The sequence below is a fragment of the uncultured Massilia sp. genome (assembly GCF_913773735.1).
In the GTDB taxonomy this organism is placed as follows: Bacteria; Pseudomonadota; Gammaproteobacteria; order Burkholderiales; family Burkholderiaceae_D; genus Telluria.
Genome location: NZ_CAJYEB010000037.1, coordinates 1 through 55,274 on the forward strand (window position 1 = coordinate 1; position 55,274 = coordinate 55,274).

Sequence of the window (55,274 nt, forward strand, 5' to 3'; positions counted from 1 at the left end):
GGGCGCCGACCATTACGAACAGCAATACCGTGACCGGGTCATCAAGCAGCTGCATCGGCGTGCCGCACAATTTGGCTATGCACTCCAACCACAGGAGGCACCGGCGTAGAGGTGAGTTTCTTAGGAAAGCCGCACGGTACTTTGCCAGGGAGCCCGAGTAAAGTACCGGTTCATGAACGAGCATCGGCACGAGTTTTCGCTTGTGCTTATGTGCCGCATTTTGAAAGTGGCCAGAGCCGGGTTTTATCAATGGCTGCACCAGCCGATATCGGAGCGAGCGAAGGAAGATGCTCGCCTAGTCGAGGCAATCCGGCATTCGTATTCGGCAAGCGGCGGTGTCTACGGCGCCAACCGCGTCTTTGGCGATCTGCGAGAAGCCGGCGAGACTTGCGGGCGTAATCGTGTAGCGCGGCTCATGCAGGTCAATAAGATCAAGGCTGTACGCGGCTATAAAGCGCCCAGAAGGATTGCTGGCCGGCCTTCGATCATTGCTCCGAATCGGCTGAATCGAGAATTTACCGTCGATGCGCCTGATCAGGCTTGGGTCACTGACACTACCTACATTAGAACTTGGCAGGGCTGGCTTTATCTGGCCGTCGTGGTCGACCTTTTTGCGCGCAAAGTCGTTAGCTGGTCGATAAAGCCGACATTGTCGCGCGAGCTGGCTATCGACGCCTTACTAATGGCGGTTTGGCGCCGCAAGCCAAAGAAGCCAGTACTGGTACATTCCGATCAAGGCAGCCAATATGGAAGCGACGACTGGCGCCGCTTCTGCAAGGTCAACAACATCGAACCGAGCATGAGTCGACGCGGTAACTGCTGGGATAATGCTGTAGCGGAATCGTTCTTCAGCAGTTTGAAAAAGGAGCGCATTCGCAAGCGCATCTACAAAACCCGGGACTTGGCCCGGGCCGATATCTTCGACTACATCGAAGTCTTTTACAATCGAACCAGGCGCCACAGCCATCTGGGCGGTGTCAGCCCCGAGGCCTTCGAGCGCGCCTCAGCGTGAGGTCAAGATTTGTCTACTGAACCGGGGGAAGTCCAGTATGCCGGCGTTGTCGATCAAGACGATTCGTGGAACCTCGTGCGCTTGAGCCGCGACCTGATCGAAGAACGCGATCACATCCTCACGTGTCGTTGGTCGCTGTTGCTTAGTCCAGGTCAACGAGCCATCGTGGCGCAACGCGCCAAGCACGTTCACGCGCTGCCGGTGCGCGAGCGGTTCGACGGCTCGGGTCTGGCCGATTTTCCCCCATCCGTACTGCACCGGCGGATTCGGACTGAAACCTGACTCGTCGAAGTACAGCAGTTCGCACTGTTGTTCGTGGTCGAGCCGGGACAGTGCAGCGATCACTTTGCTGGCGTGCTCGAACGCCTCTTGATTTCGCTTTTTTTTAAACTGTAGCGATAGCGCTTGTACGTGAAATCCATCTCCTTGAGGTACCGCTTGGCCGTATTTTCGCTGATCGGCACCTGGCCTTGAATCTGCCCGACCTGGCGCAGCAGTGCACCCACAGTACCACCTTCGGAAACCGCCAATTCACCGAAAGCCTGCTGTTGCTGAGCTGTCCACTTTCTCGGTCGACCGGTATGACGTCCCTCGTACAACCCGGCCAAGCCAAGCTTGCTCCACCGTTGCCGCCACTGCTCGACGCTGTTCAGATGCACGCCAAATTCGTCAGCAGTCTTCTGAAGAGTCAGGCCTTGGCTCAGGCGCAAAATTCCTTGGGCTCGCATTCTCGTCCTCGGATGCGGGTGGAAAACGCCCATCTCACGCAGCGTGCGCTGCTCGACCTCGCTCAACTGCAGGTGTCTCATCGCTCAACCCCTGCTGCATTGCCAATCTGACTTTGACAGCAAAAAATGGGCGACTACTTAGATCAAATTAAATTTGCTGAATACGCATTGGCTGCAAAACGAAACGGACCTCAGATGAGGTCCGCATGCTTAATATCTGGAGGCGAGGACGGGAGTCGAACCCGTCTAGACGGCTTTGCAGGCCGTTTTGCCTCATAGAAATCAAGGAGTTAGGCTAGGACCACATTTTACACCACATGAGTACGCCTCCCCTTGCTTGCCCAAGTCCCAAATTGGGACTATCATAGACGCGTGCGAATCCTATCTCTCCCTACACTTCGGACCTTCTACGAACGCCCCGAGTATGCCGACTCTAAGGAGCCGCTTCTTACTTGGCACGGCCATGTTCTCAAGGCCAAGTGGCAAACGCCAGCGGACGTCAAGGCCGACTTCGGTACCGCAAGTATCCTGAAGGATGGGCGAGTAGTCTTCAATATCGCTGGCAACAAGTATCGGCTGGTCACATCCATCAACTATCCGTACGGGATTGTTTTCGTCAAGTTCGTCGGCACGCATAAGCAGTACGGCGCTATCGATGCACAAACTATCGAGGGACATCATGGACATTAAACCTATCCGTACCGAAGTGGACTATCAAGCAGCGCTGCGCGAAGTGGAATCGCTCATGACTGCCGAGTTCGGAACGCCAGAGGGCGACCGTCTCGACGTGTTGGCCACGCTGGTCGAAGCCTATGAAGCAAAGCACTTTCCAATGGAACTCGCGGACCCGGTTGAGGCCATTAAATTTCAGATGGACCAAAAGGGCCTCACTGTGAAGGATCTCGAGCCGATGATTGGCCGGTCCAACAGGGTGTATGAGGTGCTGAACCGTGTTCGACCTCTGACACTCCCTATGATCTGGAAGCTGCACAAAGGGCTTGGCATACCTGCCGAGGCGTTAATTCAGCCGCCGAAGGGCACAGCCGCTGTATGACCGGCGTCTAGGAAAGTCGCGGCGATTCATCAGGCTATTCCGCCCTGACTCGCGCTTCTCCGCCTCCACGAAAACCGGGGCAGTTCAGGTGCTGTGAAAGCTCTGCGCCTCGCCGTGGTTCAGCCAGGCATTTATTCTTCAGGCGCCAGTTACGAAGACGTCAACCCGGTGTGCGTATGCCGAGTCATCAATGCCCCCGCTCATGACGTGCCCTTCGTATGACCGCGAGAACTTCTGTTCTTGCAGGTAGTTCATCACCGTTTGGGCGCGGCGTAATCCGATGTTAATGTTCCGCAAAGGCGAACCTGATTTGTTGGCATAGCCGACGATCAGAACCATTGGGCGCTGAGTCTTCGGAATCTTGCCTAACGCTTCCTCGAACTGGCTGTAGAGTTGCTGCCGTTCGGAGGCCGGCAAGCTCACGCCACTATCATTAAAGCCAGTCACCCTAATCTTGCCTTGCCCGCTCTTAGCGTCGAGCCGCTGGTTCACGACGTCGACCTTGTCCGACAGCTGCCTGAAGCCGTCTATTGTGTTTGCCTGCATGAGTGTCAGGGCCGCCCAAAAGGGCAATGGCTCTCCAGGCGACAAGTTTGCCTGCTTGTCCTTCTGCTTGTCCTGCGTGGCAGGAACCTTTTCGGCAAACTGTTTTTTCGCTTCCTTAGTGTCTTTCGCCAGCTCCTCAGCAGCAGCGACCACCTGTTGCGGATCTGTAGCCGCGGTCACGGTCTTGACAAATGCATCGACCTTGTTCTTCAAGGCCCTCTGACCTGTTATGGCGGTCATGATGACCTCGGCCCGGTCCGCGGCAGGTATAAGGGAAATTACTTCCGGATCGGTTGCTCGGCAGAATTCCAGCCGCCCCTGTTCTGCGAGCGAAGCCGCCTCACTGAGCTTTTGGGCTTGGGCGTGGGAGTACTCGATCGATCCAATCTTGATTGGACCGCCCGCCCATTTTCCAAGTGGGATTTCGAATCCAGCTCCCTTTAGATCGCCTGCCGGCGATTTGAAACTGGCTATACAGCCGTGGTTTTCAGTATGAGGTGGCTGGGTAGTCGCACCGGCATTCTCTCCCGAGTCTCCTCCTGGAGGGTTTGGTTTGGGCGACGTGCAGCCCGTGAGAACTAGGGCCGCAGAACAGAGCGTTGCCATGGCTAGCAGTAGTCGTTTCATGAAGTCTCCTGACGTTTGATGATCGAGATAGAGCCACGCATGGAAGCGGTTGAGTACCTGCGGCACGCCAATATCGACATAGTTGTCGTGAAATAATTATATATCGCTTAACTATACTGACGGCAATTTTTATTATTTAATCAATTAAAAAAGCAACATTTTGGTTACTGAAAGCGTCCTGTTCTCACCCTTGACCGAAGAGTATATTCATCGCCGAAGTCGTGGGGAAGGTTTGACGTTAATCAATTTGCGCGAAAGCCAACCAACGACACGTGAGGATGTGATCGCGTTCTTCGATCAGGCCGAGGCTTAAGCGCACGAGGTTCCACGAATCGTCTTGATCGACAACGCAGGCATACACAAGGGCGCACTAATCGACAAGAAGCGGCGCCAGTGGGCGAAACATGGCCTGTATCTTCACTATCTGCCGCCCTGCAGTCCAGAGCTCAATAGAATCGAGATTCTGTGGAAGCACGCCAAGCACTTCTGGCGTCGCATCGTTGCCACGAACGGCGCAGACCTGCTCGACAAGATCCAGTCCCTGATGAGCGGATTCGGCAGCAAGTTCACGATAAATTTTGAGTGACTACTTAGGCCGACCAGTACGGCCAAGATGCTGACCACAGCCAAGGTTCGAACAGGCCTTACCCAGTGCGACCGAGGGCGACGGCAGCACCTAGACCGAGACGCAGACCAACATTGAAGGATCAGAACGACAGTACTTTGTCACATGACAGGTTCCCGGCCGTGTTGTCGCGGCACGGTTGAGGGCACCGGGCGCCGGCCAAGGCTGGATGACGCTGCAACGAAAAGGGCGTTAGAGGGATTGCCTTGCGCAAGACCTGCCTAAGACGATGAATAGCTCCATTAAGCGTGGGACCAAATTGTCACCAGGGCGGCCACACCTGCGCGTACTTGAGTCGGCCTCGTGCGCTACGGGCAGCTATCGGACTAATCTGTACCAGAAAATTTTTCGAGAGAATTTACCCATCCTTCATGGATTAAGATAGCGTGATACTCAACTATGAACAGCAACAAACATGACGTCGTGGGGCACTGTTGTACCAACCGATCTTCCGCAATCACGGCTACGCCTTGATTTTGGCCTGCGCCCCGCCATCCTGGCGCTCAACGAATGGGCGGTTCCTGGCCTGGGTGGCGCATTCTTTGTACGTCAGCTCACCTGGAGCTGCCTCGGCTTGCTGCTGGCCGAGGAACTGAGCCGACCCGCGCTGGCCGCACGCATTGCTGAGTCGATCGAAGCGCTCGCGAGCTGGCTCACGATCCGGCAAGGCAGTCATGAAAAGGAGGACCGCATCCAGGGCAAGCGAAAACTCCGTGATCTCAAAGCATTGTCGTTTGCCGCAGTCAGCACTGGAAGTGCCTATGTCACCGTGCCGTTCCGACGTTCGGCGACCGCCGCATTGCCGGGCCTCGGCTTCTGCAGGAGCACCCAATTTCGTTTCAACAGTCTGCAGCTGGCACCGGTTGGCATGGCGCTCGCCAACGCGGCCTTGGTCGACGACGACGTGGCCAAGCGCTTGCGCAAATGGATTACCGACCCGGAGATGGCGCTCAAGAGCAGCAGTAACGAGTTCAAACGATCCCTGCTGCCCAACGCCGCAACAAGCGCGGAATGCCAGCTCGTGCACGACCAACTGCTCGCCGACGCAAGCCGTTCGCGTCTCATCGCCCTGCTCGCACCATATGCCATCGACCTCCCCGAGTTACAAACCGACAAAGGCAGCGCGACGTTCTTGCAACGCATCGAGGATCCCACCCAACGCGTGCGCCTCGATACGTGCTTCGCCTTTGAACGGGTGCGTACGACCGCATTACAAGCGGCGCAACAGCTAGCAAAGGCGATCAAGGCGACAGCGCAACCCTGGGCCGATTTGGCGCGCGCCCCCGAAGTACAGCGCGAATTCGCGGCGCTGCAGCGCGATTGCGGCGCACTGGCCCAACGTCTTGCCGGGCTCGTCGAGCGCCCAACCGGCGTCCAGGAATTCTGTGACGAACAACACGGCGATGTCCCGCTCGAGGCCCGTATTCGCACTCTGGCAGCGCGTCTGCCTCAAGTGTTTACGTCGCAGCCAGCCGCGCTCGGCCGTGGCATTGGCTACACCGACACCCTGGTCGCCGCCGATGCGATCGACCCGCTCGAAAGTGACATCGTACCCGCTGGCGGTGCCATCCCACGGCCACTGCTGCGCCTGAAGCGATTGCACGATGAGGCACTGAAAGGGCTTGCACATGCAGCATGAACGTCGTGACTTGGAAGCGTTGTTGACGCCACCATCAGGCCAATTCGGTACCCACATGCTCATGTGCGGCCTGTCCGCGGATACCGAGACGCTGGAACGCATCGTGTCCACCTTCACTGGCACCCATCCCGTCGAGCGCGCCGCCAATGGACTGTTGCGTGCGGTATTGATGCTCGACGCCTCCGCGCCGATGCTCGATCCGCTGACCGTACCCGGCATGTTGCAGCTGGCCCCCTGCGCGGCCCCGGTCTGGCGCACACGGACCTCGCTCATGCACGCGAAAGTCGCAGTGTTCGGTTTCGCGGATGAACGCTACGCGTCCCCGACCACGTTTCGCCTGATCGTCTCGACCGGCAATTGGACACGCGAGACCTGGGGCAATGGCGCGCAGATCGACATGTTCTGGTCCACCGATTGTTATATCGGTGCTGATGGTGACACGGATGTCACGGCCCTCGCGGATGTGGTGGCGGCGCTGAATTTCTTCGATCGCTTGATGAGTGGCCTCTATCCAAACAGCAGCGGATTTCTGGCCACGCAGCCTCTGGCAATGGGATGGCTCGCCGATTGGCGTGCCACGCTGGGCCGGCCACCCCGCAACAGCACGCCCCGCTTCGTCCACAGCCTGGATAAATCGCTGTTTACGCAGATCCAGCAGCGGTTCCCCGCGGCGGGTGTCAGCAAGTTGGTCGCCGGCTCCGGATTCTGGGAACAGGCCGAGGGGAATACGCAGGACAAACCCGATGTGCTGAAACGACTCGATGAATTGGATGTGCGTGGCCCGCGCTACCTGGTCGCGAATCCGACGCAGGCAGGCGCACTGGCTGCGTGGTTCGCCGCGCATCCGAAGGCGGCCCGCACCGGCCAGATCGGTGGCTGGACCTTGTGTGCGCCGGTCGACCCGCTCCAGCAAGGAGCGAGCATTGGCCGCACGTTCCTGCACGCCAAGTACATTGCCGGTCTCGCGCGCGTAACGTCGGACAGTCCGCACAAAGGCACGCTCACTTTCCTGTACCTGGGCTCGGGCAATCTGTCGCGCGCTGGCCTGCTATCCAAGGCCGCCCTGGATCGCGCGGCCAGCGCGCGTTCGCCAGCCGGCAATGTCGAGGCGGGCGTGACGTTCACGGGCAAGGAAGAAGTGACGCGCGTCTGGCACGTGCTGGCTTGCGGCGATGTACTGCCGGCGAAAGCCATCGCCACCATGGAGCCGGGTGCCGTCGAGCCGATCCTCGTACCCCGCGATCCGCCCCCGGTGCTGTTCGCCTACGTAAAAGACGGCTTGTTGCATCTGGTACGCAGCGACAACGCGGTGGCAGCGCTGGAGATGCGGCTGGACGCGATTGGCGCCTGGCTCGCCATTGACGCTTCGGACGAAGGGGTCGCCATCACTGGCAAGGTCCCGCCCCTGCTCTGGGTACGCGTTCGCACCGCCGATACCGGAACGGGGCCGCAAGTCTACGAGGTACCCGTATTCGGCGAGGACGGCGCTTGCTGCCGGCAGTACGCGAGCGAACTCGGCATCAATGATGCCTTGGAGGCGCTGCTGGCGTTCCCGAATCCGCCTCCCGAGACGCCGGATCCAGACCCGCGGCAGCCAGGGCAGCCTGTGACGCCTGCGGCGAGCGGGGCCTGTCGCTATCCACTCAAAGTTTTGGCGGCGCTGATCGAAGCGATCGGTCAACGTAATTCGATCATCCGGGAGGCGCAGTTCCCAGCTTGGTTGAGCCAGCTTCGTTACCTGCTGCTCGAGCAAGTCGCGCCGACTGACCGCGAAGCGATCCGGCGCGCCGGCATCAATCTATTCCCGGCGCTGCTGCAACCCGGATTTGCGCCGCCATGGCTGCACGCGCACCCTCACCTCGAAGTGGCATACAACAACCTCATGCGCGAACTCGAATGCGCATGGACGATCCCTGCCGCCATATGCGCAGCCCAAGGAGAAGGCAATGAATAAAAAACTCGACTGGGCTCACGTCTGGACCCGCCTGCGCGAGCTGGCATCGCACCCGGACCTGTGGCGCGCCGACCAGGACCGCTCGCTCGCCTGGATCGCGACCCAACTGGAGACGCTGCCGGGCGTCTTGGTGGCCGACGAGGTTGGCCTTGGCAAGACGCGTCTTGCCATCGCCCTTGCCGTCTGCGTCATCGCGTCTGGCGGTCGTGTCGCCATCCTGATTCCTCCAGGCCTGACCTATCAATGGCGTGATGAGGAACTGGATGGGTTCTGGAAGCAGATTACCAAGCTCGGACTGGCCTGGATACCCAAGGACATCAAAACCAAGGTCTTGCGCACCTATCCGGACCTGTTCGCCAATGGCGCACATGCATCAACGTACCCGCTTTCGAGCCACGCCCGGCTGCTGTTCATTTCGCATCGTTTCGGTCTGCCGCAGCGGCTGACGTCAACGACCAACGATGAACTGTGGGGCTTGCCCTTCGCCCTCAAGCGCAAGCTGGTCAAGAGCGGAAAACAAGCTTATGGGGCCGGCAAACTCGTCCTGTCCGACGGTCAGAGCACCGCCGTCGACTGGCTGGCGACAAACATGCCTGCCACGTTACGGGAACGCGTGACCAATGGCGCCTTGACCAAGGTGTCGACGGCGACGTTCGACGACCCGGAAGCCCAGCAACTGTTCCGCAACCTGGTCGGAGAGTTGGTCGGCGATGTCGACCTGATGATCATCGACGAAGCGCACAAAAGCCGCGCCGGCACCGACATGCAGACCCGCGGCGACAAACAAGCGGCTGCGCACCTGCGCTCACGCCTAACGCACTGCATAGACGACATCATCCTGCGCCCCGGCTCCGCATCCCGCAAAGCCAAGCGACTCGCGCTCACCGCCACGCCGATGGAAATAGACGCCCAACAATGGATAACGATCTTCCAACGTCTTGGATTCAAATCGGCCGACATTGCACCATTAAAAAAGACCGTGCAGGAATTTGCCGATGCCGTCAAGGCCTTGCGGATAGGAAGCGCCGACGAATTGACCCGGCTGTCGGCGGCCGGCGCGACCTTTCAACAAGCGCTGCGTCCGATCGTGACGCGGCGTGTCTGGCGTGACCACAAGATGGTCAAGGAGTTCAGCGCCCATGCGGCGCGCCCCGACGTCGCGCATCCTCACCGGCAGACGGTCGCCACGACCATCGCCCTTGACAGCCTGTACCCGAGTGAGCGTACTCAGCTCGCCTACGCGGAAGCACTCGCGGCGGCGTCGCGCGGTATCGAGACGACGAACGCGACCCGGACCGCTGGTTCGCGCCATGCGCAAGCTCTCCCACTAATCTCGGAGCAAGTGGTCGGGGAGATGCCCGTGGCGCCGCCCACTGCAGACAGGGATGCTGCCGAACGTGCCAAGCGACAACGGCAGGCGTACTGGCTGCAAGCATTGGCGGACCAGTCCCGCGCCTTGGGTCGCGTAGCCGAACAGCCGCAGTGGTCCCTGCAATGGCACCCCAAGGTACGTCACGCGATCGAACTGATCGAAGGACTGGTCACGCAAGACAAGAAAGTGCTCGTGTTCGCCGAGTTCCTCGCACCGATGTGGGCGCTCGACCGCGCACTCAACATCCGTCATTATCTGCGCGAAGTACAGGCCGGCAAGCCGGTACCTCTGCCAACGAAAATCAAGGCGGATGACCCTGACTTGCTGCGCTGGCTTGCGGACTCCAGCTTTGGCTTCACGCCGAGCGCCATCGCGTCTTTCGAGGAGAACGCGAACATTTTGGCCAGGCGCTACACGAACGAGCGCGCCGCACTGCGTGATGCATGCCAGCACGCGGTCACGGTGTTCTTCGAACAGCAGCACGAGCGCGCCAAGATCAGCAGCAAATCCATCGAGACGCTTGTCACGTGGCTCGTCCAACAGCTCAGTGTGGACGATCAGCTCGTTTCGGTCGCCACAAGTCGGCGCGAACGGATCCAGGACAGCGTGGATAACCTGCTGCGCACGCTGCGGGACGCCGATCCGGCGGGTCAGACCGATGCCGACGAGGTACGCGCCGGTCGCCGCTTCGATTGGGAAGCGGTCATCCGGGACCAGGAAGAGGACCTTGAAAAAGACCAGCATGGCCACTACGTGTTTCGCATGAGCCCCTTTTCGCAGCGCCTGTACGGCGATATCAAGCCCTCCACCAGGCGCGTACGCCAAAGCGCGTTCAACAACGCAAAGTTGAATCCAAAGGTATTGATCGGACAGTCCGACGTCGCCAGCGAAGGTTTGAATCTACACCGCGCCTGTCGCGCCGTCGTGTTGTTCCACCTGGACTGGAACCCGGGACGCATCGAGCAACAAATCGGCCGTGTCGACCGCCAGGACAGCGCCTGGATGCAAGCCTTCGAGGCGTGGCGAGACCGCGATGGCGCACGCGGTGATGCGCCCTACATCGACGTGCACACGATCGCGCTTGAAGGCACATACGACGCGTTTCGAACGGAAGTCGTAAACGAACGGACGAAGGTACTACGATCCCAACTGTTCGGAGAGATTTTGCCAGCCGAACAGTTGCAACGCTTGCCCCTCGAGGCTCAGGCCGCAATCGGCCACATTCACATCGACTTTCGACCATAACAATCTGTAGCCGCTGGTCCCCGCTTCAGCAGTTGCCCGGTGCTGCCTCGTTTCACCGTTCTTCTCCGGCTCCTGGCCGCGACGCCATCGATGCACAAGCTATCGAGAGACATTATGGACATTAGACCGATCCGCACTGAAGAAGACTATCAAGCAGCGCTGCGCGAGGTGGAATCGCTCATGGCTGCCGAGTTTGGAACGCCGGAAGGCGATCGGCCGGATGTACTTGCCACGCTGGTCGAAGCCTATGAGGCAAAACACTCTCCGATGGAGGTAGCAGATCCGGTCGAAGCCATCAAATTCCAGATGGATCAGAAAGGCCTGACCGTCAAGGATCTGGAGCGATGATTGGCCGATCGAACATGGCGTACGAGGTGCTGAACCGTATTCGTCCTCTGACACTTCCCATGATCTGAAAGCTGCACAAGGGGTGGGCTGCTGCCGAGCCTGTAAACACTAAATTTAGGCGTACCGAGGCGCAGCTTATAAAGCTGCGCTGTCGATGACAAGCGATGAGATATTCGAACCGCTCCGACGGCGGTAGCGTACCGCTGACGTAGATCAGCGCCAAGGCGCTGATCTACCGATATGCTGGAGGCGAGGATGGGAGTCGAACCCATCTACACGGCTTTGCAGGCCGCTGCATAACCGCTTTGCTACCTCGCCCGAGGTGTTTGACGATGCTGACGTGGCGGGTTATCGAACCACATCGGCACGGGAAGGAGCTTCCCTGAATTCTGGAGCGGGAGAAGAGTCTCGAACTCTCGACCTCAACCTTGGCAAGGTTGCGCTCTACCAACTGAGCTACTCCCGCTGAGGAGTGACCTATTCACCAGTACAACCTGGAGCGGGAGAAGAGTCTCGAACTCTCGACCTCAACCTTGGCAAGGTTGCGCTCTACCAACTGAGCTACTCCCGCATGGAGTCCTGCAATGTCTGCCCCAGCATCGACTTGCGTCGACTGGAGCGGGAGAAGAGTCTCGAACTCTCGACCTCAACCTTGGCAAGGTTGCGCTCTACCAACTGAGCTACTCCCGCGTCGCTAGGACTGTCGATTATCTCAGATTTTTGACGACTTTCCAAGACAACCTGTTTGTTTCGTACCGCTTGCAAACGCTGGAGCGGGAGAAGAGTCTCGAACTCTCGACCTCAACCTTGGCAAGGTTGCGCTCTACCAACTGAGCTACTCCCGCTTCGTTTCGTTTGCTGCAATGTCTCGCAACAGGCAGGCATTATAGAGATGCTGAGCTATGTGTCAAGGATGACTTGTCATCAATCTATAAAGTTCCCGATCTTTCCTTGATGAGCGGCCAGGCTTTGCGCAGGTAATAGAACATCGACCAGACCGTCAGCACCCCCGCGATCCACAACAGGGCCTCGCCCGCCATGTGCGTCTGGAAGCCGTCCAGCACGGGATCGTGGAACAGCAGCATCGGGATCGCGACCATCTGCGCGGCCGTCTTGATCTTGCCCAGCGAGCTCACGGCGACCGACTTGCGCGCGCCGATCTCGGCCATCCATTCGCGCAGCGCCGAGATGGTGATCTCGCGGCCGATGATGATGAACGCGATCACGGCGTCGACCCGCTGCAGCTGCACCAGCACCAGCAGCGCGCCGGCCACCATCAGCTTGTCGGCGACCGGGTCGAGGAAGGCGCCGAAGGCCGAGGTCTGGTTCCAGCGCCGCGCCAGGTAGCCGTCGAACCAGTCGGTGACGGCGGCGACGATGAACACCAGCGTGGCGGCCAGGTTCTGCTCGGCCACCGGCAGGAAGTGCGGCGGCAGGTAATACACCCCGACGACCAGCGGGATCAGCGCGACCCGCAGCCAGGTCAGGAGAATCGGAATATTCAAGGGCATGGGTGACTCAGGGAACGGCGGGCCTGACAAGTGGCCCGTGAAGCTTGCGTGCGCGCCTACCGCGCGCCGCTAGTCTACATGGCTCTTGCCCATTAAACCAGTTGAGCTCAGCGGTGCGGATGCGGTGCGCGAACATCGTACATATGAACGTCAACCGCATGGGCGCGTCGGCCCCGCCGGGGACGGGGCCTCAGTGCAGCTGCCGGTAGATCTCTTCCGCCAGCGTGCTCGAGATGCCCTCGACCGACATCAGATCCTCGACGCTGGCGTCGATCACGCCCTTCAGGCCGCCAAAGCGCGCCAGCAGCTTCTGGCGGCGCTTGGCCCCGATGCCCTCGATCTCTTCCAGGCGCGAGGCCTGACGCGCCTTGGCGCGCTTGGCGCGCATGCCGGTGATGGCGAAGCGGTGCGCCTCGTCGCGGATCATCGCTACCAGCATCAGCGCGGCCGATTCCTTGCCGAGTTCCTGCGGTTCGCGACCGTCGGCGAAGATCAGGGTTTCCAGGCCCACGCGCCGGCCCTCCCCCTTCGCCACGCCGACGATGCTCGACACGTCCAGGCCCAGTTCCGTGAACACCTGGCGCGCCATCTCCACCTGTCCCTTGCCACCGTCGATCAGCGCGATGTCGGGCATCACGCCGTCGCCGCCCGCCACCTTCTCGTAGCGGCGCATCAGCACCTGGCGCATCGCCGCGTAGTCGTCGCCCGGCGTGATGTCGTTGATGTTGTAGCGGCGGTATTCGCCGTTCTGCATCTGGTGGTGGTGGAACACCACGCACGACGCCTGCGTCGCCTCGCCGGCCGTGTGGCTGATGTCGAAGCATTCGATGCGCAGCGTTTCCAGGTCCTCGCTGTCCAGGCCCAGCACGTCGGCCAGCGCGCGCGTGCGCGACTGCTGCGAGCCCTGTTCGGACAGCAGGCGCGCCAGCGAGATCTCGGCGCCCTTCTGCGCCAGCTCCAGCCACTGGCGCCGCTGGCCCTGCGGCTGGAACACCAGGTTGATCCGGTGGCCGCACTGCTCGGTCAGCGCCACCATCAGCTCGGGCTGGTCGAACTCGATGTTCAGGATGAGCGTGCCCGGCACGAACTTGTCGCCGTAGTGCTGGGCCAGGAAGGCGGCCAGCACGTCGACCTCGATGGGCGTGTCTTCCAGCGTCTCGCCGATCGCCTCGGCCACGTGGCTCGGGAAATAGGCGCGGTCGCCCAGGTGGCGTCCGCCGCGTACCATCGCCAGGTTGACGCAGGCGCGGCCGCCCTGCACCACCACGGCGATGACGTCGACGTCGGCGTCCGACGTCGTCTCCATGCTCTGCTGGTGCAGCACGCGCGACAGCGCCTGGATCTGGTTGCGCACGGCGGCGGCCTGCTCGAACAGCAGGTTTTCCGCATAGCCCACCATCTTCTGCTGCAGCTCTTCCAGCACCTCGGTCTGGCGGCCGCGCAGGAACTTCGCCGCATTGTCGACGTCGCGCCTGTAGTCTTCCCTCGCGACCAGGTCGACGCACGGCCCGCTGCAGCGGCCGATCTGGTGCAGCAGGCAGGGGCGCGTACGGTTGGCGAACACGCTGTCCTCGCAGGTGCGCAGCATGAACACCTTCTGCAGCAGCTGGATCGATTCCTTGACCGCCCAGGCGCTCGGGAACGGCCCGAAATACTGGCTCTTCTTGTCCAGGGCGCCGCGGTAGTAGGCCATGCGCGGGTAGTCGCCGTTGCTCAGCTTCAGGTACGGGTACGATTTATCGTCGCGGAACAGGATGTTGTAGCGCGGCTTGAGCGTCTTGATCAGGTTGTTTTCCAGGATCAGCGCCTCGGCCTCGCTGTGCGTCACCGTCGTCTCCAGGCGCGCGATCTGGCCCACCATCATCGCGATGCGCGGGCTCGACAGGGTCTTCTGGAAATAGCTCGACACGCGCTTTTTCAGGTTGCGCGCCTTGCCGACGTACAGGACCTTGTCCTCGCCGTCGAAATAGCGGTAGACGCCCGGCAGGTCCGGCAACTTGGCGACGGTCGCCAATACCTGTTCGCGCGCTTCCGGGGTCGGGCGCGCGGGAGATTCCGCATCCTTCGTCATCGTGGCGATCAATTCCTCTTTCATGGCTTGCCAGGCATCGGGGCGGGCGCGTGGCGCCGGCGGCCCGGCCGCGGCGGTCTTGCGCGGCGTTTTCCTGCGGACTGCCGTGGCGCCGGCGTTGCCGGCGGCCTGGGTATAAGCGGCGGCGCCGGGGCCGCCGTCCTGCGCTCCGGAACCGTCCGGGGCGGCTGCTTCGTCGTTCTTCACTGCCGTTCCTGTTTGCGTCGCGACGACGCGCGGTGCGCACGGGCGCGCACCCTACGAAGGTTTATGGGGCTTCCGCCTCCGGCGCCTGGGTGACGACGACGAAGGCGACGCCATAGTCGGCCTCGTCGCTGATCGTCACCTGGGCGCTCAGCCGGTGCGTCCGCATGAATGCCTCGAGCGCGCCGCTGCAGACGATGACCGGCTTGCCGCTCGGGGCGTTGAGCATCTGCGCCGAGCGCCAGGTCATGGGCATGCGCATGCCCAGCCCGACGGCTTTCGAGAACGCCTCCTTGGCCGAGAACCGCGTGGCCAGGAAGCGCAGCCCGCGCACCGGGTGCTTGGCGCGGCGGGCGTGGAACTTGACGAGCTCCTCGGGACCGAGGATCTTTTCCGCGAAGCGGTCGCCGTGGCGCGCGAGGGCCGCCTCGACGCGCGATATCTGCACGATGTCGGTACCGATTCCGTAGATCATGGCGGCTCCCGGCTCAGGTTTCCGGCTGCGGATGGCCCAGCGACACGCCCAGGCGCGCATCGACCATGATCGCCTTCATCTCGCGGATCGCATGCTCCCAGCCGACGAACAGCGCGTGCGCGACGATCGCGTGGCCGATGTTCAGTTCGTGGATGTCCTGGATCGCCGCGATCGGCTGGACGTTGGTGTAGTGCAGGCCGTGGCCGGCGTTCACGCGCAGGCCGTGCCGCACGCCGGCGCGCACGCCCAGCGCGATGCGTTCGAGTTCGCGCGCCACCTCGTCCTTGTGCTCGGCCTCGGCGTAGCGGCCCGTGTGCAGCTCGATCACCGGCGCGCCGACGGCGGCCGCGCAGGCGATCTGCGCCTCGTCGGCGTCGATGAACAGCGAAACGCGGATGCCTTCGCCCTGCAGCTGGCGGATCGCGGCTTCCACTTCCTTCTGGTAGCGGATCACGTCCAGGCCGCCCTCGGTGGTGACTTCCTCGCGCCGCTCGGGCACCAGGCAGACGTCCTGCGGCTTGACCAGGCAGGCGAAGTCGATCATCTCCTGCGTCACGGCGGCCTCGAGGTTCATGCGCGTGACCAGTTGCGGGCGGATGGCGATCACGTCGGCATCCTTGATGTGGCGGCGGTCTTCGCGCAGGTGCAGCGTGATCAGGTCGGCGCCGGCCTGCTCGGCCAGCAGCGCGGCGCGCAGCGGGTCCGGGTAGACGGTGCCGCGCGCGTTGCGCACGGTGGCGATGTGGTCGATGTTCACGCCCAGGTCGATGACGGGGCCGGCGGGTTGCAGGAAGCTCATGGTCGGTATTTTTCTTAAAGCTGCATCAGGTCGATCAAAATCTGGCGCGTGTTCAGCGGCGCGCCGCCAAGGTGGTGGGCCAGCAGGAAGCGCATCAGCTGCTTGCTCTGGGCCTGGGTCTGCGGGTCGGCGTAGTCCTCGCGTTCCATGTCCATCAGGGTCTGGCCCGAGACGACGGGCCAGGACTCGACGGCCGCCGCGGTGCGCGCGCCGCGTTCGGGGTCCACCACGTACATGCCATCCGGCTGCACCGGCGCGCGCGAGGCGCTGCAGCGCGTGAGATCGGCGGCCACCCCGGTCTCCTTAAGTAGGGCCCGTTCGAATTTTCGCAAGGCGATTTGCGCGGGCTCGCCGTGCGCCAGCTCGTTCAGCGTGGAGACGTAGTGGTTGAACAGGGCCGGATGCGCGTCGTCGCGCGCCAGCAGTTTCACCAGCAGTTCGTTCAGGTAGAAGCCGCACAGCAGCGCGGTCTTTTCGATGGGCAGCATGCCGCCGACCCATTCGGCGTCGATCAGTGTGCGCAGCTCCGACTTGCCGGAAAAGGAGATCGACAGCGGCTGGAAGGTCTGCAGCACCCCGCGCAGTTTCGACAGCGGCCGCTTGGCGCCCTTCGCCACCACGCCGATCCGGCCGTGGTCGCGCGTGAACATGTCGACGATGAGGCTGGTTTCCTTGTAGGGATAGCTGTGCAACACGAACGCCGGCTGACCGAGGACGCGGCCCTCGCGGACCGGCGCGCGGCGCCTGGCGGGCGTGCTGGGAGTGGACGGGGCGTCCTGGTCGAAGTCGATGGTGTCGTCGTCGCGGGTGGGCATGCGCAATGATAACCCGGGTGGGTGGGGGCTGCTCGGGGAACCTGCACCGTCGCCCCTGCCTGCGCCGGGGCGACGGGGCGTTATTCGTAGCCGTAGGCGCGCAACCCCGCTTCGTTGTCGGCCCAGCCCGACTTGACCTTGACCCAGATTTCCAGGTACACCGGCCCGTCGAACAGCTTTTCCATGTCCAGGCGCGACTGGGTGGAAATCTCCTTCAGGCGCGCGCCCTTGTTACCGATGATCATGGCCTTGTGGGTATCGCGCTCGACCAGGATGGCGGCGAAGATGCGGCGCAGGTTGCCTTCCTGCTGGAACTGCTCGATCAGCACGGTGGACGTGTACGGCAGCTCGTCGCCCAGCAGGCGGAACACTTTTTCGCGGACGATCTCGGCGGCGAGGAATTTCTCGCTGCGGTCGGTGATGTCGTCCGGGCCGAAGATCGGCGGATTTTCCGGCAGGTGGCGGCGGATCTCGCCTTCCAGCGCATCGACCTGGAAGCGCAGCTTGGCCGATACCGGCACCACGGCCGTGAAGTCGCGCAGGCCGGCGACCTTGGCCGCGAACGGCATCAGCTCGGCCTTGTCCTTCATGCGGTCGGACTTGTTGATCACCAGGATCACCGGGACGTTCTTCGGCAACAGGTCGAGCACCTGCTGGTCGGCCGGGCCGAACGTGCCGGCCTCGACCAGGAACAGGATCACGTCGGACGCCGTCAGCGTGTTCGACACGGTCTTGTTCAGGGTCTTGTTCAGCGCGTTCGCATGGCGGGTCTGGAAGCCCGGCGTGTCGACGTAGATGAACTGGGCGTCGTCGCGGGTCTGGATGCCGGTGATGCGGTGGCGCGTGGTCTGCGCCTTGCGCGAGGTGATCGAGACCTTGGCCCCGATCAGCACGTTCATCAGCGTCGACTTGCCGACGTTGGGTCGGCCGACGATGGCGATATAGCCGCAGCGAAAATTCTCCGAGGTCAACGCGGCTGCGGTGGGTTCGACGGGATGCGTATCCATGGTCATTCTGTTTTCCTGCCGGATCATCCGGCGCTGCTAGGGCGGACTGGGCCGCCACGGTATCACGGCTGTCGGGACGACTGCTGCTTCGAATGGGTTTCCTCGGCCTGCATGGCGAGTTCGCCCTGCTCGGCCGTCTGGTCGGTGGCGATGCCGGCCAGCTTGAGCTGGGCCGAGCGGGGCCGGGTCTTGCGCGCGGCGGACGGGCTCTTCTGCAAGAGCTGCTCGGCCGTCTCCAGCGCCAGGCGCGCCGCCGCCTGCTCGCCGGCGCGGCGGCTGCCGCCTCGGCCGAAGACCTGGATGCCGAGCTTGGGCACCAGGCACTCGATCTCGAATTCCTGGCTGTGGGCGGCGCCGTGCGTGGCCACCACGTTATAGGTCGGCAGCGAGATCTTCTTGCTCTGCAAAAATTCCTGCAGCAGCGTCTTGGCGTCCTTGCCGAGGGTACGCGGGTCGACCGAGTCGAGCAGCGGGATGTAGAACGCGCGGATGGTGGTGCGCGCCGCATCGAATCCGCTGTCGAGGAAGATCGCGCCCAGCAGGGCCTCGAGCGTGTCGGCCAGGATCGACGGACGGCGGAAACCGCCCGACTTGAGTTCGCCTTCGCCCAGGCGCAGGAACTGCGACAGCTCGAGCTTCTGCGCGATCTCGTACAGCGTCTGCTGCTTGACGAGGTTGGCGCGCAGGCGCGACAGGTCGCCTTCGGCCAGGGCGTTGAAGCGTTCGTACAGGATGGAGGCGACGACGCAGTTCAGCACCGAGTCGCCGAGGAACTCGAGGCGCTCGTTATGCACGCTGCTGTGGCTACGGTGGGTCAGCGCCTGCTGCAGCAGGCCGGGATCCCGGAACGTGTAACCTAGGCGAGTTTGCAATAACTGAAGATTCATTGTCGTACCAATCTGTTGGGCCGGCCCGAGCCGGACGCCAACGCCCGCCCCTTCCGGCTGGATTACTGGGCCTTGGCGGCCTCTTTGGCGGCATTCGCGCCGCTCGGGTCGGTCGTGCCGGCGAAATCGAACAGCAGGCTCACGTTGCCGGCCAGCGGCACCCGCTTTTCGTAGGCAAAGCTGACCTGCACGTCCTGCTCGTCGCGGGTGATCACCAGGTCGCGCCCGCTGATCGCGCCGACGTCGTTGACGCCGGCATGGCGGTCGAAGGCCTGCTGGATCTCGCGCACCGTGCCGCCTTCGGCCTTGGCCTTGACGATCGCCGCCTTCACGGCGCGGTATTCGAGCAGCGCCGGCGTCACCTTGATGGCCACCAGCGCCAGCGCGCCCAGCACCACCAGCACGACCAGCAGCCCGGACAGCGACACGCCGCGTTCGGCGCCGAAGCGCCGGCTTCGATTACGTTCTACTGCGTTCGTCCGCATGCGCGCACCTGCTCGTCAGTGGATACCGCCGATGCGCTTGAGGTCGCTGAAGTTCATCCAGACGAACACGGCCTTGCCGACGATGTTCTTGTCCGGGACGAAGCCCCAGTAACGGCTGTCTGCGCTGTTGTCGCGGTTATCGCCCATCATGAAATAATTGCCCTCCGGTACGATACAGGTAAATTTATCGTAGGAATAGGTGCAATTCTCGTGATGGGGGAACTCCTCCACCGAACCCAGGTTGATCGGACGCGCGCCATCCATGTTCAGGATGCGGTGCGGGGCATTCGCCAGCTTTTCCAGGTACTGCTTGTGGTACACCGGACGCTCGTCGTCGAGGTAGTCGTCCATCGCTTCGTACTCGACGGGCTTGCCGTTGACGGTGAGGCGCTTGTTATCGTAGGTGATTTTATCACCGGGCACGCCGATCACGCGCTTGATGTAATCCTGGCTCATGTCCTTCGGGTACTTGAACACCATCACGTCGCCGCGCTGCGGATTGCCGACCTCGATGATCTTCTTGTTCAGCACCGGCAGGCGGATGCCGTAGTCGAACTTGTTCACCAGGATCAGGTCGCCCACCAGCAGGGTCGGCACCATCGACGAGGACGGGATCTTGAACGGCTCGAACAGGAAGGAGCGCAGGAAGAACACCAGCGCGATCACCGGGAAGAAGCTGCCCGAATACTCGACCCAGGTCGGCTGGCGCAGGATGCCCGCTTCCAGCGCCGCGCGGTTGGCGTTGTCGATCTTGATGCCGTCGGCGGCCAGCTTGGCGTTGCGCGCGTCGAACTCGGCCAGCGCCTTGTCGGCACGGGCACGGCGCTGCTTGGCCAGCACGAACACGTCCAGGCACCAGATCACGCCCGTGATCACCATCAGGACGAACAGGATCAGGGCGAAATTGCCAAGGATCAGTTGCATGCTCATTTATCTTCCACCTGGAGGATGGCCAGGAAGGCTTCCTGTGGGATCTCGACGGAACCCACCTGCTTCATGCGCTTCTTGCCGGCTTTTTGTTTTTCGAGGAGCTTCTTCTTGCGGGTGATGTCGCCGCCATAGCACTTGGCCAGCACGTTCTTGCGCATCGCCTTGACGTTCTCGCGCGAGATGATGGTCGCGCCGATCGCGGCCTGGATCGCCACGTCGAACATCTGGCGCGGGATCAGCTCGCGCATCTTGGCCGCCACCTGGCGGCCGCGGTACGGGGCGTTGGCGCGGTGCACGATGATGGCCAGCGCGTCGACCTTCTCGCTGTTGATCAGCATGTCGACCTTGACGACGTCGGCGGCGCGGTTTTCCTTGAACTCGTAGTCCATCGACGCATAGCCGCGCGAGGTCGACTTCAGGCGGTCGAAGAAGTCCAGCACGATCTCGGCCATCGGGATCTCGTACTGCAGCTTGACCTGGCGGCCGTGGTAGCTCATGTCGAGCTGCACGCCGCGCTTGCTGTTACACAGCGTCATCACCGCGCCCACGTATTCCTGCGGCATGTACAGGTTGACGTTGACGATCGGCTCGCGCACTTCGTTGATTTTCGACGGCTCCGGCATCTTCGACGGATTGTCGACGCGCACCATGGTGCCGTCGCGCATCTCGACCTCGTACACCACGGTCGGCGCCGTCGTGATCAGGTCCATGTCGAACTCGCGCTCCAGGCGTTCCTGCACGATTTCCATGTGCAGCAGGCCCAGGAAGCCGCAGCGGAAGCCGAAGCCCAGCGCCTGCGACACTTCCGGCTCGTACATCAGGGCGGCGTCGTTGAGCTTGAGCTTTTCCAGCGAGTCGCGCAGCGCGTCGTACTGGTTCGCTTCCACCGGGAACAGGCCGGCGAACACCTGCGGCTGCACTTCCTTGAAGCCCGGCAGCGGCGCCGGGGCCGGCTTGTTCGCCAGCGTGACGGTATCGCCCACCTTGGCGGCGGTCAGTTCCTTGATGCCGGCGATGATGAAGCCCACCTGGCCAGCCGACAGTTCCGGCAGCGAGACCGAGCGCGGGGTGAACACGCCGATCTGCTCGACCAGGTTGACCGACTCGGTCGCCATCAGGAGGATCTTGTCCTTCGGGCGCAGGGTGCCGTTGACCACGCGCACCAGCATGACGACGCCGACGTAGCTGTCGTACCAGGAGTCGACGATCAGCGCCTGCAGCGGCGCGTCCGGGTCGCCCTGCGGCGGCGGGACCTTGGCGATCAGGGTTTCCAGCACGTCCTCGACGCCCAGGCCGGTCTTGGCCGAGCACACGGTGGCGTCGGAAGCGTCGATGCCGATGACGTCCTCGATTTCCTTCTTGGCGTTGTCCGGGTCGGCGTGCGGCAGGTCGATCTTGTTCAGGATCGGCACGACTTCGACGCCCAGGTCGAGCGCCGTGTAGCAGTTGGCCACGGTCTGCGCTTCCACGCCCTGGCTCGCGTCGACGACCAGCAGCGCGCCTTCGCAGGCGGACAGCGAGCGCGAGACTTCGTAGCTGAAGTCGACGTGGCCCGGGGTATCGATCAGGTTCAGGTTGTAGGTCTGGCCGTCGCGCGCCTTGTACTGCAGCGCCGCGGTCTGGGCCTTGATGGTGATGCCGCGCTCGCGCTCCAGGTCCATCGAGTCGAGCACCTGCGCGTCCATCTCGCGCTCGGACAGGCCGCCGCACAGCTGGATGATGCGGTCGGCCAGCGTCGACTTGCCGTGATCGATGTGGGCGATGATGGAAAAGTTACGTATGTTTTTCATTAACAAAACTCAAAACCAAATAAGAGCGGCACGCGGCCAGGCCGGCGCGGACGATGATCGCCGCACGGCGGAATACGAAAAAAGCGCTGCGGCGGGGCCGAGCCGGCCCAGGCGAGCGCCTTGTCAGGCGAAGGGGGTCTGCCGGATCGCACCGGCGGCAACGCCCATCGCCTCCAACCCCGCATTTTACCGGATTTCAGGGCAGAAAGCCCGGAATAAGGGTGGACGCCGGCATGGCGCCGCGGGCAACGTCTCACTTTCCATGCATCAAGTATTTGCGCGCGCCGCCGTTAAGGACTCATCGGCGCCGCGTGGCGCCCTCCTCGACCGACATGCCATGATCCTGACCCGCGACCCGCAGCACTGGACCGACCTGCAGCGCCAATCCATCCACGAACGCATCCTGCCGCTGCCGGACGAGGTGCGCGACTTCGTGCGGCAGGTCAACCTGGCGAGCGGCATCGACGCCGTGCCGGCGCCCGCGCAACCGGATGCCCGCCTGCTCGCCGACCTGCGCCAGGCGCTGCGCGGCATGCCGGCGAGCGTGCTCGACCTGGTGTCGCCGCTGTTGCTGGGCATCTGCCTGGGACACGGCCTGGGCTCGTCGGGCGCCACCGACATCGTGGTCGATGCGCGCGACGGCCGCATCCTCGGCTGCATCGTCCTGCTCGACGTCGACGTGATGGCCGGCCACACCGCCAATTCCTGGGCGACCTGGAAGGAAAACCTGCCGTTCCACGGCGGCCCCGGCTTCACGCTGACCGCGGCGATCGCCGCGGCGCACGACGACACCCGCGCGCACGCCCTGCAGTTCCTGCTGCTGCACGAGTTCGGCCACGTGCTGACGGCCGACGGCGACTTCCTGCCGCGCTGGTGGGAGCCGACGCCGGACACGCAGTTCTCCTGGGATTTTTCTTACCTGGCCCTGAGCTGGACGACGAATGCGGAGGGACGCTTCGTGCCCCAGGCCAGTTCCGATTTCGACGGCCGCGGCATCGTCGATTTCTACGGGAACAACAAGCTGGACGGCGAGGCCATCGTCGTCGCCTATGCCGGCCTGGAAGGCAGCGACTTCCCCAGCCTGTACGGCGCGACCAATCCGTACGACGACTTCGCCGAATGCTTCGCCACCTATGTGCACAGCGAGCTGATGGGGCGCCCGTACACGCTGCGCATCGACCATGGCGGCGAGCCGCAGGCCTGGCTCGACAGTTTCTGGGCCAGCCCGCGCAGCGTGGCGAAGCGGGCGTTCATGGAGCGGGTGCTGGCGGCGGGTGGCGCGGTTCGGGCCATGCGCGCAGAGACCGAGTACGCCTGACCGGGTTGACGTGCCCACCCTACGGTGATGCCCGCACCGCCGCCAGGCACGCCGCCAGCGCCTCCTCGTCCAGGATGTAGTGACAGATCTCCCGGTCGCCCGGCACCGTCGCCAGCACCGGCACCAGCTCGTCGTAGCGCGCCACCAGGGCGGGGTCGGCGTCGACGTCGACCACGTCCACCTCGTACGCGACGCCCCTGCGCGCCATGGCGGCGCGCAGGGCCTCCAGCATGTCCTCGCACAGGTGGCACCAGCTGCGCGAGTACAGGGTGAAACGGACCGGCGCCGTCACTGGCGCGGCTTGATGACGATGTACTGCGACGCGCTGCCGCGGCGCACCAGCAGCGCGACCGGCTTCTTCGGATCGAGCTTCGCGACCAGGCCGTTGAACTGGGCCGCGGACGTGATCTCGACATTGCTCATCTGCAGCACCAGGTCGCCCTGGCGGATGCCGGCCGTGGAGGCGCGTCCTTCCGCGAACTCGACCATCACGCCGGCCTCGATCTTGAGCTCGCGCTTCTGCGCCGGCGTCAGGTCGGACACGTGCAGGCCCAGGGCGTTCGGCGAGCGGTCGTCGCCCTGCTTCTTGGGCGTGGCGCGGCCGGCCGCCGGCTGTTCTTCCTTGAGTTCCTCGATGGTGACGGGCAGTTCGACCTGGCTGCCGCGGCGCCACACGGTGATGCTGGCGCGGGTGCCGACGGCGGTGCCGCCGACCTGGCGCGGCAGGTCGGAACTCTTTTCGATGTCCTTGCCGTTGAACTTCAGGATGATGTCGCCGACCTTGACGCCGGCCTTCTCGGCCGGCCCGCCCGGTTCGACCATCGCGATCTCGGCGCCGCGCGCGCGGCCCAGGCCCAGGGACTCGGCGACGTCGCGCGTGACTTCGCTGATCTGCACGCCCAGGCGCCCGCGCGTGACCTTGCCGGTCTTCTTGACCTGGTCGGCGACGCGCATCACCTCGTCGATCGGCACGGCGAACGAGATGCCGTTGTAGGCGCCGGACAGCGTGGCGATCTGCGAGTTGATGCCGATGACCTCCCCGCGCATATTGATCAGGGGGCCGCCCGAGTTGCCCGGATTGACGGCGACGTCGCTCTGGATCAGCGGCAAATACTCGCCTGTATCGCGCGACTTGGCCGAGATGATGCCGGCGGTGACCGTGTTCTCGAGGTTGAACGGCGAACCGATCGCGATCACCCATTCGCCGGCGCGGATGCGGTTCGAATCGCCGATGCGCACGCTGGGCAGGCCGCGGCCCTCGACCTTGAGCAGGGCGACGTCGGTGCGGCGGTCGGCGCCCAGCACCTTGGCCTTGAACTCGCGGCGGTCGGTCAGCGTGACGGTGACTTCGTCGGCGCCCTCGACCACGTGGGCATTGGTCAGCACATAGCCGTCGTCGGAAATGATGAAGCCGGAGCCGACGCCACGCTGTACTTCCTGCTCTTCCTGCTGCGGCATGCCGCGGCGCCCGCGCGGCGCCATCTGGCCGCCGAAGAAGCGGCGCAGGAATTCCTGCATTTCCTCGTCGCCCTGCCCCTGCCCCTGGCCGAGGCGCACGCGCTCGGTGGTGCGGATGTTGACGACGGCCGGGCCGACCTTGTCGACCATGTCGGCGAAATCGGGCAGGCCGGCGACGGCCGCCTGGACGGTGGGTGCGGCAGCCTGCGCCGCCGCGGAAGACATCAGGGTCATGCCCGCAACCATGAGGGCGGACAGGATCGCGTTACCGGTTTTGCTTGTCATAGTTTTGATGAAAGAAGGGCTTGGTGTTGATATGGTAAGACAAAAACACCATATTGTCGCGCTGGCACGGACCTGCCGGGCGGCGTGGCGGCAAAGCCGAAGCGATCCGACGGGAACGGCAGCGCCGGCGGCGGATCCACCGCCCCGGCGCGGGCCGCGACACCCGCATCCCGCGGCGCCGCTCCCGGCGGGACGGGCGGGTGCCGGCGCGGCTAGCGCGGCTCGGTCGCCGCGGCGGCCGGCGCCGGCTGGGCGGCCTCGGCGCCGGCACGCCGCGTGGGCGGCGGCTCGGCGGCGAGCTGGGCCGCCAGGCGCGCGCCGAAGGCCGGCGACAATTCGGGCGCACCGCCGGCGCGCAGGACGTCGCCGATGCGGTGGAAGGTGGCCCAGGCCTGTTCGCCGGCGGGCGTGCCCAGCGCCGCCAGGGCCAGCTCGACGTCCGCCGCGGGCAGCGCGTCGTCCATCAGGGCGGAGATGAGTTCGCGGTTTTTCTTGTTCGTGTCCATCGGTTCCATCACGTCGGTCCGTGATCCTTGTCTGCAATGTCGAACAGCTGTCGCCTACCGACGTTTGTCGGCCGAGATATCGAGCAGGGGCCGCAATTTCTCGGCGATGACTTCGCGCGCCCGGAAAATCCTGCTTCGCACCGTACCGATTGGACACGCCATCACTTCGGAGATTTCTTCGTAGCTCAATCCTTCGATTTCGCGCAGGACGATGGCCGTGCGCAGTTCCAGCGGCAGCGCTTCCATCGCCGCGTTGACCGTGAAGGCGATCTGCTTGCTGGCCAAAACGGACTCGGGCGTATTAATGTCGCGCAGACTGTCCGCGTCGTCAAATCCCTCCGCGCGCTCCGCATCGGCTTCGGTCGACGTGGGCGCGCGCCGGCCCTGCGTGACGAGGAAATTCTTGGCCGTGTTGATGCCGATGCGATACAGCCAGGTGTAGAACGCGGAATCGCCGCGGAAGTGGCGCAGCGCGCGGTACGCCTTGATGAAGGTTTCCTGCACGACGTCTTCGGCCTCGGCCGGATCGTGCACGAGGCGCGACACCAGCCGCATCAGGCGACGCTGGTACTTCGCCACCAGCAGGTCGAACGCCTTCTGGTCGCCAGCCTGGACGCGCTCGACCAGCAATTGATCACACTCGCGTTCGGTTGTCACTGAACATGTCCCGTTGGCTGCGACAGCATGCGCGCTCGTGTTCCAGGAGCCGGCCCGCTGCGGTGAATTCATCGTTTCGTTATCCAGTCCTCGTCCACTGCGCCGGCGCCGCCCGCGCGCCGCCCGGCCGTCGCCAGCGCGACCGCGAGCGCGCGCCAGGTGGCGGCATCGACGCTGTCGCGGCCGACGTACACGACCTGCGTGCGCGCCCGCGCCGCCGGCCCGCCCGGCGCCGCGGACACGCGGCAACGCAGCAGCATCAGCACCGGCCAGACGACCGAACCGGGCAGCAGGATGGCTGCCGCGGCGGCGCCGGGCGCCGGCGCGCCTCCCCCTTGTTGTACCGTCACGCGTAGTTCGCCGGTTCCAGAAATATCAATCCGGTGCGTCTTTGGACGGCGCAGCGCCCGTGCCAGCAGGACGGCCCCGGCGAGCGCCAGCGCCGCGGCCGGCAACGGCGCGGCGCGGTACGCGGCGGGCCCGGCCAGGACCGTGGCGAGCGCGGCCGCGAACTGGGCGAGCGCCGCCGCGAACGTCAGCAGGCGTTGGAGGCGCGACGGCCGGACGTGCGCGGACACGGCGATCGACATGGCGGTGCAGGTAACGTGGACGGGAATGGCGCCGGGCGCGGCTTGCCGGCGCGACGGCTGGGGCCGTCGGACCATGAAAGACAAAACGCCCATTCCTTTGACAGGAATGGGCGCTTTTTAGTTCAAGCGGAATCGCAGGAACTCAGATTTTCGCGAACACCAGCGTGCCGTTGGTACCGCCGAAGCCGAACGAGTTCTTCACCGCGTAGTCGATCTTCATCTCGCGCGCCGTGTTGGCGCAGAAGTCCAGGTCGCATTCCGGGTCCTGGTTGAAGATGTTGATCGTCGGCGGCGAGACCTGGTTGTGGATCGCCAGCACGGTGAACACCGACTCCAGGCCGCCCGCGCCGCCCAGCAGGTGGCCGGTCATCGACTTGGTCGAGTTGACGACGATGCGCTGCGCGTGGTCGCCGAAGGTGCGCTTGATGCCCTTGACTTCCGCCACGTCGCCCACCGGGGTCGAGGTGCCGTGCGCGTTCACGTACTGCACCTGGTCGGGGTTGATGCCGGCGTAGCGCATCGCGGTCACCATGCAGCGCGATGCGCCGCTGCCGTCCTCGAGCGGGGCCGTGATGTGATTGGCGTCGGCGCTCATGCCGAAGCCGACGACTTCCGCGTAGATGCGGGCGCCGCGCGCCTTGGCGTGTTCGTACTCTTCGAGCACCATGACACCGGCACCCTCGCCCAGCACGAAGCCGTCGCGGTCGCGGTCCCAGGGACGCGATGCCGTGGCCGGATCGTCATTGCGCGCGGACAATGCGCGCGCCGAGGCGAAGCCGCCCAGGCCCAGCGGCGAGACGGTCGATTCCGCACCGCCGGCGATCATGACGTCGGCGTCGCCGTACTCGATCAGGCGCGCGGCCTGGCCGATGCAGTGCAGGCCGGTGGTGCAGGCGGTGACGATGGCCAGGTTCGGGCCGCGCAGGCCGAACTTGATCGACAGGTCGCCCGAGATCATGTTGATGATCGACGCCGGCACGAAGAACGGCGAAATGCGGCGCGGACCGCGGCTGTCGTACTCCGCCTTGGTATCTTCGATCATCGGCAGGCCGCCGATGCCCGAACCGATCATCACGCCGATGCGATCGGCATTGTCCTCGGTGACGGCGATACCGGAATCCTTGATCGCCTGGATGCCCGCGGCCATGCCGAAATGGATGAACGCATCCATGTGGCGGCCTTCCTTGCCGGGCAGGTATTCCTCGACGTTGAAGTTCTTCACTTCGCCCGCGAAGCGGGTCGAGAACGCCGATGCGTCAAACTTGGTGATGTTGGCAATGCCCGACTTGCCCGCCAGTGCTGCTTCCCACGCGTCGGCAATGGTATTGCCGATCGGGGAAATGCAACCCAGGCCGGTAACGACGACACGACGGTTGCGTGAACTCAAGCGTTTCTCCTGAAGTTCCAGAAAAGCTTAGGCCTTGACGTGCGCCTGAGCGTACTCGATGGCCTGGCGAACGGTGGTGATCTTCTCGGCCTGTTCGTCCGGGATTTCCATTTCGAATTCGTCTTCCAGGGCCATCACCAGTTCAACGGTGTCCAGGGAGTCTGCGCCGAGGTCGTCAACGAACGAGGAATCGATTTTGATGTCTGCTTCGGCAACGCCCAGTTGCTCAGCGACGATTTTTTTAACGCGTTGTTCGATATCCGACATGTTTTGGCTCCATTAGGTATGTGTTGCGGAAAGTGCGCGCATTTTATCAGGGTTTGCGCGTTGAAAAACTATTTTCAGCGTGTGACGCTAAATCGTTTGGAACTCCTGCCAACTGCTGAGATTTGATCTGGAAACGGCCGGCAGGCGGTCCGGCGGGCCATGCCCGCCGGCAAATTTCCATCAATTCATATACATGCCGCCATTCACGTGCAACTCGGTGCCCGTGATGTAGGCGGCCTGCGGGCCGGCCAGGAAGGCCACCGCATGGGCGATGTCTTCCGGCTGGCCCAGGCGGCCCAGCGGGATCTGCGTCAGCAGCGCCTCGTGCTGGCCTTCGCCCAGCGCCTTGGTCATGTCGGTATCGATGAAGCCCGGAGCCACGCAGTTGACGGTGATGTTGCGGCTGCCGATCTCGCGCGCCAGCGCGCGGGTCATGCCGGCCACGCCGGCCTTGGCGGCCGCGTAGTTCATCTGGCCCGGGTTGCCGGACGCGCCGACCACCGAGGTGATGTTGATGATGCGGCCGGCCTTGGCCTTCATCATGCCGCGCAGCACGGCGCGCGACAGGCGGCCGACGGCGCTGAGGTTGGTCGCGATCACGTTGTCCCACTCCTCGTCCTTCATGCGCATCGCCAGGTTGTCCTGGGTGATGCCGGCATTGTTGACGAGGATGCCGATGGCGCCGACGTCCTTGGCGATCGCGTCGACCGTGGCGGCGCACTGGGCGGCGTCGGTGACGTTCAGCACCATGCCCTTGCCGCCGAAGTCGGCCAGGTAGGCCTGGATCGCGGCGGCGCCCGCCTCGGTGGTGGCGGTGCCGACCACCGTCGCGCCCTGGCGCGCCAGTTCGAGGGCGATGGCCTTGCCGATGCCGCGCGAGGCGCCGGTGACGAGGGCGACTTGGTTTTGCAGGTTCATGCTTTTCCTTCGCTATTTATTATTGATCTTGTTGGCCGTCGAGCGACGCCAGCACGCGCTCCAGCGACGCCTGGTCGAGCAGCGCCTCGCCGACCAGGGCCGCATCGATGCGCTTGGCCATGCCGATCAGCGTCTTGCTCGGTGCGCACTCGATGACCTGGGTCACGCCGTCCGCCGCCATCTTCTGCATGGTCTCGACCCAGCGCACCGGACCGGCGGCCTGGCGCACCAGCGCGTCCTTGATCGCGGCCGGATCGTTCAGGATAGCCACGTCGACGTTGTTGATCAAGTCGATCTGCGGCGCCTTGAAGACCAGCCCGGCCATGTAGTCGCGCAGGCGGTCCGATGCCGGCTTGAGCAGCGACGAGTGGAACGGCGCCGAGACGGCCAGTTTCATGGCGCGCTTGGCGCCCTTGGCCTTGGCGATCTCGCAGGCGCGCTCGACGGCCGCGGTATGGCCGGCGATCACGATCTGCGTCGGCTCGTTGAAGTTGACGGCCTCGACCACCTCGCCCTGGGCCGCTTCGGCGCAGGCGGCGCGCACGTCGTCGGCCTGCAGGCCGAGGACGACGGCCATGCCGCCCTGCCCGACCGGCACCGCGTCCTGCATGGCTTGCGCGCGGAAGCGCACCAGCGGCACGGCATCCTTGAAATCGATGACGCCCGCGGCCACCAGGGCCGAGTACTCGCCCAGGCTGTGGCCGGCGACGACGCCCGGCACCGGACCGCCGGCGGCGATCCAGGCGCGGTACACGGCCACGGCCGCGGTCAGCATCACCGGCTGGGTGTTGGTGGTCAGGTCCAGCGCTTCCTTCGGCCCTTCGGCGACCAGCTTGCCGATGTCCTGGCCCAGCGCGTCCGACGCCTCGGCCACGGTCTGCGCGACCACCGGGTTGCCGGCGAAGCCGTTCAGCATGCCGATGGCCTGGGCGCCCTGGCCGGTGAACAGGAATGCGAATTTGCTCATGATCTGTCTCAATCCTTTTGTTGTGTTTTTACATGCGCACCAGCACGGCGCCCCAGGTGAAGCCGCCGCCCACGCCTTCCATCATGACGTTCTGGCCCGGCCGGATGCGGCCGTCGCGCACGGCCTGGTCCAGCGCCAGCGGGATCGAGGCGGCCGAGGTATTGCCGTGCTCGTCGACGGTGACGACCATGCGCTCGAGCGGCAGGCCGAGCTTTTTCGCGGTACCGCTCATGATGCGCAGGTTGGCCTGGTGCGGGATCAGCCAGTCGATGGCCGCGGCCGGCATGTCGGCCGCCTGCAGCGCCTCGTTGGCCACTTTTTCCAGCACGGAGACGGCCAGCTTGAACACGGCCGGGCCGTCCATGTAGAGGAATTTCTGGCTCGACATCGCGGCATGCGACGGGTTCGCCGGACCGCACAGGATGTCGCCATGGCTGCCGTCGGCGTGCAGCTTGACCGCCAGCACGCCCGGCTCCTCGGACGCGCTCAGCACCACGGCGCCGGCGCCGTCGCCGAACAGCACGCAGGTGCTGCGGTCGCTGAAGTCGAGGATGCGCGAGAACACTTCGGTGCCGATCACCAGCACGTTCTTCGCATTGCCGGCCTTGATGAAGGCGTCGGCGGTCGACATGGCGTAGACGAAGCCGCTGCAGACGGCGCCGATGTCGAAGGCGGCGCTGCCGTTGCGCATGCCCAGCTTGTGCTGGACGATGCAGGCCGTGCTCGGGAAACTGCCGTAGAAATCGGGGCTGGCGGTGGCGACGATGATCATGTCGATCTGGCCGGGCTCCAGGCCGGCGGCCTCGAGCGCCTTGCGCGCCGCGTTGACGGCCAGGTCGGACGCGTTCTCGTCCGCGGCGGCGTAATGACGTGCCGAAATACCGCTACGGGTCACGATCCATTCGTCGGACGTCTCGATGCCCTTGGCGGCCAGTTCGGCGGCCAGGTCATGGTTGGTCACGCGCCTGGCGGGCAGGTAGCTGCCGGTGCCGGTGATTTTGCTGTACACAGTCATTGCTTAACCCTGCTTGATGGTTGAACCTGGCGCTTCCGCGGCCGAGGCCGTGACGGGAGCGGAAGCGGGAGCGGCGGGGAGCATCTCGGCAATGAGCGTCGCGAGTTGCTCTTGCACATTGTATTTGGCGGCCTCGAAGGCGCGTCGCAGCGCCCACTCGTAGGCGAAGGCATTGGCGCCGCCGTGGCTCTTGAACACCAGGCCGCGCAGGCCCAGCAGGCCGGCGCCGTTGTAGCTTTCCGGATTCAGTTTCTTGAGCGACTTGCGCGCCAGCAGCGCGCCCAGCTTGGACAGCGTCGTTTCCAGCAGCGTCTGCTTGACGAAGCGCGACAGGCCCTCGATGGCCTTGAGGGTCACGTTGCCGACGAAACCGTCGCACACGACGACGTCGACGGTGCCCTTGAAGATGTCGTTGCCCTCGACGTTGCCGTGGAAGTTCAGCACGCCCCGCGCGTGGTCTTCGCGCAGCAGGGCGGCCGTGGCCTTGATCGTCTCGGTGCCCTTGATTTCCTCGGTGCCCACGTTCAGCAGGCCGATGCTCGGGCGGCGGTGTTCCATCGCCTCGAACAGCACCGCGCCCATGATGGCGAACTGGTGCAGGTGGTGGGGTTCGCAGTCGACGTTGGCGCCCAGGTCGAGCATATAGGTCGGGCCGCCCTTCTGGTTCGGCAGGATCGACGAGATCGCCGGGCGGTCGACGCCGGGCATGGTCTTCAGGACGTAGCGCGAGATCGCCATCAGCGCGCCGGTATTGCCGGCGGAAACGCAGACGGCGGCGCTGCCGTCCTTGACGAGCTCGATCGCCACGCGCATCGACGAATCCTTCTTGCGGCGCAGCGCCACTTCGACGGGATCGTCCATGGCCACCACTTCGGAAGCGTGCTTGACGGACAGGCGCGGATGCGCGGCCGCGTGGTGTTTCTTGAGTTCAGCGCGCACCTGCTCTTCGGGGCCGACGAGGATCAGCTCCGCTTCGGGTTCGCGCTTGAGGAATGCGAGGGCTGCCGGAATGGTCACCGAGGGACCATGGTCTCCGCCCATGCAGTCGATGGAAATTTTAATTGTCATTTGTCGGGATGAACCGCGGGCTCACGGTCGGCCGGCGGCGGCGGGTCCACGGACGGGTGCCGGCGAAGCGCATCGGACCGGGACGGCGGGATGGAAAATGACGGTGCGCCGGCGCGCAGGGCTGCCCGCAGCACGGAACATGCAAAACAAAAAGCGGCGCCACGCACTTGACATACGTTGCACCGCTTTCATGGAGCAAAACAGCAAGACGTCGATTACTCGTCGTTCTTGGTCTTGATCACTTTGCGACCACGGTAGAAACCGTTCGGGCTGATGTGGTGACGCAGGTGGGTTTCGCCGGTGGTCGGCTCGACTGCCAGGTTCGGTGCAACCAGGAAATCGTGCGAACGGTGCATGCCGCGCTTCGACGGGGATTTCTTATTCTGCTGAACTGCCATGATGACTCCTAAACATAAGTTCTAAAATTCTAACACATTCGACTTGCAATGACATGCGCATCGAGTATCCCAGCGGCAATAACAAGATTGCCGTTATTGCCGACATGTTTCACGCAGCCTTACAACGAAAACTTCATACTCGAGTTGCACGCGTTTGACACGTCTTTGATGCAATGCGGGCGTTACGGCACCCTACCTTGCAAATTCCGTACTGCTTATTCTGACTTGAGGCTCTTCAGTGCCGCGAACGGCGATACCTTCTCGGACTTCACGGAGTCCACCAGCGTGGTATCGGGGCACACCTCGTGTTTCGATGCCTGCGGCAGGGCCAGCAGGGCTTCGTCTTCCAGCAACTGACGGATGTCCATGGCGTGGTCGCCGACGATCACGTCGATGGATTCGTCGTCGAGGATTTCCTCGATCTCGTCCGCTTCCTCGTCGTCCTTGCCCAGCACCAGCACGGTCGACGAATCGATGTCGTAGCCGAAGGGCTGCAGGCAACGCTGGCAGACCAGCTGCACGGTACCGGAGACGGACAGCGTCATCATCGGATAGCCCTGGCGGGTCTGGCCGCCCTGGATCGTCCAGGAAATCGTGCCGGACGCATCGGCGCAATCGGCCGCCAGGCGGGTCATTTCCGCGACCGGCGTGGCGCCTTCGCGATGGCCGTTGCTCCGACAAAAATCGAAGGCGTCGATGACAAAAGCGCTCATTTGGAAAAACTTCCCCGGAAAACCTGCGATAATAACAGGCTTATCCCCGGGCAGTCAAAGACTCCGTGCGTTTTTCCGGCAGTTTTGCCGCAGCCCGGCGCCGCTTGCCGAAACACCGCTATCTATCTGTTTTGCTTATGAATATTGGACAGGGCGACATCATACCAAGTTCTGCCGCGCGTGGCACGCCCGTGCGCCTGATCCTGGCGTCCAGCTCGGCCTACCGCCGCGAACTGTTGGAACGGCTGCGCCTGCCCTTCGAGGCGATCGCCCCGCACGTCGACGAGACGCCGCTGCCCGGCGAAGCGCCCGAGGCGACGGCGCTGCGCCTGGCGCGCGACAAGGCCGCCGCCATCGCCCGCCTGCATCCGGGCGCGCTCGTGATCGGCTCGGACCAGGTCGCCACGCTGGACGGCGCGCAGATCGGCAAGCCCGGCGACCATGCGCGCGCCCTGGCCCAGCTCCAGGCGATGCGCGGCCGGCGCGTCGTGTTCCATACGGCGCTCTGCCTGTGGGACGGCCGCACCGGCACCTTCGAGCTGGACAACGTGCAGGTCTTCGTGACCTTCCGCGACCTGCCGGACGCCGAGCTGGACGCCTACCTGCATATCGAGCAACCCTACGATTGCGCCGGCAGCGCCAAGAACGAGGGCCTGGGCATCGCGTTGCTCGAACGCATCGACAGCAGCGACCCCAGCGCCCTCACCGGCCTGCCGCTGATCGCCCTGACCGGCATGCTGCGCCGTGCCGGCGTGCCCTTCTTTACCTGACCCATCGTTTTCGTCCCATCCATGCCCGGTACCCTCTACCTGATCCCGAACACCCTCGGCCCCACCGACGCCGCGCCGCGCGCCCTGTCCCACATCCTGCCCGAACAGGTACAGGACATCGCCAGCAAGCTCGATTATTTCGTGGCCGAGAACGCCAAGACGGCGCGCGCCTTCCTGAAACTGGTCGCCGTCGACCACCCGCTGGCGCGTCCGCTGCAGGAAATCCGGATCGAGGAATTGAACGTGAACACGCCGCCGCAGGCGCTGGCCGCCCTGCTGGCCCCGCTGCTGGACGGGCGCGACGCCGGCCTGGTGTCGGAAGCCGGCGTGCCGGCCGTGGCCGACCCGGGCGCCGACCTGGTCCGCCTGGCGCACCAGCACGGCATCGCCGTGCGCCCGCTGGTGGGCCCGTCGTCGCTGCTGCTGGCCGTCATGGCGAGCGGCCTGAACGGCCAGAGCTTCGCCTTCAACGGTTATTTGCCGACCGACGCCGTCCAGCGCGGCAAGCGCATCCAGCAGCTGGAACAGCGTTCGCGCAGCGAAAAGCAGACGCAATTGCTGATCGAGACGCCTTACCGCAATGGCGCGATGCTGGAAGCGCTGGTGGGCGCCTGCCAGCCGGGCACGCTGGTGTGCGTCGCCACCGACCTGTCGCTGGCGACGGAATCCGTGCGCACGCTGACGGCGGCCAAGTGGAAAGCGCAACTGGCTGCCGGCAAGGCGCCGGACTTCCACAAGAAGCCGACGGTGTTCCTGTTCCTGGCGCAATGAGCCCGCGCCCGCGGTCCATCCGGCCCCAGCGGGATCGCTGGCAGCAGGACAAGCGCTAGCGCATGCCGGCGCTCAACTCCCGCACCCAGCCGAACGCGGCCAGTTCGATCTCGCGCACCTGCTTGACGGACAGGCCCAGCCTGCCCAGCGCATCGCCCAGCGCGCGGTTGCACTGGGCGCCTTCCAGTTCCTCGACCACGTCCAGCATGGCGCCGTAGTCGCCGGCGCGGTCCAGCAGCGCGGCGCGCACCTCGGGCGAGACGTCCACGCGCGCCAGGATGTCCCGCATCGGCAGCGAGAACAGCGCATCCATCAGCGACATGATGCCGATCGTGAACGCCGTGCTGGCGCCGCCCACGTCGCCGGGACGCAGCGTCAGCGTCATCAGTTCCAGCAGGCGCCCGCGCGTCGTCGCCATCTGCAGCAGCGGGGAATTCGGTTCGATGTGGCCGTCCGGGCTGCCGTACAGCAGGATCTGCACCCAGCGCTGCAGCTGGCTGCGGCCGAGCTGCTCGAGCGCCTGCGGGATCGATTCGATTCGCGCCCCGCCCGCCCCCACCAGGTGGCTGTTCGCCAGGCGCAGCAGGTTCAGGCTGAGCAGCGCGTCGCGCTTGACGGCTTCCTCGATCGCCGCGGCGTCGGCATTCGCGCCGATCAGTTCGAGCAGGCGCAGCAGGCCCATCTCGGACGGCGTGATCTTCTTGCCGGACAGGATCGCCGGCCGCGCGAAATAATATCCCTGGAAATATTCGAAGCCGAGGTCCATGCACAGCTCGAACTCCTCGACGGTCTCGACCTTTTCCGCCAGCATCTTCTGGCCGGGCCGGCGCAGCGTCGTCGCGAGTTCCGCGAGCCCCTCGCGGCTGACGCCCTTCAGGTCGACCTTGATCACGTCGACCATGTCGATCAGCTTGCGTACCAGTTCCGAATGGCCGATGACGTCGTCGAGCGCGAACTTGAACCCGAGCTCCTTCAGTTCGGCGACGCGCGCCAGCACATCCGGGGTCGGGCGCACGGTTTCGAGGATTTCGAGGATCACCTTGTCGGGCGGCAGGAAGCGCACGAAATCGCTCTTGAGCACGACGTCGTCGACATTCACGAAGGCCAGTTGCTCGCCGACGACCTGGCGCATCCCCAGCTGGGACGCATGCGAGATCACGGCGGCCGTGGCGGCGGCATAATCGGTCAGCTGCGCATCCTCGTGGTCCGGCGCGGCGCGAAACAGCAACTCGAACGCCACCAGTTTCTGGTCGCGCCCGAGAATCGGCTGGCGCGCCAGGAAAAACTCGTCGGACGGCATGGACGTGACTGCCGTTGCTACCGCATGCATGCAAGACTCCCGTGTGCACGGCGCGCCCCATGCACGCCGGGTCCGGACTGCACCGGACACCGGCCCGACTATACTACAGACCGACAGTCTTTACATTTCGACATCGTATCAAATCGTTTCAGGACCGTCCTCAGCCATTGCGCTTGGCCGGGCGGCGCGGCCCCTTGCCCGGACCCGCCGCGTCGCCGGCGCGCGCCGTTCCCGGCCGTGCCGACGGCACGCCGGCGCCGCGCGGCTGGCCGGGACGGCCCTCCGGGCGCGGGCGCGCCGGCGCGCTGCCCTGGTTGCCCTGGCCATCCGCCGGACGCGGACCGGCGCGCCGAGCGGGAGCGGCGCCGGACTCGCCGTCGCCCCGGGTACCGGCGCGCTCGGGGCGCGCGGCGTCGCCGAACGGCTGGCCCGGCAGGCGCAGGCTGCCCTTGCCCGACAGCGGGCTGGCGCGGCGCGCGTTGCCGACCGGCTGGCGCCCGGCCCCGGCGCGCTCGGCGGCCCCGATGCCGGGCTTCGGCACGGTACCGCTGAGCTGGGTGCCGCGCTCGATGCGGAAGGTGGCGCCGGCATCCTGGCCCAGCACCTTGGTCAGGTAGGGCATCACCTCGCGCAGCGTCGCTTCCAGCGTGTACGGCGGATTCAGGATGAACATGCCGCTGCTGTGCAGGCCGTTGCCATCCGGACGCGGACCGGCGACCGACAGCGTCACGTGCAGCCATTCCTTGGCCGGCAGGCGCTTCAGGCGGTCGGCGAATTCGCGCGACTCCATGCGCTGCAGCACCGGATACCAGACCGCATAGGTGCCGGACGGGAAGCGCTTGAGCGCCTCGTCCAGCGCATCGCGCACGTGCTTGTAGTCGAGCTTGACCTCGTAGGGCGGATCGATCAGCACCAGCGCGCGGCGCGACGGCGGCGGCAGCAAGGCCTTCAGGCCCACGAAGCCGTCGGCATAATCGACGATCACGCGCTTGCCGCGCGCGCGCTCGCCCTGCTCGGCCTTGTGCGCTTCCAGCTTGGCGACGTTCTGGACCAGGATCCGGGCATCCGCCGGATGCAGTTCGAACAGGCGCAGGCGGTCCTGCGGACGCGCCGCCTCGTCCGCCACCCACGGCGAACCGGGATAGTAGCGCAGCTTGCCGCTCGGATTCAGGGTACGCACCAGCTTGACGTAGTCGGCCAGCGCGGGTGGCAGGTCGTCGCGCTCCCACAGGCGCGCGATGCCGTCGACCGACTCGCCGCTCTTGACGGCCTGGGCACTGTCGAGCGCGTACACGCCGGCACCGGAATGGGTGTCGATATAGGTGTACGCCGCCTCCTTCTGGTTCATGTATTGGTGCAACTGGACCTGAACGAAGTGCTTCAGGACGTCGGCGTGGTTACCCGCGTGGTAGGCGTGGCGGTAGCTGAACATAATGGAATTCCAGGTAGAGATTGCCTGCCGTGCGCCTGCGGACGGGCGCGGACGGCGAAACCGCCATTATCCCTCAGATGGCCCATCGGCCGGAACAATAAAAAAAGCCGCAGCGGCTTGCGCGCGCTGCGGCCCGGCGCCTTGCGGCGCCCTGGAGGAAACGAAGACGCTCAGGCGACCTTCTTCTCGTCGAAGAACTGTTCGTCCTCCGTCGAACCGTGCAGCGCCGTCGTCGAGCTCTGGTTCTGCTGGATGGTCTGGGTGACGGCATCGAAGTAGCCGGTACCGACCTCGCGCTGGTGCTTGACCGCCGTGAAGCCGCGGTCGGCCGCGGAGAATTCCGCTTCCTGCAGTTCGACGAAGGCCGACATGCCGCGGCGGGCATAGCCGTGCGCCAGGTTGAACATGCTGTAGTTCAGCGCATGGAAGCCGGCCAGCGTGATGAACTGGAACTTGTAGCCCATGGCGCCCAGTTCCTTCTGGAACTTGGCGATGGTGGCATCGTCGAGGTTCTTCTTCCAGTTGAACGACGGCGAGCAGTTATAGGCCAGCATCTTGCCCGGGAATTTCGCATGGATCGCCTCGGCGAAGCGCTTGGCGAAGGCCAGGTCCGGCTTGCCCGTCTCGCACCACACGAGGTCGGCGAACGGCGCATAGGCCAGGCCGCGCGCAATGGCCTGCTCGACGCCCGGCTTGACCTTGAAGAAGCCCTCGACGGTACGCTCGCCGGTGCAGAACGGCTGGTCGTTGGCGTCGACGTCGGAGGTCAGCAGGTCGGCCGCCTCGGCGTCGGTACGGGCGATGACCAGGGTCGGCGTGCCCATCACGTCGGCCGCCAGGCGCGCGGCCGTCAGCTTCTCGACGGCTTCGCGGGTCGGCACCAGCACCTTGCCGCCCATGTGGCCGCATTTCTTGACCGAGGCCAGCTGGTCCTCGAAGTGCACGCCGGCCGCGCCCGCCTCGATCATGGACTTCATCAGCTCGTAGGCGTTCAGCACGCCGCCGAAGCCGGCCTCGGCATCGGCCACGATCGGCGCGAAGTAGTCGATGTCGTCCTTGCCTTCCGACCACTGGATCTGGTCGGCGCGCTGGAACGTGTTGTTGATGCGCTTGACGACCATCGGCACCGAATTGGCCGGGTACAGCGACTGGTCCGGGTACATCTCGCCGGCCAGGTTGGCGTCGCCGGCGACCTGCCAGCCCGACAGGTAGATCGCCTTCAGGCCGGCCTTGACCTGCTGCATGGCCTGGTTGCCGGTCAGGGCGCCGAGGGCATTGACGTACGGTTCCTCGTTGACCAGGTTCCACAGCTTTTCGGCGCCGCGGCGCGCCAGCGAATGCTCGATCTGCACCGAGCCGCGCAGGCGGACGACGTCCTCGGCCGTGTAGTTGCGGACCACGCCCTTCCAGCGCGGGTTGCTGTCCCAGTCCTGCTGCAGTGCGGCGATTTGCTGTTCACGAGTTGCCATGGTGTTCTCCCGATTGAAAAAAAGTAGGTTGGAAAGCGTGCGGCGTTGACATCATGATAGGCCTGTTCGTGCACGGCACAACCACTCTTATATAAGACACAGGAGCATTTTTATAGCCATTGAAATCAATGACTTAATTTATTAATTCCATGATGTGAAAGAATATTTCTCAGAATGGGACGCAGGACGGCGCGCACGGCCGAGCGCTTTTCATATACTGAGAACATCTTTTCGCATGATGAAAAATCGACGCCGCACCGCAACGCGTGGCCGCCCGAGCGGGAAACCGGACGACACAGACTGTTACGCTCGCTGGGTTAGCCAGCTAACAGAGTTGCCCGCGCGTCAAGCATAGTCTTGCGCCCATGACTCATCCGTATCCGGCCCGCTCGCAGGACGCGAGGGGCCGGTCCCGCCCACGCCGTGGACAAGGAGAAAACCCATGAGCCTGCTCTTGCGCGCAGCCCTGCTGTGCTTCCTGCTGGCGTCCTTCGCCATCGCGGCGCGCGCCGCGCCGTTCGACGACCCCCTGCTGCGTAACGCCGCGGCCACCGGGCAACCCGTCGACCTCACGCTGTCCAGCGGCGAGCTGCCGGCCGACGACGCCGACCTCCTGTCCGCCACGCTCGGCATCGGCGCGGCCGACGTCGGACCGCTCCCGGCGGGCGTCCCGTCGACGACGCCCGACGGCGGCGCACCGCCAGCGCCGCTGCGCGCCGGCATCGGCTCGGTGCCGGAACCGCAAGCCAGCCTCCTGCTGGGCGCCGGCCTCCTGCTGCTCGGCGCGGCGGGACGCCGCGCCGGCCGGAACATTCAAAAAAAATGCACGATGCCCAGTTGCAGCCCGCGCGCGTCGGCGCCAGGGTAGGCCAGCGGCAGGCCGGCGACCGCCGCGCCGTTGAGGGTGTAGTTGCCGACGTTGCGGTTGTCCAGCCAGGACAGCGTCGCGTACAGTTGGGTACGCTTGGAAAGCTGGTGCACCAGGATGGTTCCCAGCTGGGCCGCGTCGCTGCGGCGGCTGCCGTTGTCCTTCAGCCAGGAATACCCGGCGCCGACGCTCGTGGCGGCAGTCAGGAAATAGCGTGCGGACAGCGATACGACGTCCTTGTCGACCTGCGCCGCCACCGCCTTGGCCCGGTGGTAGACCGCATAGGCGGTCACCTTGCCGAACTCGTAGCTGCCGCCCGCGTACCAGGCCTTCTGCGTGTCCGTGTCCAGCGCGTTGCGCACGGCCTGGTGCACCAGCGCCAGGTGCAGCTTGTCGCGATCGTAGTTGACGGCGCCCGAATAGCTGCCGTTGGCCGACCTGGCGCCGCCGCTGGTGCCGAAGCCGTAGTACAGCTGGAAACGCAGCGGACCGAACGCCGGCGAAAAATACGAGACGGTCTTGTCGGTGCGCACCGTGTAGGTCGAGAAGTTGTTCAGTCCCGACCCCATCGACGCGCCGACGAAGGCATCGAGCCGGCCTTCGTTCAGGAACATCAGGGCATTCTGGCGGCCGATGCGCAACTGGCCCGCGGCGCCGCCGATGCCGACCCAGGACTGGCGCGAGAACATGCGCGCCGGGTCGGCGGACGCGCCGGTATCGGACTTGAAGCCCTGTTCCAGCACGAACTCGACGCGCAGGCCGCCGCCGAGGTCTTCGCTGCCCTTGATGCCCCAGCGGGTACCGTACAGGCCGCTGGAATCGATGGCGGTGGCGACGCTCCTGCCGGTGTGGGTGGCCTGGAGGAAGGTGTCGATGACGCCGAATACCTGGACCGACTCCTGCGCGGACGCGGCGGATGCGGCGGATGCGGTGCAGGCGATGCACGCGGCGGATGCGATGGATGCGATGGTTGCGGCGCGCGGCAGCGGGCCGCCTGCACCGGGATACTGGACCATGGTGTCTCCGTTGGATGTGGTTCGTCGCGGGCGCGACGGGGCCCGCGCCGCACGGCGGCGCCGTGCGGTCGATCGGAATGGGACGGCGGTACGGGGCCGCGCCGCCGGCGGGCGGCCCCGGGAATCAGGTGCGGCGCACGGCCGCGGCGGCGGCGGCGGGCCGCGGGCCGCGCAGCCTGGGCATCGCGAGCGCCGCCAGCATGCCGAGCACGATCACGCCGGCCAGCACGACGAGCCCGAGGTCGAGGCGCTGGGTCGCCTGCTTGACCGCGCCCAGCATCCAGGGCGCGGCATAGCCGCCCAGGTTGCCGACGGTGGCCATCAGGGCGATGCCGGCCGCGGCGGCCGGTCCGACGAAGAACAGCGAGGGCAGCGTCCACATCACGGCGAACGAGGCGAGGATCCCGCCCGTCGCCAGCGACAGGCCCAGCAGCGAGAGCAGGATATTGCCCGAGAACGTGGCGCTCAGCACCAGGCCGCCGGCGCCGGCCAGCGCGGACAGGATCATGTGCCACTTGCGCTCGCCGCTGCGGTCCGAGCGCTTGCCGACCAGGATCATCGCCACGGCGCCGAGGCCGAACGGGATCGCCGTGATCAGGCCGTTCACGGCCAGGCTCTTCACGCCCAGGTCCTTGACGATCTGCGGCAGCCAGAACGTGACCCCGTACAGGCCGGCCAGCAGCGTGAAGTTGGCGAAGGCGAGCAGCCAGGCATTCGGGTCCTTCATCACGTGGCCGAACTTGTGCCCGGCGCCGCCGGCCTGCTGCGTCCTGGCCTCCTGGGCCAGCTCGTCCACCACCACGCGTTTCTCGTCCGCGTCCAGCCAGGTCGCCGTGGCGGGGCCATTGTCCAGGTAGAAGAAGCAGACGATGCCCAGCAGCACCGCCGGCAGGCCTTCGACGATGAACATCCACTGCCAGCCCGCCAGCGCCAGGTGGCCGGCGAAGGTGCTCATGATCCAGCCCGACAGCGGCGCCCCGATGACCACCGCCACCGGCATGCCGAGGAAGAACAGCGCGCTGACCTGCGAGCGCAGCCGGGCCGGGAACCAATAGGTCAGGTAGAGGATGATGCCTGGATAGAAGCCGGCTTCCGCCACCCCGAGCAGGAACCGGAACAGGTAGAACATGCCGGGCGAGGACACGCAGGCCATCGCCATCGAGATCGCGCCCCAGACGACCAGGATGCGCGCGATCCAGAAGCGCGCGCCGAAGCGCTGCAGCAGCAGGTTGCTGGGGATCTCGAACATGCAGTAGCCGAAGAAGAAGATGCCGGCGCCCAGGCCGTAGGCGGCGTCGCTCAGGCCGATGTCGGCGGCCATCTGCAGCTTGGCGAAGCCGACGTTGACGCGGTCGAGGAAGGAAATGACGTACAGCAGGATCAGGAACGGCAGCAGGCGCAGCGCGATCTTGTTGTAGCAGCGCGCCTCGCGGGGAGCCGCGAAGCTGGTCTGGTCAAGCAGGTGCATGGTGTGTCTCCGTGTGGATTGCCCGTCCGGCCTGCGGCCGCGGGCGTTCTTGTTTTTTCTCGTGCCTGCGTGGCGCCGGGTCGGCGCCGGCGCGGTACGTCAGAAGCCGACGGCGGCGCCGCCCTTTAGGCCGAGCATGGCGCGCGCCTCGTCCGGCGTCGCCACCTCGAGCGACAGGCCCTCGAGGATGGCGCGGATGCGCGCGACCTGCACCGCGCTGCTGGCGGCCAGCCGGCCCGGCCCGTCCCACAGCGAATCCTCGAGGCCGACGCGCACGTTGCCGCCCATCGCGGCCGCCATCGTGGCGACCGGCATCTGGTGACGCCCGGCGCCGAGCACCGACCAGACGTAGTCGTCGCCGAACAGGCGGTCGGCCGTGCGGCGCATGTGCATCACGTCCTCGGGATGGGCGCCGATGCCGCCGCGCAGCCCGAACACGGACTGGATCAGCAGCGGGCCGCGCAGCAGGCCGCGGTCCATGAAGTGCGCGGCCGTGTACAGGTGGCCGATGTCGTAGCACTCGATCTCGAAGCGGGTGCCGTTGGCGCCGCAGGACGCGAGGATGGTCGCGATGTCGCGGAAGGTGTTCCGGAAGATCAGGTCGTCGCTGTTTTCCAGGTAGGGCCGTTCCCAGTCGTGGCGGAACGCCTTGAAGCGGTTCAGCATCTCGTACAGGCCGAAGTTCATGGTGCCCATGTTCAGCGACGCCACTTCCGGCGCCAGCTGCAGCGCCGGCTGCAGGCGCTCCTGCAGCGCCATGGTCGGCGAGCCGCCCGTCGTCAGGTTCAGCACGACCGCGGACGCGGCCCGGATCGGCGCGAGGATCTCGCGGTACAGGCCCACGTCCTGGCTCGGGCGGCCGGTGCGCGGGTCGCGCGCGTGCAGGTGCACGATGGCCGCGCCGGCGGCGGCCGCGTCGATCGCCGCCCGGGCGATTTCCTGCGGCGTGACCGGCAGGTGGGGCGACATCGACGGCGTGTGGATGGCACCGGTGACGGCGCAGGTAATGATCGTTTTCTTCATCTCGTCCCTATCTCCTCGGGAGCATCGGGCAACCCGCCTGCGCCGCTCCCGCTAGCGCGCCATGTAGCCCAGGCTGCTCGAAATCGTGCGGGCCGCACGGGTGAGTTGCTGCAATAAGTCTTCCGGCGGCGGCTCCGGCAGGAACTGCACCGAATCCACCACCGCCAGCGTGCCGATCAGCACGCCGGCGGCGTCGAACAACGGCGCCGCCACGGCGTTCAGTCCCGTCACCGCCTGGTTCGGCGCGCTGGCCCAGCCCTGGCGCCGGACCTGCAGCAGCTCTTCCTTGAGCTGGCCGGGGTCGACGATGGTCTGCGGCGAATGCGCCTTCAGCGGACCGGCCAGCAGGCGCGCCAGCACGTCGGGGGGGCCGTACGCCAGCGACACCTTGCCCTGGGCGCTGGCGTGGAACCCCATCAGCGAGCCGGGGCGCACCGTGATCTCGATCTGCGACTGCCCCTGCACCACCGACAGCACGCGCACGCCCTCGGCTTCCGCATGGCACAGCACGACCGAGCTGCCGACCTTGTCGCGCAGGGCCCGCATGGTGACCGCGGACACCTGCACCAGGTCGAAGTTCTGCATCACCGCGTTGCCGAGCGCGACCAGGCGCGTCCCGACCTTGTAGCGGCCCGCGTCGTCCTGCACGATGTAGCCTTGCAGCAGCAGCGTGCGCAGGTGGCGGAAGATGCGGCTCTTGGTCGTGCCGAAGGCGTTGGCCAGTTCGGTCACGCCGATCGCCTCGCTCTGGCGCGCCATGAATTCGAGGATGTTCAGCGCGAACACCACCGCCTGCACCCCGCCCGCCGCCGTCTCCGCAACCGCCGCCGTGCCGTCGCCGGCGCCCACGTCGTTCTCCTTGCTGTCGTTCGTCATTTGCTGTGCCCGGAAAAGTGAAAGGTCGCCAGTATACGTGCTGCGGCGCCCCTCGCCTCCTCCGCGTTCAGCGCGCCAGCGTCCACTGCGCCGTGTCGCCCTGCACCGCCAGTTGCGCCCGGCGCAGGCGCGCGCCGGCGTCCGGCTGCGGCGCGGCGGCGGCCTGCGCCGCGAGCGCGGTCACGCGCGCGCGCCAGGCCGCCAGCATGCGCGCGCGTTCCTCGTCGTCGACGCGTGGCGCCGCGTAGGCGACGAACGGCGCCTCCACCTCCAGGCCCAGGTATTCCAGCATGCAGCGGCGCACGCCGTGCAGCACCTGCTCGATGTCGCCGTAGCTGCCATCGCGCGTGAAGCGCTGCGCCGTGCCGCCGGTGGCGATGCCCAGCAGGGCGCGCCGTCCGCGCAGAAAGCCGCTGTCGTAGCGCTTGCCGTCGGCGTAGGCGAAACCGTAGGCCAGCACGCGGTCGAACCAGCCCTTGAGGATCGCCGGCATGCCGCCCCACCACAGCGGAAAGACGAACAGCAGCAGGTCGGCGGCGGCCACCCGCGCCTGTTCGCGCCGCAGGTCGTCGGCATAGCCGTCGTGGCGGCTGGCGTGCTCCTGCTCGGTCTGGTAATGGAATCGCGCCGGATCGGCCACGCTGCGAAAGTCGTGCCGTCCCGCGACCGGATCGAAACCCTCCGCGTACAGGTCGGACACCTGCACGCGGTGGCCGGCCTCCTCCAGCGCCGCGCGCGCGCGCGCCGTCATCGCCGCGACGAAGGACGTCGGCTCCGGATGCGCGTGGACGATCAGGACGTTCATGGCGCCAGCCCCATCAGCTCGGCCGCATTGGTCGAGGTCATGCGGCGCACCTGGTCCTCGCTGTAGCCGAGGTCCAGGCAGATCTCGATGACGTTGCGAAAACCGTCGGCGATCTTCGGATTGCCGGCCTGGCCGAGGTCGGACCCCAGGATGGTGCGCTCGACGGTGCCGGCCTCGATCAGCGCGCGCAGCGTGGCGGGATCGTAGAACTTGAACTTCGAGTTCTCGGCGAACATGCACATCGAGTGCTCGATGTAGACGCCCATGTCCACCAGGCGGCGGATGTCGTCCAGGCCGGCGTCGACGATGTAGGTCGGGTGGTTGGTCAGCAGGCGCTTGACGCCGCGCCGCTTCGCTTCTTCGAACAGCGGCCAGATCTCGCTGATGTGCAGGTGCCCGGACGACAGCACGACGTCGTTCTCGGCGATCATGTCGAGGATCGGCAGCACTTCCGGCAGCAGCCGGCCGTCGGCGTCGAGCACCGTCAGCGGGCTGGGCGCCATCATGCGCTTGTCCGACCTGGGGAACTTGAAGTTGGCGTCGGCCTTGTGGTGGGCGATATGGTTGGCCGACGAGAACGTCGGCATCCACACCAGCCGCGCGCCGAGGGCGATGCCGTGCTCGACCGCATACAGGTTCAGGCCGCCGGCCTGGTTGTTCAGCGGCACGCCGGACAACAGTTCGACGTTCAGGTGGCGGTAATGCTTGTTGAGCATCTCCGTCACCGGCGTCGCCGAATAATAATGGTCCTTGATCAGCAACGCGCGCAGGCCGGCCTCGGCCGCCTCGTGCAGGGCCTCGTGGTGGTCGCAGTAGCGCGGCATGACGGACGGGCCGCTATGGCAGTGCAGGTCGATCGCGCCCTGCATCAGGCGCCGGGACAGTTCGGGATCGCGCTCGCGCCATCCGGGAATCGGGCTGTTCATGATGTCTCCTTGGAATCGTTGGTCTGGTATGTCTGGAGCGGCCGACGCAGCCCCGCCGCCGCCGCGCGCAGCAGCGACTGGTCGGAACCGACGACGAACAGGCTCACGCCCAGCGCGTGCCAGTCGCGCGCCTCGTCGGCATGGCCGATGTGGATGCCGACCGCCCGGCCGTGGCGGCGCGCGGCGGCGCACACCGCCTCCACCGCGGCGCGCACCAGCGGGTGCGCGACGTCGTCCACGCCGTACGACACGGCCAGGTCGGCGCGCCCGATGAACAGGCAGTCCGCGCCGTCCAGGGCGGCGATCGCCTCGATGTCCTCGATCGCCTCGCGGTCTTCGATCTGGCAGATCGCGACGCTGTCGCGGTCGGCGCGGTCGATGTGTTCGCGCATGCCGATGCGGCCGTAGTCGCCGGCGCGCGGCGAGTTGGAAAAGCCGCGCGCGCCGCCGCGGTAGCGCACCGCGGCGGCGACGGCCTGGACGTCGGCGGCGCGGCGCGCATGCGGCGCGACGATGCCGGTGGCGCCCAGGTCGAGCGCGTTCAGGGCCTGGGCGTTGAGCGCATGCGCATCGGCGGGCACGCGCACCAGGGCCGGGAGCCGGCCGGCGCGGGCGGCCAGCAGGCAGGCGTCGAGGGCGGCGCGGTCGAACGGGGCGTGCTCGGCATCGATGACGATGAAGTCCAGGCCGGCGCCGCCCAGCACTTCGACGAGCTGGTGCGACGGCGTCTTGAAGAAGGTGCCGAACAGGACCTGGCGCGCGCGCAGGCGCTGGCGGAAGCTGGCGGAGGCGTCCATCGCGTCCTCAGGGCGCAGCGCCGCCGGCCGCCGGCTGCGCTTCCGGAAACTCGCCGGCCTGATAGGCCACCAGGTGCTTGTAGTCCGCGCGGATCGGCGCGAACAGGTCGAGGTTGTAGACCACCTCGTCGCCGACCGGCTCGGCGTAGTGCATGGTGTGCGGCGGGATGCGCACCATCGAACCCGGCACCATCTCGAATTTCTCGTCGCCGACGTAGTAGTTCATGCGGCCCTGCACGCAGATGGCGATCTGCTCGAAATCGTGCTGGTGCGGCCGCAGGTCCATGCCCGGGGTCGCGAAGTTCATCACCACCATGGCGTTGTCGCCGCGGTAGCCGACGCGCTCGACACCCTTGCGCACGACTTCGCGGGGCAGCGTGTTCCAGTTGTACATCTTCGTTTTCGCTGTCATCCGTATCTCCATGTTTTCTGTTTTGTTTCGCCTGTCGAAACACTGTTTCGTCAGTGATTACAGTGTAGAAGGCAAAAAATGGCTTGTCAACCGATTTGGCGGACGCGCCGGGAGACAGGAATACACGAGGAGAAGGAAGCGGGAGGGGTGCGCCGGCGGCGCCGGCGACGGGGTTCGGCAGGACGCCGGCGCGCGGGATGCGCGCCGGCGCGAGGCTCAGGACAACGACTCAGGCGGCCGGCGCCAGCCCGAAGGACGCGCGATACGGCGCGGCCGCATCCTCGCGGGTATGGATCTCGACCAGCACCCCGCCGGGGATCTCGCAAAAGAAGCGCGAGCCGCGCGGCGCCCTGATCAGTCCGGTGGTCATGCGCGCGCCGGCGGCGCGGAACTCGTCGTGCAGGCGCGCGACGTCGGCCGCCGTGGGCAGCTCGAAGCCGATGTGGAAGTTTTCCGGCCAGTCGACGCGGCGGCCGGTGGCGTCCTCGATCACGATATCGGCATCGTGGCGCTTGACGACGGCGCTGGTGCCCATCGGCGTGACGGTGCCGCCGAGGTGGCGCGCGAAGAACGACGCGGTCGCGTCGACATCGAGCGAGGGAAAGCTGAGGTGGTTGAGTTTCATCGTGTGGTTCAGGGTAGGCATGCGATGGCTCCGGTTACGGTGCGAAGCCATGCCACACGATGCAAGCGGACCGGAAACGCGAACGCCCCCGGACTGCCCGCGCGCGCGGCATGGTCCAATGGGCGTTGGTTGACGTAAACGCTTACGGCTGCCGGGAGGCAGCACTGGAATCATAAAACGGGAGTGAGCTCGAATGCAATAGCCACCCCCAACACAACGTCGCCCCGGCGCAGGCCGGGGCCCGATTTGCACGCGTTACGGCAGCACAAACCTGGGCCCCGTCCTGCGACGGGGCGGCGGGGCGGCGGGACGGCGGAGCGACGGGTCGGACGGCTTATTTCGCCAGGTCGACCGCCGCGTCCCCTCCCTCGAACACCAGCCGCTCGCCCTTCGCATCGACGCGGATCGTGTCCTTCGGCCCGAAGCGGCCGGACAGGATTTCCTTCGACAGCGGATTCTCGATCTGCTGCTGGATCGCGCGCTTGAGCGGACGGGCGCCGTACACCGGATCGAAGCCGGCTTCCGCGATCTTCTGCAGGGCCGCGTCGGAGATATCCAGGCGCATCTCCATCTTCGCCAGGCGCTGCTCGAGGCCGCGCAGCTGGATCTTGGCGATCGAACCGATGTTCTTCTCGTCGAGCGCGTGGAACACCACGATCTCGTCGATGCGGTTGATGAACTCGGGGCGGAAGTGGCCGCGCACCTCGGCCATCACGGCCAGTTTCACCACCTCGGGCTCGTCGCTGTCCATCGACTGGATCTTGTGCGAACCCAGGTTCGACGTCATCACGATCACGGTGTTCTTGAAATCCACCGTGCGCCCCTGGCCGTCCGTCATGCGGCCGTCGTCGAGCACCTGCAGCAGGACGTTGAACACGTCCGGGTGCGCCTTCTCGATCTCGTCGAGCAGGATCACGCTGTAGGGCTTGCGCCGCACCGCCTCGGTGAGATAGCCGCCCTCCTCGTAGCCGACGTAGCCCGGGGGCGCGCCGATCAGCCGGGCCACCGAATGCTTCTCCATGAACTCGCTCATGTCGATGCGGATCAGCGATTCCTCGGTATCGAACAGGAAGTTCGCCAGCGCCTTGCACAGCTCGGTCTTGCCGACGCCCGTCGGGCCCAGGAACATGAACGAGCCGTACGGACGGTTCGGGTCGGCCAGGCCGGCGCGCGAACGGCGGATCGCGTCGGACACGGCGACGATCGCCTCGTCCTGCCCCACCACGCGCTCGTGCAGCTTTTCCTCGATGTGCAGCAGCTTGTCGCGTTCGCCCTGCATCATGCGCGCCACCGGGATGCCGGTCGCGCGCGACACGACCTCGGCGATCTCCTCGGCGCCCACCTGGGTGCGCAGCAGGCGCGGCTTGTCGCCGGTCTGCTCGGCCGTGGCCGCCTCCTCGGCGGCCTTCAGCTGCTGCTCCAGTTCCGGCAGCCGGCCGTACTGCAGCTCGGAGACCTTCTGCCAGTTGCTCTGGCGCTTGGCTTCCTCCATCTGCAGGCGGATGCGCTCGATCTCTTCCTTGATGTGCGTGGTGCCCTGCACGGTCGCCTTCTCGGCCTTGAGGATTTCCTCGTAGTCGTTGTACTCGCGTTCCAGGCGCGCGATCTCGTCGTTGATCAGGTCCAGGCGCCGCTGCGAGGCCTCGTCGGTTTCCTTCTTGACGGCTTCGCGCTCGATCTTCAGCTGGATCAGGCGGCGGTCCAGCTTGTCCATGACTTCCGGCTTGGAGTCGATCTCGATCTTGATCTTGGAGGCGGCCTCGTCGATCAGGTCGATCGCCTTGTCGGGCAGGAAGCGGTCGGTGATGTAGCGGTGCGACAGCTCGGCCGCGGCGATGATCGCCGGGTCGGTGATCTCGACCTGGTGGTGCAGCTCGTACTTTTCCTGCAGGCCGCGCAGGATGGCGATGGTCGCCTCCACGCTCGGCTCGTCCACGAGGATCTTCTGGAAGCGGCGCTCCAGCGCGGCATCCTTCTCGACGTACTTGCGGTACTCGTCCAGGGTGGTCGCGCCCACGCAGTGCAGCTCGCCGCGCGCCAGCGCGGGCTTCAGCATATTGCCGGCGTCCATCGCGCCCTCGGCCTTGCCGGCGCCGACCATCGTGTGGATCTCGTCGATGAAGACGATGGTCTGGCCCTCGTCCTGCGCCAGTTCCTTGAGCACCGATTTCAGGCGCTCCTCGAACTCGCCGCGGAACTTGGCGCCGGCCAGCAGCGCGGCCATGTCGAGCGAGAGCACGCGCTTGCCCTTGAGCGAATCGGGCACCTCGCCGTTGACGATGCGCTGGGCCAGGCCCTCGACGATCGCGGTCTTGCCCACGCCCGGCTCGCCGATCAGCACCGGATTGTTCTTGCTGCGGCGCTGCAGCACCTGGATCGCGCGGCGGATCTCGTCGTCGCGGCCGATCACGGGATCGAGCTTGCCCATGCGGGCGCGTTCGGTCAGGTCGAGCGTGTACTTCTTCAGCGCCTCGCGCTGGCCTTCGGCGTCCTGCGAATTCACGGATTCGCCGCCGCGCACGGCGGCGATGGCCGATTCCAGCGACTTCTTCGTCAGGCCGTTCTCGCGCGCCAGGCGGCCGGCGTCGGACTTGTCCTCGACCAGCGCCAGCAGCACCATCTCGCTGGACAGGAACTGGTCGCCGCGCTTCTGCGACTCGCGGTCGGCCAGGTTCAGCAGGGAGACCAGCTCGCGCCCCACCTGCACGTCGCCGCCGGTGCCGCTGACTTTCGGCAGGCGCTCGAACGCGCCGCGCAGCGCGTTCTGCAGGGCGCCGACGTTCACGCCGGCCCGCTGCAGCAGCGAACGCGCGCCGCCGTCGTCCTGGTTCAGCAGGGCGGCCAGCAGGTGCACCGGTTCGATGTATTGGTTGTCGTTGCCGACGGCCAGGCTTTGTGCGTCGGCCAGGGCTTCCTGGAGCTTGGTCGTCAATTTATCTTGCCGCATATTGATTGCCCCTAGTAAAAGGTTGGTGTTCAGGTTGAAACCAATGTAAGGCTGGTGTTACGGCTTTTCAAGATATCGACGTAGCACGGGAACATCCCGCAGACAGTACGCCTCCCGCCGGCGCGCGAGCGCACGCCTTGTCAACGCTCCGGGTATCCGGGCTAGAATAGCGGCTGGAAATGGCATGCTTCCTGGCCCGCGCATCGGGCCGAACCGCCCACCCGGGCTGATGATGCCTGCACCGATCCCGGACATCCGGGAGGTGCAGGCGCGCGCCCTGCCTGCCGCCTGCCGCTTCCCGCATGTCCGCCCGCAACGAACGAGGACATGATGACCGCAGACGCACCGACCGGGCTGCCCGCCCGCCCCCTCCCCCTCCCGCTCCCCCGCTACCTGGTCCGCTGGCTGCTGCTGGGCTGCCTCGCCGGCCTGCTGGCGGGCACCGCCTCGGCCCTGCTGCTGCGCGCCCTCGACCGGGCCGGCGCCGCCCGCGCGGCGCATCCGTGGCTGCTCGCCCTGCTGCCGCTGGCCGGCGCCGCCGTGGCCTGGGTCTACGGCCGCATCGGCGGCAACGCCGGCGCCGGCAACGACCTGCTGATCGACGCCATCCACGATCCCGGACGCCAGGTGCCGCTGCGCATGGCGCCGCTGGTGCTGGGCGGGACGGTCGTGTCGCACCTGTTCGGCGCCTCGGTCGGGCGCGAAGGCACGGCGGTGCAGATGGGCGGCGCGCTGGCGGCCGCGCTGGCGCGCCGGCTGCGCCTGCACCACGACGACCGGCGCATCCTGCTGACGGCGGGCATCGGCGCCGGCTTCGCGTCCGTGTTCGGCACGCCGCTGGCCGGCACCGTGTTCGGCCTGGAAGTGCTGGCGCTGGGACGCATGCGCTACGACGCGCTGCTGGGCTGCCTGGCGGCGGCCATCGTCGGCGACCGGGCCTGCCTGGCCTGGGGCGCGCACCATGCGCACTACGCCATGACGGCGCTGCCGGCGCCGGCGCCCTGGCCCCTGCTGGCGACGATGGTGGCGGGCGCCGTCTTCGGCCTGGCGGGCCGCCTGTTCGCCGCCGGCGCCCATCGGCTGGGCGCCGCCATGCGGCGGCTGCTGCCGCGGGCGCCGCTGCGCGCCTTCGCCGGCGGGATCGCCGTCGCGACGGCGGCCTGGATGCTGGATGGGGAGCGCTACCTCGGGCTGGGCCTGCCGACGCTGCAGGCCGCGTTCGTGCGGCCGCTGGCGCCCTACGACTTCGCCGGCAAGATGGCCTTCACGATCGCCTCGCTGGCCAGCGGCTTCAAGGGCGGCGAAGTCACGCCGCTATTCTTCATCGGGGCCACGCTGGGCAATGCGCTGGCGCCGCTGCTGCACCTGCCGTTCCCGATGCTGGCCGGGCTCGGCTTCGTGGCCGTGTTCGCCGGAGCGGCGAACACCCCGATCGCCTCGACGCTGATGGCCATCGAACTGTTCGGCGCGGACGTCGGCGTGTATGCGGCCGTGGCCTGCGTACTGGCCTACCTGTGCTCGGGCCACACGGGCATCTACCGGGCCCAGCGCATCGGCCAGGGCAAGCACCGCGCGATGCCGCCGGACGCCAGGCTGGGCGACCTGCCGCCCTCCGGCCGATGAACCGGCTCAGGCCTGGTCGGCGAGCGGCTTCGGACCGGCGGCGGCCAGGTCGCGCACGTTCTTCTGGACGGCGACGATGGCGAACAGCGTCAGCACGAAGGACATCGCATAAAAGCCTTTTTCGCTCGGCATCAGCGTGGCGTTGACCAGGCCGATGGCCAGCAGCGCGATCGCGGCCAGCAGCGAGATCCAGCACAGGCCCACGTACATGCCGGTGACCGGCAAGCCCTCGACGCGGTCGCGCAGCGTCTTCTGCAGCGAGACGGCGGCGAAGCTGCCGTACAGCAGGAGCGTCAGGTAATACCCCTTCTCGTTCAGCTGCATCTGCGCATTCCACAGGCCGATCAGGTAGGCGGCCGCGCCGACGAGCATGGCGCCCCACGAGGCGCCGACGAAGGCAGTGCTGGGACGCGCGGACATCTGCTGGTTCATGCTGTTCTCCGATTAAAGAAAAGATAAGACTTTGCCAGATTGCAATACGCCCATCTTGATGTCAAGCAGAGCACGCTTGGGGATCAGGCGATGGCACGCCAGGTAGCGAATCCCGCGATGCAAAAGCCGATCGAGCCCAGCAGGTGGAGCGCGGCGTGCGCGAGCGCCCAGCCATAGTCGCCGCGCTGCAGCAGCACCATGGCTTCGCCGGAAAAACTGGAAAACGTGGTCAGGCCGCCGAGGAAGCCGGTGATGATGAACAGGCGCCAGGCCGGCGCCAGCGACGCGTGGTCGCCGAAGAAGCCCAGCGCCACGCCGATCAGGTAGCCGCCGACCAGGTTGGCCGCCAGCGTGCCCAGCTGCACGTGCGCGTGCAGGTGGCCGAGGAACACCGACAGCGCCCAGCGCAACCAGGCGCCGAGGGCGGCGCCGAGGCCGACCGCGATCCAGGCCAGCGGCTGGTTCATGCAAGCATCATCATGCGCGCGTCATCCGGCGACGGCCCACTTGGCCCGGGCCGCGTCGTCGCTGACGCGGGCGTCGACCCAGCGCGCGCCGTTCGGGGTCTGTTCCTTCTTCCAGAACGGGGCGTCGGTCTTCAGGTAGTCCATGATGAACTCGCAGGCAGCGAAGGCTTCGCCGCGGTGCGCCGCGCTGCAGGCGACCAGCACGATCTGGTCGAGCGGCAGCATCGGCCCGACGCGGTGCACGACCAGGGCGCCGTACAGCGGCCAGCGCGCGCGCGCGCGCTCGACGATGTCCTGCAGCGAGCGCTCGGTCATGCCCGGATAGTGTTCCAGTTCCAGCTCGGCCACCGCGTCGCCGTCGTTCATGTCGCGCACCGTGCCGACGAAGGTGACCACGGCGCCGATGCGGGCGTCGCCGGCGCGCAAGCGCGCGACTTCGGCGCCCAGGTCGAAGTCGCCGGTCTGTACCCTGACCTCGATCATTTGCCGCCTCCCGCCAGGCGCAGTGCCAGGTGCTCGATGCGCGACGCCGTGCGCGCATCGGTCAGGGCGGCCAGCCCGGCCAGCTGGACGATGGCGGCCGCGCCCTCGTCGCCGCCACGGCCGGGCTTGCCGGACTTGTGCCCGGACCCGAGCGAGGATTGCAGCACCTCGACCTGCAGTTTCAGGCGCTCGCGCGCGAATTCCGGGCCGCTGTCGATGCCGGCGCCGATCTCCAGGCGCAGCAGTTCGTGCAGCAGCGCATCGCGGTTGCGCTCCAGCAGCGCGGCGTGGGCGCCGCGGGTGGCGGCGTCGCCGCCGAGCGCGGCCAGGGCCGCCTCGAAGCGCCGGCGCAGGGCCGCGTCCAGCGCCGCATCCAGCGCCGGCAGCGCCTGCCAGCGTGCTTCCCAGTCCTGGCCGGCGTCCTGCTGGCCCGCATCCGGCTGGCCCGCCACCGCCCGCTCCAGTTCCTGCACCAGGCGCAGCTTGTCGCGCAGCTTGCCGGCCTGGGCCACGCCAGCGGCGCGGCGCACCTGGTCGGCATGCTGCTGCACCAGCGCCTGCGCGGCGTGGAAGCGCTTTTCCACCCGCGCCTCGTGGGCGCGCGGCACCGGGCCGATCGCCTGCCACTCGGCCTGGGCCTCGCGCAGCAGCTTGCCGGCGCTGGCCGGGGTGGCTTGCTGCGCGGCCGCTTCCAGCCGGGCGCTGATCGCTTCCTTGGCCGCCTCGTGGGCGCGCCGCTCGATGTCGGCCTCGTGCATGGTGTCCTTGCGACGCTGGAACACATCGTCGCAGACGGCGCGGAAGCGCTGCCACAGCGCCTGCTCGCTCTTGCGCTCGAGCGGCAGCGCGCGCGCATGCTCCTGCCAGCGCTGCTGGAGCGCGCGCATGGCGTCGAGCGCATGGCGGTCGTGCGGGTCGATGGCCGCGGCTTCCTCGATGATCGCCTCGCGCTCGGCCATCTCGCCCTTGCGCTGCTGTTCCAGCGGCCCCTGCAGCACGTTCAGCGCATCGGCGAACAGCGTGTCGAGGCGCTTCTTGTCCTTGCGGTCGATCGCGCCCAGGTGGCTCCAGGCCAGGCGCAGGCGCTGCACGG

Annotated in this window: 54 protein-coding genes, 5 tRNA genes, 2 pseudogenes and 1 riboswitch (1 of these 62 running past the window's edge); of the genes and pseudogenes, 13 read left to right on the top strand and 48 right to left on the bottom strand. The window is 65.9% G+C overall.

Translation table 11 applies throughout. The annotated features are described in order from the left end of the window. Positions 1–136: 136 nt before the first annotated feature. Positions 137–1,012: pseudogene (locus tag QZ749_RS18800) on the top strand (IS3 family transposase); the annotation flags it as partial. Here QZ749_RS18800 and QZ749_RS18805 read toward each other — a convergent pair. Both QZ749_RS18805 and QZ749_RS18810 read right to left on the bottom strand, forming a co-directional pair. Continuing rightward, positions 1,004–1,357 carry a transposase gene (locus QZ749_RS18805; protein WP_296949828.1) on the bottom strand — a complete coding sequence of 118 codons (354 nt, stop codon included), beginning with the start codon at positions 1,355–1,357 and terminating at the stop codon, positions 1,004–1,006. The pseudogene QZ749_RS18800 and the gene QZ749_RS18805 sit on opposite strands and share 9 nt — an antisense overlap. Beyond that, complete coding sequence (locus QZ749_RS18810) at positions 1,354–1,821, bottom strand: helix-turn-helix domain-containing protein (RefSeq protein WP_296949829.1); 468 nt, start codon at positions 1,819–1,821, stop codon at positions 1,354–1,356. Before QZ749_RS18810 ends, QZ749_RS18805 begins: the two co-directional genes overlap by 4 nt. Before the next feature lie 291 nt (positions 1,822–2,112). On the opposite strand from QZ749_RS18810, the gene QZ749_RS18815 reads away from it, so the two are divergent. Together QZ749_RS18815 and QZ749_RS18820 are read left to right on the top strand one after the other, a co-directional pair. Next, positions 2,113–2,430 carry a type II toxin-antitoxin system HigB family toxin gene (locus QZ749_RS18815; protein WP_296949831.1) on the top strand — a complete coding sequence of 106 codons (318 nt, stop codon included), beginning with the start codon at positions 2,113–2,115 and terminating at the stop codon, positions 2,428–2,430. Then, complete coding sequence (locus QZ749_RS18820; RefSeq protein ID WP_296949832.1) at positions 2,420–2,794, top strand: type II toxin-antitoxin system HigA family antitoxin; 375 nt, start codon at positions 2,420–2,422, stop codon at positions 2,792–2,794. The genes QZ749_RS18815 and QZ749_RS18820 overlap by 11 nt, the downstream gene beginning before the upstream one ends. A 138-nt stretch (positions 2,795–2,932) precedes the next feature. On the opposite strand, the gene QZ749_RS18825 is transcribed toward QZ749_RS18820, so the two are convergent. Next, positions 2,933–3,967 carry an OmpA family protein gene (locus QZ749_RS18825; protein WP_296949833.1) on the bottom strand — a complete coding sequence of 345 codons (1,035 nt, stop codon included), beginning with the start codon at positions 3,965–3,967 and terminating at the stop codon, positions 2,933–2,935. Between the two features lie 337 nt (positions 3,968–4,304). Here QZ749_RS18825 and QZ749_RS18830 point away from each other — a divergent pair, with 337 nt between their 5' ends. The 5 genes and pseudogenes from QZ749_RS18830 to QZ749_RS18850 all read left to right on the top strand — a co-directional run bounded on the left by QZ749_RS18830 (position 4,305) and on the right by QZ749_RS18850 (position 11,218). Beyond that, a complete protein-coding gene (locus tag QZ749_RS18830) occupies positions 4,305–4,553 on the top strand; it encodes a transposase (protein WP_296949834.1) in 249 nt (82 codons plus the stop codon). A gap of 454 nt (positions 4,554–5,007) precedes the next feature. Then, positions 5,008–6,231 carry a hypothetical protein gene (locus QZ749_RS18835; protein WP_296949835.1) on the top strand — a complete coding sequence of 408 codons (1,224 nt, stop codon included), beginning with the start codon at positions 5,008–5,010 and terminating at the stop codon, positions 6,229–6,231. Beyond that, a complete protein-coding gene (locus tag QZ749_RS18840) occupies positions 6,221–8,185 on the top strand; it encodes a hypothetical protein (RefSeq protein ID WP_296949836.1) in 1,965 nt (654 codons plus the stop codon). Before QZ749_RS18835 ends, QZ749_RS18840 begins: the two co-directional genes overlap by 11 nt. Beyond that, on the top strand, positions 8,178–10,802 hold the full coding sequence (locus tag QZ749_RS18845; RefSeq protein WP_296949837.1) for a DEAD/DEAH box helicase: 2,625 nt from the start codon (positions 8,178–8,180) through the stop codon (positions 10,800–10,802). The genes QZ749_RS18840 and QZ749_RS18845 overlap by 8 nt, the downstream gene beginning before the upstream one ends. Before the next feature lie 114 nt (positions 10,803–10,916). Next, a pseudogene (locus QZ749_RS18850) lies at positions 10,917–11,218 on the top strand (type II toxin-antitoxin system HigA family antitoxin). Between the two features lie 176 nt (positions 11,219–11,394). Here the strand turns inward: QZ749_RS18850 and QZ749_RS18855 are convergent. The 15 genes from QZ749_RS18855 to lepA all read right to left on the bottom strand — a co-directional run bounded on the left by QZ749_RS18855 (position 11,395) and on the right by lepA (position 22,124). Then, positions 11,395–11,468 (bottom strand) — tRNA-Cys (locus QZ749_RS18855). 72 nt (positions 11,469–11,540) lie between these two features. Then, positions 11,541–11,616 (bottom strand) — tRNA-Gly (locus QZ749_RS18860). A gap of 29 nt (positions 11,617–11,645) precedes the next feature. Further along, a tRNA-Gly gene (locus QZ749_RS18865) sits at positions 11,646–11,721 on the bottom strand. A 43-nt stretch (positions 11,722–11,764) separates the two neighbouring features. Beyond that, positions 11,765–11,840, bottom strand: a tRNA-Gly gene (locus tag QZ749_RS18870). Positions 11,841–11,919: 79 nt separating this feature from the next. Then, positions 11,920–11,995 (bottom strand) — tRNA-Gly (locus QZ749_RS18875). An 84-nt stretch (positions 11,996–12,079) separates the two neighbouring features. Further along, complete coding sequence (gene pgsA, locus QZ749_RS18880; RefSeq protein ID WP_296949839.1) at positions 12,080–12,661, bottom strand: CDP-diacylglycerol--glycerol-3-phosphate 3-phosphatidyltransferase; 582 nt, start codon at positions 12,659–12,661, stop codon at positions 12,080–12,082. 190 nt (positions 12,662–12,851) lie between these two features. Then, entirely contained in the window at positions 12,852–14,732 is a 1,881-nt protein-coding gene (gene uvrC, locus QZ749_RS18885) for an excinuclease ABC subunit UvrC (protein ID WP_296950302.1), read from the bottom strand. Between the two features lie 268 nt (positions 14,733–15,000). Beyond that, complete coding sequence (gene acpS, locus QZ749_RS18890) at positions 15,001–15,411, bottom strand: holo-ACP synthase (RefSeq protein ID WP_296949841.1); 411 nt, start codon at positions 15,409–15,411, stop codon at positions 15,001–15,003. 13 nt (positions 15,412–15,424) lie between these two features. Then, positions 15,425–16,210 (bottom strand): pyridoxine 5'-phosphate synthase, encoded by a 786-nt coding sequence (gene pdxJ, locus QZ749_RS18895; protein ID WP_296949843.1) that lies wholly within the window; start codon positions 16,208–16,210, stop codon positions 15,425–15,427. 14 nt (positions 16,211–16,224) lie between these two features. Next, positions 16,225–17,025, bottom strand: a complete 801-nt coding sequence (recO, locus tag QZ749_RS18900) for a DNA repair protein RecO (protein WP_296949860.1) — start codon at positions 17,023–17,025, stop codon at positions 16,225–16,227. An 80-nt stretch (positions 17,026–17,105) separates the two neighbouring features. Further along, a complete protein-coding gene (era, locus tag QZ749_RS18905) occupies positions 17,106–18,032 on the bottom strand; it encodes a GTPase Era (RefSeq protein WP_296949862.1) in 927 nt (308 codons plus the stop codon). 62 nt (positions 18,033–18,094) lie between these two features. Continuing rightward, positions 18,095–18,919, bottom strand: a complete 825-nt coding sequence (gene rnc / locus QZ749_RS18910; RefSeq protein WP_296949863.1) for a ribonuclease III — start codon at positions 18,917–18,919, stop codon at positions 18,095–18,097. A gap of 62 nt (positions 18,920–18,981) precedes the next feature. Beyond that, positions 18,982–19,404 carry a DUF4845 domain-containing protein gene (locus tag QZ749_RS18915; protein WP_296949864.1) on the bottom strand — a complete coding sequence of 141 codons (423 nt, stop codon included), beginning with the start codon at positions 19,402–19,404 and terminating at the stop codon, positions 18,982–18,984. Between the two features lie 15 nt (positions 19,405–19,419). Further along, positions 19,420–20,334, bottom strand: a complete 915-nt coding sequence (gene lepB, locus QZ749_RS18920; protein ID WP_296949866.1) for a signal peptidase I — start codon at positions 20,332–20,334, stop codon at positions 19,420–19,422. Beyond that, positions 20,331–22,124 carry a translation elongation factor 4 gene (lepA, locus tag QZ749_RS18925; RefSeq protein ID WP_296949868.1) on the bottom strand — a complete coding sequence of 598 codons (1,794 nt, stop codon included), beginning with the start codon at positions 22,122–22,124 and terminating at the stop codon, positions 20,331–20,333. Before lepA ends, lepB begins: the two co-directional genes overlap by 4 nt. 337 nt (positions 22,125–22,461) lie before the next feature. Here lepA and QZ749_RS18930 point away from each other — a divergent pair, with 337 nt between their 5' ends. Continuing rightward, complete coding sequence (locus QZ749_RS18930; RefSeq protein ID WP_296949871.1) at positions 22,462–23,442, top strand: hypothetical protein; 981 nt, start codon at positions 22,462–22,464, stop codon at positions 23,440–23,442. 19 nt (positions 23,443–23,461) lie between these two features. Here the strand turns inward: QZ749_RS18930 and QZ749_RS18935 are convergent, their stop codons facing one another. From QZ749_RS18935 to QZ749_RS18995, 13 genes are all read right to left on the bottom strand, one after another. Continuing rightward, the gene (locus tag QZ749_RS18935) at positions 23,462–23,734 is read right to left on the bottom strand and encodes a glutaredoxin family protein (protein ID WP_296949873.1); all 273 of its coding nucleotides are present in this window, start codon (positions 23,732–23,734) and stop codon (positions 23,462–23,464) included. Next, complete coding sequence (locus QZ749_RS18940; RefSeq protein ID WP_373896838.1) at positions 23,731–25,185, bottom strand: DegQ family serine endoprotease; 1,455 nt, start codon at positions 25,183–25,185, stop codon at positions 23,731–23,733. Before QZ749_RS18940 ends, QZ749_RS18935 begins: the two co-directional genes overlap by 4 nt. Positions 25,186–25,397: 212 nt before the next feature. Further along, a complete protein-coding gene (locus QZ749_RS18945) occupies positions 25,398–25,700 on the bottom strand; it encodes a sigma-E factor negative regulatory protein (protein WP_296949875.1) in 303 nt (100 codons plus the stop codon). 45 nt (positions 25,701–25,745) lie between these two features. Then, a complete protein-coding gene (gene rpoE / locus QZ749_RS18950; protein ID WP_296949876.1) occupies positions 25,746–26,348 on the bottom strand; it encodes an RNA polymerase sigma factor RpoE in 603 nt (200 codons plus the stop codon). A 68-nt stretch (positions 26,349–26,416) separates the two neighbouring features. Beyond that, a complete protein-coding gene (locus tag QZ749_RS18955) occupies positions 26,417–26,938 on the bottom strand; it encodes a protein YgfX (protein WP_296949878.1) in 522 nt (173 codons plus the stop codon). 142 nt (positions 26,939–27,080) lie between these two features. After that, positions 27,081–28,325 carry a beta-ketoacyl-ACP synthase II gene (fabF, locus tag QZ749_RS18960; protein ID WP_307726672.1) on the bottom strand — a complete coding sequence of 415 codons (1,245 nt, stop codon included), beginning with the start codon at positions 28,323–28,325 and terminating at the stop codon, positions 27,081–27,083. A 27-nt stretch (positions 28,326–28,352) separates the two neighbouring features. Continuing rightward, positions 28,353–28,592 (bottom strand): acyl carrier protein, encoded by a 240-nt coding sequence (gene acpP / locus QZ749_RS18965; protein ID WP_036168404.1) that lies wholly within the window; start codon positions 28,590–28,592, stop codon positions 28,353–28,355. A 180-nt stretch (positions 28,593–28,772) separates the two neighbouring features. Beyond that, entirely contained in the window at positions 28,773–29,510 is a 738-nt protein-coding gene (gene fabG / locus QZ749_RS18970) for a 3-oxoacyl-ACP reductase FabG (RefSeq protein WP_296949884.1), read from the bottom strand. Positions 29,511–29,529: 19 nt separating this feature from the next. Then, positions 29,530–30,477, bottom strand: coding sequence for an ACP S-malonyltransferase (fabD, locus tag QZ749_RS18975; protein WP_296949885.1), 948 nt, complete (start codon positions 30,475–30,477; stop codon positions 29,530–29,532). Positions 30,478–30,505: 28 nt separating this feature from the next. After that, positions 30,506–31,492 (bottom strand): beta-ketoacyl-ACP synthase III, encoded by a 987-nt coding sequence (locus tag QZ749_RS18980; protein WP_296949887.1) that lies wholly within the window; start codon positions 31,490–31,492, stop codon positions 30,506–30,508. 3 nt (positions 31,493–31,495) lie between these two features. Beyond that, complete coding sequence (plsX, locus tag QZ749_RS18985; RefSeq protein WP_296949888.1) at positions 31,496–32,560, bottom strand: phosphate acyltransferase PlsX; 1,065 nt, start codon at positions 32,558–32,560, stop codon at positions 31,496–31,498. Positions 32,561–32,775: 215 nt separating this feature from the next. Next, positions 32,776–32,958 (bottom strand): 50S ribosomal protein L32, encoded by a 183-nt coding sequence (gene rpmF, locus QZ749_RS18990; RefSeq protein ID WP_036168414.1) that lies wholly within the window; start codon positions 32,956–32,958, stop codon positions 32,776–32,778. A gap of 215 nt (positions 32,959–33,173) precedes the next feature. Continuing rightward, a complete protein-coding gene (locus QZ749_RS18995) occupies positions 33,174–33,671 on the bottom strand; it encodes a DUF177 domain-containing protein (protein ID WP_296949890.1) in 498 nt (165 codons plus the stop codon). 137 nt (positions 33,672–33,808) lie between these two features. On the opposite strand from QZ749_RS18995, the gene QZ749_RS19000 reads away from it, so the two are divergent. Both QZ749_RS19000 and QZ749_RS19005 read left to right on the top strand, forming a co-directional pair. Beyond that, on the top strand, positions 33,809–34,441 hold the full coding sequence (locus QZ749_RS19000; RefSeq protein ID WP_296949892.1) for a Maf-like protein: 633 nt from the start codon (positions 33,809–33,811) through the stop codon (positions 34,439–34,441). 21 nt (positions 34,442–34,462) lie between these two features. Continuing rightward, positions 34,463–35,212, top strand: coding sequence for an SAM-dependent methyltransferase (locus tag QZ749_RS19005; RefSeq protein WP_296949894.1), 750 nt, complete (start codon positions 34,463–34,465; stop codon positions 35,210–35,212). Between the two features lie 55 nt (positions 35,213–35,267). On the opposite strand, the gene QZ749_RS19010 is transcribed toward QZ749_RS19005, so the two are convergent. The 3 genes from QZ749_RS19010 to aceA all read right to left on the bottom strand — a co-directional run bounded on the left by QZ749_RS19010 (position 35,268) and on the right by aceA (position 39,413). Further along, complete coding sequence (locus tag QZ749_RS19010) at positions 35,268–36,512, bottom strand: EAL and HDOD domain-containing protein (protein WP_296949895.1); 1,245 nt, start codon at positions 36,510–36,512, stop codon at positions 35,268–35,270. A 160-nt stretch (positions 36,513–36,672) separates the two neighbouring features. Further along, positions 36,673–37,944, bottom strand: a complete 1,272-nt coding sequence (gene rlmJ / locus QZ749_RS19015; protein ID WP_296949897.1) for a 23S rRNA (adenine(2030)-N(6))-methyltransferase RlmJ — start codon at positions 37,942–37,944, stop codon at positions 36,673–36,675. A gap of 170 nt (positions 37,945–38,114) precedes the next feature. Further along, a complete protein-coding gene (gene aceA / locus QZ749_RS19020; RefSeq protein WP_296949899.1) occupies positions 38,115–39,413 on the bottom strand; it encodes an isocitrate lyase in 1,299 nt (432 codons plus the stop codon). A 442-nt stretch (positions 39,414–39,855) separates the two neighbouring features. Here aceA and QZ749_RS19025 point away from each other — a divergent pair, with 442 nt between their 5' ends. Further along, entirely contained in the window at positions 39,856–40,281 is a 426-nt protein-coding gene (locus QZ749_RS19025) for a hypothetical protein (protein ID WP_296949901.1), read from the top strand. Here the strand turns inward: QZ749_RS19025 and QZ749_RS19030 are convergent. The 10 genes from QZ749_RS19030 to clpB form a co-directional block, all read right to left on the bottom strand. Further along, the gene (locus tag QZ749_RS19030) at positions 40,227–41,297 is read right to left on the bottom strand and encodes a porin (protein WP_296949903.1); all 1,071 of its coding nucleotides are present in this window, start codon (positions 41,295–41,297) and stop codon (positions 40,227–40,229) included. The two genes, QZ749_RS19025 and QZ749_RS19030, sit on opposite strands and share 55 nt — an antisense overlap. Before the next feature lie 124 nt (positions 41,298–41,421). Then, positions 41,422–42,765: an MFS transporter gene (locus QZ749_RS19035; RefSeq protein WP_296949906.1), complete on the bottom strand. Its 1,344-nt coding sequence runs from the start codon at positions 42,763–42,765 to the stop codon at positions 41,422–41,424. A gap of 99 nt (positions 42,766–42,864) precedes the next feature. After that, a complete protein-coding gene (locus QZ749_RS19040) occupies positions 42,865–43,788 on the bottom strand; it encodes a 3-keto-5-aminohexanoate cleavage protein (protein WP_296949908.1) in 924 nt (307 codons plus the stop codon). Between the two features lie 51 nt (positions 43,789–43,839). Beyond that, positions 43,840–44,664, bottom strand: a complete 825-nt coding sequence (locus QZ749_RS19045; protein WP_296949910.1) for an IclR family transcriptional regulator — start codon at positions 44,662–44,664, stop codon at positions 43,840–43,842. Between the two features lie 67 nt (positions 44,665–44,731). Beyond that, positions 44,732–45,469, bottom strand: coding sequence for an NAD(P)H-dependent oxidoreductase (locus tag QZ749_RS19050; protein WP_296949912.1), 738 nt, complete (start codon positions 45,467–45,469; stop codon positions 44,732–44,734). Further along, positions 45,466–46,395 carry a DUF6282 family protein gene (locus QZ749_RS19055; RefSeq protein WP_296949914.1) on the bottom strand — a complete coding sequence of 310 codons (930 nt, stop codon included), beginning with the start codon at positions 46,393–46,395 and terminating at the stop codon, positions 45,466–45,468. The genes QZ749_RS19050 and QZ749_RS19055 overlap by 4 nt, the downstream gene beginning before the upstream one ends. After that, positions 46,392–47,192: an HpcH/HpaI aldolase/citrate lyase family protein gene (locus tag QZ749_RS19060; protein ID WP_296949916.1), complete on the bottom strand. Its 801-nt coding sequence runs from the start codon at positions 47,190–47,192 to the stop codon at positions 46,392–46,394. Before QZ749_RS19060 ends, QZ749_RS19055 begins: the two co-directional genes overlap by 4 nt. Before the next feature lie 7 nt (positions 47,193–47,199). Further along, a complete protein-coding gene (locus tag QZ749_RS19065) occupies positions 47,200–47,604 on the bottom strand; it encodes a cupin domain-containing protein (RefSeq protein WP_296949918.1) in 405 nt (134 codons plus the stop codon). A gap of 229 nt (positions 47,605–47,833) precedes the next feature. Beyond that, the gene (locus QZ749_RS19070) at positions 47,834–48,250 is read right to left on the bottom strand and encodes a VOC family protein (protein ID WP_296949920.1); all 417 of its coding nucleotides are present in this window, start codon (positions 48,248–48,250) and stop codon (positions 47,834–47,836) included. A 313-nt stretch (positions 48,251–48,563) separates the two neighbouring features. Then, positions 48,564–51,176: an ATP-dependent chaperone ClpB gene (clpB, locus tag QZ749_RS19075; RefSeq protein WP_296949922.1), complete on the bottom strand. Its 2,613-nt coding sequence runs from the start codon at positions 51,174–51,176 to the stop codon at positions 48,564–48,566. Positions 51,177–51,342: 166 nt separating this feature from the next. Continuing rightward, positions 51,343–51,422: riboswitch (Fluoride riboswitch) on the top strand. 81 nt (positions 51,423–51,503) lie between these two features. Between clpB and QZ749_RS19080 the strand changes: the two genes are divergently transcribed. Continuing rightward, a complete protein-coding gene (locus tag QZ749_RS19080) occupies positions 51,504–52,799 on the top strand; it encodes a chloride channel protein (RefSeq protein WP_373896839.1) in 1,296 nt (431 codons plus the stop codon). Between the two features lie 6 nt (positions 52,800–52,805). Here the strand turns inward: QZ749_RS19080 and yiaA are convergent, their stop codons facing one another. The 4 genes from yiaA to QZ749_RS19100 form a co-directional block, all read right to left on the bottom strand. Further along, positions 52,806–53,231, bottom strand: coding sequence for an inner membrane protein YiaA (yiaA, locus tag QZ749_RS19085; RefSeq protein WP_296949924.1), 426 nt, complete (start codon positions 53,229–53,231; stop codon positions 52,806–52,808). Between the two features lie 83 nt (positions 53,232–53,314). Then, a complete protein-coding gene (crcB, locus tag QZ749_RS19090) occupies positions 53,315–53,698 on the bottom strand; it encodes a fluoride efflux transporter CrcB (protein ID WP_296949926.1) in 384 nt (127 codons plus the stop codon). A gap of 21 nt (positions 53,699–53,719) precedes the next feature. Beyond that, positions 53,720–54,181: a molybdopterin synthase catalytic subunit MoaE gene (gene moaE, locus QZ749_RS19095; RefSeq protein ID WP_296949927.1), complete on the bottom strand. Its 462-nt coding sequence runs from the start codon at positions 54,179–54,181 to the stop codon at positions 53,720–53,722. Then, positions 54,178–55,274: the final stretch of a DUF349 domain-containing protein gene (locus QZ749_RS19100; RefSeq protein ID WP_296949930.1), read on the bottom strand. It continues 1,594 nt past the right edge of the window; 1,097 of the gene's 2,691 nt are visible here — the last part of the coding sequence; its start codon lies beyond the right edge, outside the window; the stop codon is at positions 54,178–54,180. Before QZ749_RS19100 ends, moaE begins: the two co-directional genes overlap by 4 nt.

Excerpts from the sequence above, each read along its gene's own strand:
- QZ749_RS18810 (WP_296949829.1), bottom strand. The coding sequence starts at position 1,821 with ATGAGACACCTGCAGTTGAGCGAGGTCGAGCAGCGCACGCTGCGTGAG.
- QZ749_RS18820 (WP_296949832.1), top strand. The coding sequence starts at position 2,420 with ATGGACATTAAACCTATCCGTACCGAAGTGGACTATCAAGCAGCGCTG.
- QZ749_RS18825 (WP_296949833.1), bottom strand. The coding sequence starts at position 3,967 with ATGAAACGACTACTGCTAGCCATGGCAACGCTCTGTTCTGCGGCCCTA.
- QZ749_RS18835 (WP_296949835.1), top strand. The coding sequence starts at position 5,008 with ATGACGTCGTGGGGCACTGTTGTACCAACCGATCTTCCGCAATCACGG.
- QZ749_RS18840 (WP_296949836.1), top strand. The coding sequence starts at position 6,221 with ATGCAGCATGAACGTCGTGACTTGGAAGCGTTGTTGACGCCACCATCA.
- QZ749_RS18845 (WP_296949837.1), top strand. The coding sequence starts at position 8,178 with ATGAATAAAAAACTCGACTGGGCTCACGTCTGGACCCGCCTGCGCGAG.
- pgsA (WP_296949839.1), bottom strand. The coding sequence starts at position 12,661 with ATGCCCTTGAATATTCCGATTCTCCTGACCTGGCTGCGGGTCGCGCTG.
- uvrC (WP_296950302.1), bottom strand. The coding sequence starts at position 14,732 with ATGACGAAGGATGCGGAATCTCCCGCGCGCCCGACCCCGGAAGCGCGC.
- acpS (WP_296949841.1), bottom strand. The coding sequence starts at position 15,411 with ATGATCTACGGAATCGGTACCGACATCGTGCAGATATCGCGCGTCGAG.
- pdxJ (WP_296949843.1), bottom strand. The coding sequence starts at position 16,210 with ATGAGCTTCCTGCAACCCGCCGGCCCCGTCATCGACCTGGGCGTGAAC.
- recO (WP_296949860.1), bottom strand. The coding sequence starts at position 17,025 with ATGCCCACCCGCGACGACGACACCATCGACTTCGACCAGGACGCCCCG.
- era (WP_296949862.1), bottom strand. The coding sequence starts at position 18,032 with ATGGATACGCATCCCGTCGAACCCACCGCAGCCGCGTTGACCTCGGAG.
- rnc (WP_296949863.1), bottom strand. The coding sequence starts at position 18,919 with ATGAATCTTCAGTTATTGCAAACTCGCCTAGGTTACACGTTCCGGGAT.
- QZ749_RS18915 (WP_296949864.1), bottom strand. The coding sequence starts at position 19,404 with ATGCGGACGAACGCAGTAGAACGTAATCGAAGCCGGCGCTTCGGCGCC.
- lepB (WP_296949866.1), bottom strand. The coding sequence starts at position 20,334 with ATGAGCATGCAACTGATCCTTGGCAATTTCGCCCTGATCCTGTTCGTC.
- lepA (WP_296949868.1), bottom strand. The coding sequence starts at position 22,124 with ATGAAAAACATACGTAACTTTTCCATCATCGCCCACATCGATCACGGC.
- QZ749_RS18930 (WP_296949871.1), top strand. The coding sequence starts at position 22,462 with ATGATCCTGACCCGCGACCCGCAGCACTGGACCGACCTGCAGCGCCAA.
- QZ749_RS18940 (WP_373896838.1), bottom strand. The coding sequence starts at position 25,185 with ATGACAAGCAAAACCGGTAACGCGATCCTGTCCGCCCTCATGGTTGCG.
- QZ749_RS18945 (WP_296949875.1), bottom strand. The coding sequence starts at position 25,700 with ATGGAACCGATGGACACGAACAAGAAAAACCGCGAACTCATCTCCGCC.
- QZ749_RS18955 (WP_296949878.1), bottom strand. The coding sequence starts at position 26,938 with ATGTCGATCGCCGTGTCCGCGCACGTCCGGCCGTCGCGCCTCCAACGC.
- acpP (WP_036168404.1), bottom strand. The coding sequence starts at position 28,592 with ATGTCGGATATCGAACAACGCGTTAAAAAAATCGTCGCTGAGCAACTG.
- fabG (WP_296949884.1), bottom strand. The coding sequence starts at position 29,510 with ATGAACCTGCAAAACCAAGTCGCCCTCGTCACCGGCGCCTCGCGCGGC.
- fabD (WP_296949885.1), bottom strand. The coding sequence starts at position 30,477 with ATGAGCAAATTCGCATTCCTGTTCACCGGCCAGGGCGCCCAGGCCATC.
- QZ749_RS18980 (WP_296949887.1), bottom strand. The coding sequence starts at position 31,492 with ATGACTGTGTACAGCAAAATCACCGGCACCGGCAGCTACCTGCCCGCC.
- plsX (WP_296949888.1), bottom strand. The coding sequence starts at position 32,560 with ATGACAATTAAAATTTCCATCGACTGCATGGGCGGAGACCATGGTCCC.
- rpmF (WP_036168414.1), bottom strand. The coding sequence starts at position 32,958 with ATGGCAGTTCAGCAGAATAAGAAATCCCCGTCGAAGCGCGGCATGCAC.
- QZ749_RS18995 (WP_296949890.1), bottom strand. The coding sequence starts at position 33,671 with ATGAGCGCTTTTGTCATCGACGCCTTCGATTTTTGTCGGAGCAACGGC.
- QZ749_RS19000 (WP_296949892.1), top strand. The coding sequence starts at position 33,809 with ATGAATATTGGACAGGGCGACATCATACCAAGTTCTGCCGCGCGTGGC.
- QZ749_RS19005 (WP_296949894.1), top strand. The coding sequence starts at position 34,463 with ATGCCCGGTACCCTCTACCTGATCCCGAACACCCTCGGCCCCACCGAC.
- QZ749_RS19010 (WP_296949895.1), bottom strand. The coding sequence starts at position 36,512 with ATGCCGTCCGACGAGTTTTTCCTGGCGCGCCAGCCGATTCTCGGGCGC.
- rlmJ (WP_296949897.1), bottom strand. The coding sequence starts at position 37,944 with ATGTTCAGCTACCGCCACGCCTACCACGCGGGTAACCACGCCGACGTC.
- aceA (WP_296949899.1), bottom strand. The coding sequence starts at position 39,413 with ATGGCAACTCGTGAACAGCAAATCGCCGCACTGCAGCAGGACTGGGAC.
- QZ749_RS19025 (WP_296949901.1), top strand. The coding sequence starts at position 39,856 with ATGAGCCTGCTCTTGCGCGCAGCCCTGCTGTGCTTCCTGCTGGCGTCC.
- QZ749_RS19030 (WP_296949903.1), bottom strand. The coding sequence starts at position 41,297 with ATGGTCCAGTATCCCGGTGCAGGCGGCCCGCTGCCGCGCGCCGCAACC.
- QZ749_RS19035 (WP_296949906.1), bottom strand. The coding sequence starts at position 42,765 with ATGCACCTGCTTGACCAGACCAGCTTCGCGGCTCCCCGCGAGGCGCGC.
- QZ749_RS19040 (WP_296949908.1), bottom strand. The coding sequence starts at position 43,788 with ATGAAGAAAACGATCATTACCTGCGCCGTCACCGGTGCCATCCACACG.
- QZ749_RS19045 (WP_296949910.1), bottom strand. The coding sequence starts at position 44,664 with ATGACGAACGACAGCAAGGAGAACGACGTGGGCGCCGGCGACGGCACG.
- QZ749_RS19050 (WP_296949912.1), bottom strand. The coding sequence starts at position 45,469 with ATGAACGTCCTGATCGTCCACGCGCATCCGGAGCCGACGTCCTTCGTC.
- QZ749_RS19055 (WP_296949914.1), bottom strand. The coding sequence starts at position 46,395 with ATGAACAGCCCGATTCCCGGATGGCGCGAGCGCGATCCCGAACTGTCC.
- QZ749_RS19060 (WP_296949916.1), bottom strand. The coding sequence starts at position 47,192 with ATGGACGCCTCCGCCAGCTTCCGCCAGCGCCTGCGCGCGCGCCAGGTC.
- QZ749_RS19065 (WP_296949918.1), bottom strand. The coding sequence starts at position 47,604 with ATGACAGCGAAAACGAAGATGTACAACTGGAACACGCTGCCCCGCGAA.
- QZ749_RS19070 (WP_296949920.1), bottom strand. The coding sequence starts at position 48,250 with ATGCCTACCCTGAACCACACGATGAAACTCAACCACCTCAGCTTTCCC.
- clpB (WP_296949922.1), bottom strand. The coding sequence starts at position 51,176 with ATGCGGCAAGATAAATTGACGACCAAGCTCCAGGAAGCCCTGGCCGAC.
- QZ749_RS19080 (WP_373896839.1), top strand. The coding sequence starts at position 51,504 with ATGATGACCGCAGACGCACCGACCGGGCTGCCCGCCCGCCCCCTCCCC.
- yiaA (WP_296949924.1), bottom strand. The coding sequence starts at position 53,231 with ATGAACCAGCAGATGTCCGCGCGTCCCAGCACTGCCTTCGTCGGCGCC.
- crcB (WP_296949926.1), bottom strand. The coding sequence starts at position 53,698 with ATGAACCAGCCGCTGGCCTGGATCGCGGTCGGCCTCGGCGCCGCCCTC.
- moaE (WP_296949927.1), bottom strand. The coding sequence starts at position 54,181 with ATGATCGAGGTCAGGGTACAGACCGGCGACTTCGACCTGGGCGCCGAA.